Origin of the sequence: Gilliamella sp. B3817, assembly GCF_026536705.1 — a bacterium.
GTDB classification, from domain to species: Bacteria; Pseudomonadota; Gammaproteobacteria; order Enterobacterales; family Orbaceae; genus Gilliamella; species Gilliamella apicola_I.
Window position 1 is genome coordinate 346,029 of the sequence record NZ_JAFNNV010000002.1, and the last position, 57,671, is coordinate 403,699.

At 34.3% G+C, this 57,671-nt stretch carries 60 protein-coding genes, 1 tRNA gene and 1 pseudogene (2 of these 62 cut by a window edge); 37 read left to right on the plus strand and 25 right to left on the minus strand.

Going from position 1 to position 57,671, the window contains the following annotated elements; genetic code table 11:
* Window positions 1-59 carry the beginning of a hypothetical protein gene (locus J3U36_RS04210; RefSeq protein ID WP_267351562.1) on the minus strand. Its footprint begins 133 nt before the window's first position, so only the first 59 of its 192 coding nucleotides appear in the window; it begins with the start codon at window positions 57-59; its stop codon lies beyond the left edge, outside the window.
* Window positions 60-451: 392 nt separating this feature from the next.
* On the opposite strand from J3U36_RS04210, the gene trxB reads away from it, so the two are divergent.
* From trxB to J3U36_RS04270, 12 genes are all read left to right on the plus strand, one after another.
* Window positions 452-1,405, plus strand: coding sequence for a thioredoxin-disulfide reductase (gene trxB, locus J3U36_RS04215; protein ID WP_267378033.1), 954 nt, complete (start codon window positions 452-454; stop codon window positions 1,403-1,405).
* 16 nt (window positions 1,406-1,421) lie between these two features.
* Window positions 1,422-3,137, plus strand: coding sequence for a heme ABC transporter permease/ATP-binding protein CydD (gene cydD, locus J3U36_RS04220; RefSeq protein ID WP_267378032.1), 1,716 nt, complete (start codon window positions 1,422-1,424; stop codon window positions 3,135-3,137).
* Window positions 3,131-4,762: a heme ABC transporter ATP-binding protein/permease CydC gene (gene cydC / locus J3U36_RS04225; RefSeq protein WP_267378030.1), complete on the plus strand. Its 1,632-nt coding sequence runs from the start codon at window positions 3,131-3,133 to the stop codon at window positions 4,760-4,762. Before cydD ends, cydC begins: the two co-directional genes overlap by 7 nt.
* Window positions 4,763-4,987: 225 nt before the next feature.
* The gene (gene rsfS / locus J3U36_RS04230) at window positions 4,988-5,305 is read left to right on the plus strand and encodes a ribosome silencing factor (RefSeq protein ID WP_267378399.1); all 318 of its coding nucleotides are present in this window, start codon (window positions 4,988-4,990) and stop codon (window positions 5,303-5,305) included.
* Between the two features lie 4 nt (window positions 5,306-5,309).
* Window positions 5,310-5,780: a 23S rRNA (pseudouridine(1915)-N(3))-methyltransferase RlmH gene (rlmH, locus tag J3U36_RS04235; RefSeq protein WP_267378028.1), complete on the plus strand. Its 471-nt coding sequence runs from the start codon at window positions 5,310-5,312 to the stop codon at window positions 5,778-5,780.
* A gap of 14 nt (window positions 5,781-5,794) precedes the next feature.
* Complete coding sequence (ybeY, locus tag J3U36_RS04240; protein ID WP_065559482.1) at window positions 5,795-6,259, plus strand: rRNA maturation RNase YbeY; 465 nt, start codon at window positions 5,795-5,797, stop codon at window positions 6,257-6,259.
* A gap of 105 nt (window positions 6,260-6,364) precedes the next feature.
* Entirely contained in the window at window positions 6,365-7,237 is an 873-nt protein-coding gene (gene corC, locus J3U36_RS04245) for a CNNM family magnesium/cobalt transport protein CorC (protein ID WP_267378026.1), read from the plus strand.
* Window positions 7,230-8,771: an apolipoprotein N-acyltransferase gene (lnt, locus tag J3U36_RS04250; protein WP_267378023.1), complete on the plus strand. Its 1,542-nt coding sequence runs from the start codon at window positions 7,230-7,232 to the stop codon at window positions 8,769-8,771. Before corC ends, lnt begins: the two co-directional genes overlap by 8 nt.
* A gap of 225 nt (window positions 8,772-8,996) precedes the next feature.
* Entirely contained in the window at window positions 8,997-9,905 is a 909-nt protein-coding gene (locus J3U36_RS04255; protein ID WP_267351577.1) for a glutamate/aspartate ABC transporter substrate-binding protein, read from the plus strand.
* Between the two features lie 151 nt (window positions 9,906-10,056).
* A complete protein-coding gene (locus J3U36_RS04260) occupies window positions 10,057-10,791 on the plus strand; it encodes an amino acid ABC transporter permease (RefSeq protein WP_065559143.1) in 735 nt (244 codons plus the stop codon).
* A 1-nt stretch (window position 10,792) separates the two neighbouring features.
* Window positions 10,793-11,494: an ABC transporter permease subunit gene (locus tag J3U36_RS04265; protein ID WP_267351580.1), complete on the plus strand. Its 702-nt coding sequence runs from the start codon at window positions 10,793-10,795 to the stop codon at window positions 11,492-11,494.
* Window positions 11,491-12,216 carry an amino acid ABC transporter ATP-binding protein gene (locus tag J3U36_RS04270; RefSeq protein ID WP_065559141.1) on the plus strand — a complete coding sequence of 242 codons (726 nt, stop codon included), beginning with the start codon at window positions 11,491-11,493 and terminating at the stop codon, window positions 12,214-12,216. Before J3U36_RS04265 ends, J3U36_RS04270 begins: the two co-directional genes overlap by 4 nt.
* A gap of 213 nt (window positions 12,217-12,429) precedes the next feature.
* On the opposite strand, the gene recD is transcribed toward J3U36_RS04270, so the two are convergent.
* Both recD and J3U36_RS04280 read right to left on the minus strand, forming a co-directional pair.
* Complete coding sequence (gene recD, locus J3U36_RS04275; RefSeq protein ID WP_267378019.1) at window positions 12,430-14,286, minus strand: exodeoxyribonuclease V subunit alpha; 1,857 nt, start codon at window positions 14,284-14,286, stop codon at window positions 12,430-12,432.
* Between the two features lie 23 nt (window positions 14,287-14,309).
* Window positions 14,310-15,890 carry a DUF4139 domain-containing protein gene (locus J3U36_RS04280; protein ID WP_267378017.1) on the minus strand — a complete coding sequence of 527 codons (1,581 nt, stop codon included), beginning with the start codon at window positions 15,888-15,890 and terminating at the stop codon, window positions 14,310-14,312.
* Window positions 15,891-16,086: 196 nt separating this feature from the next.
* Between J3U36_RS04280 and nadR the strand changes: the two genes are divergently transcribed.
* Together nadR and pnuC are read left to right on the plus strand one after the other, a co-directional pair.
* Window positions 16,087-17,322 carry a multifunctional transcriptional regulator/nicotinamide-nucleotide adenylyltransferase/ribosylnicotinamide kinase NadR gene (gene nadR, locus J3U36_RS04285; RefSeq protein ID WP_267378015.1) on the plus strand — a complete coding sequence of 412 codons (1,236 nt, stop codon included), beginning with the start codon at window positions 16,087-16,089 and terminating at the stop codon, window positions 17,320-17,322.
* A gap of 2 nt (window positions 17,323-17,324) precedes the next feature.
* Complete coding sequence (gene pnuC / locus J3U36_RS04290) at window positions 17,325-18,020, plus strand: nicotinamide riboside transporter PnuC (protein ID WP_267378013.1); 696 nt, start codon at window positions 17,325-17,327, stop codon at window positions 18,018-18,020.
* A gap of 174 nt (window positions 18,021-18,194) precedes the next feature.
* On the opposite strand, the gene J3U36_RS04295 is transcribed toward pnuC, so the two are convergent.
* Genes J3U36_RS04295 through J3U36_RS04320 form a run of 6 tightly spaced genes read right to left on the minus strand, consistent with a single transcriptional unit; the run spans window position 18,195 to window position 21,707 of the window.
* Window positions 18,195-18,821: a protein-L-isoaspartate(D-aspartate) O-methyltransferase gene (locus tag J3U36_RS04295; protein WP_267378011.1), complete on the minus strand. Its 627-nt coding sequence runs from the start codon at window positions 18,819-18,821 to the stop codon at window positions 18,195-18,197.
* A 5-nt stretch (window positions 18,822-18,826) separates the two neighbouring features.
* Window positions 18,827-19,849: a tRNA pseudouridine(13) synthase TruD gene (gene truD / locus J3U36_RS04300; protein ID WP_267378009.1), complete on the minus strand. Its 1,023-nt coding sequence runs from the start codon at window positions 19,847-19,849 to the stop codon at window positions 18,827-18,829.
* A 30-nt stretch (window positions 19,850-19,879) separates the two neighbouring features.
* Window positions 19,880-20,356, minus strand: coding sequence for a 2-C-methyl-D-erythritol 2,4-cyclodiphosphate synthase (gene ispF, locus J3U36_RS04305; protein ID WP_065559134.1), 477 nt, complete (start codon window positions 20,354-20,356; stop codon window positions 19,880-19,882).
* A complete protein-coding gene (gene ispD, locus J3U36_RS04310; RefSeq protein WP_267351590.1) occupies window positions 20,347-21,063 on the minus strand; it encodes a 2-C-methyl-D-erythritol 4-phosphate cytidylyltransferase in 717 nt (238 codons plus the stop codon). Before ispD ends, ispF begins: the two co-directional genes overlap by 10 nt.
* Window positions 21,064-21,074: 11 nt before the next feature.
* Entirely contained in the window at window positions 21,075-21,368 is a 294-nt protein-coding gene (ftsB, locus tag J3U36_RS04315; RefSeq protein ID WP_267351592.1) for a cell division protein FtsB, read from the minus strand.
* Window positions 21,369-21,389: 21 nt separating this feature from the next.
* The gene (locus J3U36_RS04320) at window positions 21,390-21,707 is read right to left on the minus strand and encodes a TusE/DsrC/DsvC family sulfur relay protein (protein ID WP_065559132.1); all 318 of its coding nucleotides are present in this window, start codon (window positions 21,705-21,707) and stop codon (window positions 21,390-21,392) included.
* A gap of 192 nt (window positions 21,708-21,899) precedes the next feature.
* On the opposite strand from J3U36_RS04320, the gene J3U36_RS04325 reads away from it, so the two are divergent.
* Window positions 21,900-21,987: transfer RNA gene (locus J3U36_RS04325), tRNA-Ser, on the plus strand.
* 1,329 nt (window positions 21,988-23,316) lie between these two features.
* On the opposite strand, the gene J3U36_RS04330 is transcribed toward J3U36_RS04325, so the two are convergent.
* The 10 genes and pseudogenes from J3U36_RS04330 to J3U36_RS04375 all read right to left on the minus strand — a co-directional run bounded on the left by J3U36_RS04330 (window position 23,317) and on the right by J3U36_RS04375 (window position 32,853).
* Entirely contained in the window at window positions 23,317-24,501 is a 1,185-nt protein-coding gene (locus J3U36_RS04330; protein ID WP_267378006.1) for an aminotransferase class I/II-fold pyridoxal phosphate-dependent enzyme, read from the minus strand.
* A gap of 29 nt (window positions 24,502-24,530) precedes the next feature.
* The gene (locus J3U36_RS04335; protein WP_267359162.1) at window positions 24,531-26,387 is read right to left on the minus strand and encodes an FAD/NAD(P)-binding protein; all 1,857 of its coding nucleotides are present in this window, start codon (window positions 26,385-26,387) and stop codon (window positions 24,531-24,533) included.
* Window positions 26,384-26,950: a 3-isopropylmalate dehydratase small subunit gene (leuD, locus tag J3U36_RS04340; RefSeq protein WP_267359160.1), complete on the minus strand. Its 567-nt coding sequence runs from the start codon at window positions 26,948-26,950 to the stop codon at window positions 26,384-26,386. Before leuD ends, J3U36_RS04335 begins: the two co-directional genes overlap by 4 nt.
* Window positions 26,943-28,364: pseudogene (locus J3U36_RS04345) on the minus strand (3-isopropylmalate dehydratase large subunit). The gene leuD and the pseudogene J3U36_RS04345 overlap by 8 nt, the downstream one beginning before the upstream one ends.
* A complete protein-coding gene (locus tag J3U36_RS04350) occupies window positions 28,354-29,589 on the minus strand; it encodes an MFS transporter (RefSeq protein WP_267359156.1) in 1,236 nt (411 codons plus the stop codon). Before J3U36_RS04350 ends, J3U36_RS04345 begins: the two are co-directional and overlap by 11 nt.
* 80 nt (window positions 29,590-29,669) lie before the next feature.
* Window positions 29,670-30,071 (minus strand): cupin domain-containing protein, encoded by a 402-nt coding sequence (locus J3U36_RS04355; protein ID WP_267378004.1) that lies wholly within the window; start codon window positions 30,069-30,071, stop codon window positions 29,670-29,672.
* Between the two features lie 14 nt (window positions 30,072-30,085).
* Window positions 30,086-30,898, minus strand: coding sequence for a TauD/TfdA family dioxygenase (locus J3U36_RS04360; protein WP_267378002.1), 813 nt, complete (start codon window positions 30,896-30,898; stop codon window positions 30,086-30,088).
* The gene (locus tag J3U36_RS04365) at window positions 30,879-31,097 is read right to left on the minus strand and encodes a hypothetical protein (RefSeq protein WP_267378000.1); all 219 of its coding nucleotides are present in this window, start codon (window positions 31,095-31,097) and stop codon (window positions 30,879-30,881) included. The genes J3U36_RS04360 and J3U36_RS04365 overlap by 20 nt, the downstream gene beginning before the upstream one ends.
* A gap of 10 nt (window positions 31,098-31,107) precedes the next feature.
* Window positions 31,108-31,692, minus strand: coding sequence for a cysteine hydrolase family protein (locus tag J3U36_RS04370; RefSeq protein ID WP_267385845.1), 585 nt, complete (start codon window positions 31,690-31,692; stop codon window positions 31,108-31,110).
* Entirely contained in the window at window positions 31,693-32,853 is a 1,161-nt protein-coding gene (locus tag J3U36_RS04375) for a LeuA family protein (RefSeq protein ID WP_267359148.1), read from the minus strand.
* Between the two features lie 206 nt (window positions 32,854-33,059).
* On the opposite strand from J3U36_RS04375, the gene gap reads away from it, so the two are divergent.
* Both gap and J3U36_RS04385 read left to right on the plus strand, forming a co-directional pair.
* On the plus strand, window positions 33,060-34,061 hold the full coding sequence (gap, locus tag J3U36_RS04380; RefSeq protein WP_267378396.1) for a type I glyceraldehyde-3-phosphate dehydrogenase: 1,002 nt from the start codon (window positions 33,060-33,062) through the stop codon (window positions 34,059-34,061).
* Window positions 34,062-34,113: 52 nt separating this feature from the next.
* A complete protein-coding gene (locus J3U36_RS04385) occupies window positions 34,114-34,680 on the plus strand; it encodes a TetR/AcrR family transcriptional regulator (protein ID WP_267351595.1) in 567 nt (188 codons plus the stop codon).
* 269 nt (window positions 34,681-34,949) lie between these two features.
* On the opposite strand, the gene J3U36_RS04390 is transcribed toward J3U36_RS04385, so the two are convergent.
* Window positions 34,950-35,858 carry a LysR family transcriptional regulator gene (locus J3U36_RS04390; protein WP_267351597.1) on the minus strand — a complete coding sequence of 303 codons (909 nt, stop codon included), beginning with the start codon at window positions 35,856-35,858 and terminating at the stop codon, window positions 34,950-34,952.
* A gap of 14 nt (window positions 35,859-35,872) precedes the next feature.
* Window positions 35,873-36,763, minus strand: a complete 891-nt coding sequence (locus J3U36_RS04395) for a LysR family transcriptional regulator (RefSeq protein ID WP_267351599.1) — start codon at window positions 36,761-36,763, stop codon at window positions 35,873-35,875.
* Window positions 36,764-36,869: 106 nt separating this feature from the next.
* Between J3U36_RS04395 and J3U36_RS04400 the strand changes: the two genes are divergently transcribed.
* The 12 genes from J3U36_RS04400 to J3U36_RS04455 all read left to right on the plus strand — a co-directional run bounded on the left by J3U36_RS04400 (window position 36,870) and on the right by J3U36_RS04455 (window position 47,225).
* Complete coding sequence (locus J3U36_RS04400) at window positions 36,870-37,565, plus strand: SDR family oxidoreductase (protein WP_267351601.1); 696 nt, start codon at window positions 36,870-36,872, stop codon at window positions 37,563-37,565.
* A gap of 11 nt (window positions 37,566-37,576) precedes the next feature.
* A complete protein-coding gene (locus J3U36_RS04405) occupies window positions 37,577-38,482 on the plus strand; it encodes a DMT family transporter (RefSeq protein WP_267377996.1) in 906 nt (301 codons plus the stop codon).
* Between the two features lie 508 nt (window positions 38,483-38,990).
* Window positions 38,991-39,611, plus strand: a complete 621-nt coding sequence (locus tag J3U36_RS04410) for a hypothetical protein (RefSeq protein ID WP_267377994.1) — start codon at window positions 38,991-38,993, stop codon at window positions 39,609-39,611.
* Between the two features lie 34 nt (window positions 39,612-39,645).
* Window positions 39,646-40,395, plus strand: coding sequence for an AfsA-related hotdog domain-containing protein (locus J3U36_RS04415; protein ID WP_267351607.1), 750 nt, complete (start codon window positions 39,646-39,648; stop codon window positions 40,393-40,395).
* Between the two features lie 14 nt (window positions 40,396-40,409).
* Complete coding sequence (locus J3U36_RS04420) at window positions 40,410-41,240, plus strand: hypothetical protein (protein ID WP_267377992.1); 831 nt, start codon at window positions 40,410-40,412, stop codon at window positions 41,238-41,240.
* A gap of 1 nt (window position 41,241) precedes the next feature.
* Complete coding sequence (locus tag J3U36_RS04425) at window positions 41,242-41,490, plus strand: tautomerase family protein (RefSeq protein ID WP_267351611.1); 249 nt, start codon at window positions 41,242-41,244, stop codon at window positions 41,488-41,490.
* Complete coding sequence (locus J3U36_RS04430) at window positions 41,471-42,148, plus strand: HAD family hydrolase (RefSeq protein WP_267377989.1); 678 nt, start codon at window positions 41,471-41,473, stop codon at window positions 42,146-42,148. Before J3U36_RS04425 ends, J3U36_RS04430 begins: the two co-directional genes overlap by 20 nt.
* A 54-nt stretch (window positions 42,149-42,202) precedes the next feature.
* Window positions 42,203-43,378, plus strand: a complete 1,176-nt coding sequence (locus J3U36_RS04435) for an acetyl-CoA C-acetyltransferase (protein ID WP_267377987.1) — start codon at window positions 42,203-42,205, stop codon at window positions 43,376-43,378.
* Window positions 43,379-43,404: 26 nt separating this feature from the next.
* Window positions 43,405-44,586 (plus strand): MFS transporter, encoded by a 1,182-nt coding sequence (locus J3U36_RS04440; protein ID WP_267377985.1) that lies wholly within the window; start codon window positions 43,405-43,407, stop codon window positions 44,584-44,586.
* Between the two features lie 14 nt (window positions 44,587-44,600).
* Window positions 44,601-45,374, plus strand: coding sequence for an SDR family NAD(P)-dependent oxidoreductase (locus J3U36_RS04445; RefSeq protein ID WP_267377983.1), 774 nt, complete (start codon window positions 44,601-44,603; stop codon window positions 45,372-45,374).
* Window positions 45,375-45,399: 25 nt separating this feature from the next.
* Entirely contained in the window at window positions 45,400-46,191 is a 792-nt protein-coding gene (locus tag J3U36_RS04450) for a hypothetical protein (protein WP_267377981.1), read from the plus strand.
* A gap of 29 nt (window positions 46,192-46,220) precedes the next feature.
* Window positions 46,221-47,225 (plus strand): aldo/keto reductase, encoded by a 1,005-nt coding sequence (locus tag J3U36_RS04455; RefSeq protein WP_267351620.1) that lies wholly within the window; start codon window positions 46,221-46,223, stop codon window positions 47,223-47,225.
* A gap of 282 nt (window positions 47,226-47,507) precedes the next feature.
* Here J3U36_RS04455 and J3U36_RS04460 read toward each other — a convergent pair whose 3' ends face one another.
* The 4 genes from J3U36_RS04460 to J3U36_RS04475 all read right to left on the minus strand — a co-directional run bounded on the left by J3U36_RS04460 (window position 47,508) and on the right by J3U36_RS04475 (window position 52,724).
* Entirely contained in the window at window positions 47,508-49,103 is a 1,596-nt protein-coding gene (locus tag J3U36_RS04460) for a bifunctional aspartate transaminase/aspartate 4-decarboxylase (RefSeq protein ID WP_220216647.1), read from the minus strand.
* Between the two features lie 29 nt (window positions 49,104-49,132).
* The gene (gene aspT / locus J3U36_RS04465) at window positions 49,133-50,833 is read right to left on the minus strand and encodes an aspartate-alanine antiporter (RefSeq protein WP_267351624.1); all 1,701 of its coding nucleotides are present in this window, start codon (window positions 50,831-50,833) and stop codon (window positions 49,133-49,135) included.
* A gap of 387 nt (window positions 50,834-51,220) precedes the next feature.
* Complete coding sequence (locus J3U36_RS04470; RefSeq protein WP_267351626.1) at window positions 51,221-51,619, minus strand: hypothetical protein; 399 nt, start codon at window positions 51,617-51,619, stop codon at window positions 51,221-51,223.
* A gap of 37 nt (window positions 51,620-51,656) precedes the next feature.
* Window positions 51,657-52,724 (minus strand): class I SAM-dependent methyltransferase, encoded by a 1,068-nt coding sequence (locus J3U36_RS04475; protein ID WP_411596971.1) that lies wholly within the window; start codon window positions 52,722-52,724, stop codon window positions 51,657-51,659.
* Window positions 52,725-52,876: 152 nt separating this feature from the next.
* On the opposite strand from J3U36_RS04475, the gene J3U36_RS04480 reads away from it, so the two are divergent.
* The 8 genes from J3U36_RS04480 to J3U36_RS04515 form a co-directional block, all read left to right on the plus strand.
* The gene (locus J3U36_RS04480) at window positions 52,877-53,596 is read left to right on the plus strand and encodes a beta-ketoacyl synthase chain length factor (RefSeq protein ID WP_267377975.1); all 720 of its coding nucleotides are present in this window, start codon (window positions 52,877-52,879) and stop codon (window positions 53,594-53,596) included.
* Window positions 53,578-54,372 carry a lysophospholipid acyltransferase family protein gene (locus tag J3U36_RS04485; protein WP_267377973.1) on the plus strand — a complete coding sequence of 265 codons (795 nt, stop codon included), beginning with the start codon at window positions 53,578-53,580 and terminating at the stop codon, window positions 54,370-54,372. Before J3U36_RS04480 ends, J3U36_RS04485 begins: the two co-directional genes overlap by 19 nt.
* A gap of 26 nt (window positions 54,373-54,398) precedes the next feature.
* Window positions 54,399-54,662: a phosphopantetheine-binding protein gene (locus J3U36_RS04490; RefSeq protein ID WP_065559113.1), complete on the plus strand. Its 264-nt coding sequence runs from the start codon at window positions 54,399-54,401 to the stop codon at window positions 54,660-54,662.
* 4 nt (window positions 54,663-54,666) lie between these two features.
* On the plus strand, window positions 54,667-54,915 hold the full coding sequence (locus J3U36_RS04495) for an acyl carrier protein (RefSeq protein WP_267351635.1): 249 nt from the start codon (window positions 54,667-54,669) through the stop codon (window positions 54,913-54,915).
* A gap of 222 nt (window positions 54,916-55,137) precedes the next feature.
* The gene (locus J3U36_RS04500; RefSeq protein WP_267351637.1) at window positions 55,138-55,491 is read left to right on the plus strand and encodes a hypothetical protein; all 354 of its coding nucleotides are present in this window, start codon (window positions 55,138-55,140) and stop codon (window positions 55,489-55,491) included.
* On the plus strand, window positions 55,461-56,846 hold the full coding sequence (locus J3U36_RS04505; RefSeq protein WP_267377970.1) for an AMP-binding protein: 1,386 nt from the start codon (window positions 55,461-55,463) through the stop codon (window positions 56,844-56,846). The genes J3U36_RS04500 and J3U36_RS04505 overlap by 31 nt, the downstream gene beginning before the upstream one ends.
* Window positions 56,839-57,216 (plus strand): 3-hydroxyacyl-ACP dehydratase FabZ family protein, encoded by a 378-nt coding sequence (locus J3U36_RS04510; RefSeq protein WP_267377968.1) that lies wholly within the window; start codon window positions 56,839-56,841, stop codon window positions 57,214-57,216. The genes J3U36_RS04505 and J3U36_RS04510 overlap by 8 nt, the downstream gene beginning before the upstream one ends.
* Window positions 57,207-57,671 carry the 5' portion of a glycosyltransferase family 2 protein gene (locus J3U36_RS04515; protein WP_267377966.1) on the plus strand. It continues 1,287 nt past the right edge of the window, so the window shows 465 of its 1,752 coding nt (coding positions 1-465); its start codon is at window positions 57,207-57,209; the stop codon falls past the right edge of the window. The genes J3U36_RS04510 and J3U36_RS04515 overlap by 10 nt, the downstream gene beginning before the upstream one ends.

Sequence of the window (57,671 nt, forward strand, 5' to 3'; positions counted from 1 at the left end):
CAATTGATTTTTCGTAGTACGGCTTCTACGTTTTCTTTTGAAGGATTATTCACTTTCATTTCCCTCCATCTTGCTAGGATTTCATCTTTAAAAATAATGAATAATAGTTATCAAAATAAGTAACAGGTTTTGAATAAGAAAAAAACACATTTTAAAGGCAAAAAAGATAAAAATAAAACAAATGTTGTTTTAAAAAACTTAAATTCAATTAAAAAAACCGAAAAGAAAAAGATAATCGCATTTTAACCAATTAAATAAATATATTGTGTCTACCTATCGCTACAATAATCAATTTTTTTGCCAGAATGAGATTGATAATGATAGACTTGTGAGCCAGAAATATCGTTAATATCAATTGGTAGACTGTTTGTTGGCTGTCAGTAATTAAAAAATTTTCTGCACGAAAATTGACAATAAGATGCCAGAACAAAAATGAGTAAGGATTTTAAAGATGAAGACTAAACATGTACGTTTGTTAATACTGGGTTCTGGTCCAGCTGGATATACCGCAGCGGTGTATGCCGCACGTGCTAACCTTTCCCCTACCTTAATTACCGGATTACAGCAAGGCGGACAGCTTACCACTACAACAGAACTCGAAAATTGGCCAGCAGGTGCACCTGATTTAACAGGCCCTGAATTAATGGTCAAAATGCGAGAACATGCCGAACGATTTAATACAGAGATTATTTTCGATCAAATTGATCGTGTCGATTTTAGCAGTAAGCCTTATAAGCTTTATGGCAGTGAAACAGAATATCATTGTGATGCATTGATTATTGCAACGGGTGCGTCTGCCCAATATCTAGGCTTGCCTTCTGAAGAAGCTTTTAAAAGTAAAGGGGTATCAGCTTGTGCGACTTGTGATGGATTTTTCTATCGTAATCAGAAAGTGGCTGTCGTCGGTGGCGGTAATACAGCTGTCGAAGAAGCACTTTACTTAGCTAACATTGCAAGTGAAGTTCACTTAATTCATCGTCGTGATACCTTTAGAGCAGAAAAAATATTAATGAATAGATTGCACGAAAAGGTACAACAGGGAAAAGTGATTTTACATACTCATCGCATTGTTGATGAAATTTTGGGCGACAATATGGGCGTAACGAGTGTAAGACTACTCAGTACACAAGATCCGAATATCAGTGAAGAAGTCGCTGTTATGGGCGTTTTTATCGCCATAGGTCATAAACCAAATACCGAGATTTTCGAAGGACAACTTGAGTTAAAAAATGGTTATATCAAAGTCAAATCCGGTACTGAAGGGCGAGCAACACAAACCAGTGTCGAAGGAATTTTTGCAGCAGGCGATGTGATGGATCACATTTATCGGCAAGCCATTACTTCGGCAGGTACGGGTTGTATGGCGGCATTGGATGCAGAACACTATTTAGACAATTTAAAATAGAAAAATATTGATATTCATGTCATTAGATAAACAACGTCAAACTTATTTATTAAATTGGCTAAAGCAGCATGCAAAAGGATATCAATCTGACTTGCGTGCCTCGACTTTAACCGGCTTTTTGTTAACCATTTTTGTGATCTTTCAAGCGGCTTTGTTAGCGACGATCTTACAAAAGTTAATTATTGAGCAACACAGATTTTTTGACATTTTGCCTTATTTTGGTTGTTTGGTTATTGTGTTTCTTGTCCGCGCTGGTTTACTTTATTTACGAGAGAAAATTAATTTTATTTTAGGCAAAAAAGTTAGAAAACAGATTCGTCATCAATTAATCAATCAGCTTGAAAAATTGGGCCCTGCCTATCTAAATCGAAGCACCACCGGTGCATGGAGTACATTAATTATTGAACAAGTTGATAATCTCCAAGATTTTTTTGCCCGCTATTTACCGCAAATGCGTTTAGTGAGTATGGTACCTATTTTAATTTGTATCGCAATTTTCCCTTTTAATTGGGCAGCAGCACTTATTTTACTCGCTACAGCCCCATTAATTCCGATTTTTATGATTTTAGTGGGTATGGGTGCTGCGGATATTAATCGTCGCCACTTTAAAGCATTGAGTTATCTAAGCGGTCATTTTTTAGATCGATTAAAAGGTCTAAATACCATTCGGCTGTTTAATCAAGGCGAAAAACAAGCTCAAGAGATTAAGCGTGCATCCGAAGATTTTCGCGTTAAAACGATGCAAGTTTTAAAAGTCGCTTTTTTGTCTTCTGCCGTTTTAGAGTTTTTCACCTCGATTTCAATCGCCATTGTGGCGGTATATTTTGGATTTTCTTATTTAGGCGAGTTTGATTTTGGTTCTTATAATGGCACAGTCACGCTTTTCGCTGGTTTTTTTGCGTTAATTTTGGCGCCAGAATTTTTTCAGCCTTTACGTGATTTAGGCACTTACTATCATGCGAAAGCCGAAGCTATTGCTGCCGCTGATAATATTGAATCTTTTTTAAATGATGAAAATTCATCAATAAATGCTGAACATCAAGTAAAATCGATTCCCTTTAATGAACCATTAAAATCTATTGAAGCAGATAACTTAATCGTGTTATCCAATGAGCGACATCCTATTGTTGGCCCTTTATCATTTTCGCTAAAGGCGCCTTTTAAATTAGCATTAATAGGAACCAGTGGCGAGGGGAAAAGTTCGTTAATGCAAGTTTTACTTGGTTTTTTGCCTTATCAAGGTTCATTAAAAATCAATGGGATTGAGTTTAATCAGTTAAATATCACTGATTGGCAAAAACAAGTCAGTTGGATTGGTCAACATCCCTATCTTTTAAATAGTTCTGTACGAGATAATATTTTACTTGGTAATCCGCTTGCCAGTAATGAAGAACTTCAAGCTGTCATTTGTAAAGCACAGCTTATTGACGTTGTAGCTAAACTGCCTGAAGGATTAGATACCCTTATTGGCGAAGATGCTATCCGGTTATCGATTGGACAAGCACAGCGCGTGGCTTTAGCCAGAGCGATGCTAAAGCCTTGCCAATTATTGATTTTAGATGAACCTACAGCAAGCTTAGATCAAGAAACAATTAATCATTTAGAGCGACATAATATTGCCCCTAATACGATTACAATTACCCATCAGTCGGACGATATGCAGTACGCAGATCAAGTTTGGCAACTGGCTCATGGTCAATTAAATTGTAACGTTAAGGAGATCACATGCTAGCAATTTTGCGTCCATACATTGCTCTGTATAAACACTATTTTTGGCAAATCTTAATTGGATTATCTTTATCGATTCTCACCCTGTTTGCAAGTGTGTTTTTGCTCTCTTTATCTGGCTGGTTTTTAGCGTCAACCGCTTTTGTGGGGGTAGCTGGTTTGTATTCTTTCAATTATATGCTTCCTGCTGCTGGGGTTCGGGCAGCAGCGATTACCCGAACGGCAGCACGCTATATGGAGCGTTTAGTTGATCATAATACAACCTTCAAAATTCTTGCTTACTTAAGGACATTAGCTTTTCGCAAACTATTACCATTAAGTGCCAATCAATTAGCACAATATCAAAAAGCGGATCTGCTTAATCGATTTATTGTCGATATTGATGCGCTTGATCACCTTTATTTAAAACTTTTTTCACCCATTGTAACTGCATTGATAATGATCGCAATTTTATTTATCGGATTAAGTTACATTAATCTACCTATTGCGCTCATCATTACCATTATTCTCACGCTGACTTTGCTTACTGTACCTGTAATTTTTTATTATGCCGGTAAACAATTAGGCGAGACATTGGCAAAACAGCAAAGCGATTATCGTTCACAACTGATTAGCTATTTACAAGGACAAGCTGAACTCACTTTATTTAATGCCCAAGCAAAGTATCGTGATAAACTTGATGAACTTGAATCACAGTGGCTTAGTAATCAACAACGTCAATCAACGTTAATGGCGCTATCGAGTGCATTAATTTTATTAATCTCAGGTTTTTTAACACTGCTGGTATTATGGCTGATCACTCAATATACACTTTCGCCATTAGTTGCCTTATTTGTATTTGTTTGTCTTGCCAGTGCAGAAATTTTAATGCCCATTCCTAATGCCTTTATATTTTTAGGGCAAGTCATCGCATCGGCATCCCGTATAACGGCTATTTTTAGTCAAACTCCTGAAATTACCTTTGTGAAAGAAGGTAAAACACTTGATTTGACAATGGCTAAATTACACTTTGATAAAGTTAATTTTAGTTATCCAAATCAACCTTTTATCATATTAAAGGATTTTTCGTTAACGGTTGAATCTGGTGAGCATATTGGGTTGATTGGTAAAACCGGCTCTGGTAAATCAACACTGCTCAATCTGATTAATCGCATTTGGGAACTCAATTCGGGGTCAATCTATTTGAATGATACCCCTATTAACCAGTTGGATGAAAAAACACTTCGCCAAGCTATTGCTGTCGTTCCGCAAGTTATTACCATTTTTAGCGATACGTTACGGCAAAATTTGCTGATTGGTAATGAGCAGGCTACCGATCAGCAATTGATAGATGTTTTACATCAAGTTGAGCTGGATAAATTACTTATCACGGAAAAAGGTCTCGATTTACTTATTGGGCAAGGTGGGCGTGCGTTATCGGGTGGTGAAATTCGCCGTATTGGGATTGCTCGAGCATTACTGCATCATTCACCCTTGATTTTAATGGATGAACCGACCGAAAGCTTGGATCAACAAACGGAACAGCAGATCATTAAACTTATCCAACAATCCTGTAAAGGTAAAACTTTACTTATGGTAACACATCGTTTAATTGATAATCCGTTATTTGATCGAGTAATTTCGCTCTAACTTAGCGTGTAACATAGTGTTATTATTTATATGTTTTTTAGGATAAATTTTTAGAGAACGTACATTTTGTGACTGTTTAACATTTTAAACAGTCAAACTTGAATACATGACAAACCAGTTAAGATGTTTAAATTTTTTGTAAGATAACTTTTGCCTAATGGTTATCTACACTGCAATTTTTAAAATATGTTATACTAGTGCTTTATTTAGATTGATAGAGAGTTTATTTTGCAACAGTCATTACAAGATTTCATTACAGATAAAATTGATGATTTAAAAGGCAAGGATATTGTCATTCTTGATGTGAAAGGTAAATCAAGTATTACTGATTATATGGTCATTTGCACCGGTACATCAAATCGTCACGTGTCTTCAATTGCAGGGCATTTAATTGATGAAGCTAAAAAGCATGGGTTTCTTGTTTTAGGTAGTGAAGGACAAAGTGATGCTGACTGGGTTGTTGTCGATATGGATTCTGTGATTGTGCACATCATGCAAGAAGAAAGTCGTCAACTTTACGAACTTGAAAAACTTTGGGGTTAATTAGGTGAAAATACAGCTCATTGCTGTAGGCACTAAAATGCCTAATTGGGTCACAACTGCTTTTGATGATTATCGCTTTCGTTTTCCGAAAGATATGCCTTTAGAATTAATCGAAATACCGGCAGGAAAACGTACTAAAAATGCCGATATCGTTCGCATTTTAGATAAAGAAGGTGAATCAATGCTTAGTGCTTGTGGTAAAGGTAACCGTATTGTGACACTTGATATTCCAGGTAAACCTTATACCACTCACAATTTAGCTGAACAATTGGAACGTTGGAAGATAGACGGACGTGATGTCAGTTTATTAATTGGTGGGCCTGAAGGACTTTCACCTGCTTGCAAAGCAGCAGCAGAACAAAGCTGGTCATTATCACCCCTTACTTTACCTCATCCTCTCGTTCGGGTAATTGTGGCTGAAAGCCTTTATCGAGCATGGAGTTTAACGACTAATCATCCTTATCATCGAGAATAATGACAGAGTTTATCATGAGTGAAATTATCTTAGATCTGCAAATTGCGACAACGCAGCCTGATCACTTGCCCACTGAACAACAAATCATGCAGTGGTTAAACGTTATTTTGCCTCAATTTATGGATCAAGCAGAAATTACGATTCGTATTGTTGATGAAGCAGAAAGCCAACAATTAAATCATACCTATCGACAAAAAAATAAACCGACCAATGTATTATCTTTTCCTTTTGAGTCACCAATTGATATTGAAGTGCCACTTTTAGGTGATCTCATTATTTGTAAACAAGTCGTCGAAAAAGAAGCACAAGAACAACATAAATTATTAATTTCGCATTGGGCTCACATGATAGTGCACGGCTGTTTGCATTTACTCGGTTATGATCATATTGTTGACGAAGAAGCGGAAGAAATGGAAAGTATCGAAATTGATATTATGAAACAGTTAGGATTTGATGATCCTTATCAACCCATTGACTAATTAAAACAAATCATTACACTATTCTCATTCAATTTATAATTCACATTAACTAAGCTGAGTATAAGAATCATTTACATCATGCAAAATAACTAAGGAATCAAGCAAATGAGTGATGATAATCACCGGAGCCCTAAAAAAGGGTTTACTTTATGGTTAAGTCAGTTATTCAATTCAGAGCCCAAAGATAAAGAAGAACTGATTGAAGTAATTCGTGAAGCCGAAGAAAACGAACTGATTGATCCTGATACTCTCGACATGATCGAAGGAGTAATGGATATTGCAGAACAGCGTGTTCGCGATATTATGATTCCTCGTTCTCAAATTGTAACAATTAAAGATAATTACACGCTTGATGAGTGTTTGAATATTATTTCTGAACATGGACACTCTCGTTATCCTGTCATAAGTGAAGATAGAGATCACATTGAAGGTATTTTGTTAGCTAAAGATCTTCTTATGTTTATTCGTCAAGGTGTGGATAATTTTGATCTGAAAAAAATTTTACGCCCTACTGTTGTTGTGCCAGAAAGCAAACGTGTTGATCATATGTTGAAAGAGTTTCGAATGGAACGCTATCATATGGCTATAGCTATCGATGAATTTGGTGGTGTTTCGGGCTTAGTCACCATTGAAGATATTTTAGAGTTGATTGTTGGTGATATCGAAGATGAATTTGATGAGATTGAAGATCGTGATATTCGTCGCTTATCCCCTCAAGTCTATACTGTTCGAGCACTGACACCTGTTGAAGACTTCAACGATGTTTTTAAAACCGATTTTAGTGATGAAGAAATGGATACCATTGGGGGGTTAGTCATGCAACATTTTGGACGTTTACCCTTACGAGGCGAAAGTATCACTATTGAAGGTTATCAATTTAAAGTGACCATTGCCGATCGTCGACGGATCATTCAGCTTCATGTCACTATTCCTGAAGGGGCAACCGTTCCTAATCTAGAGTTACCTGAAAATGCTTAAACATCTGGCATTAGCTATAATTTTCGGGAGTATCGCTGTTTTCAGCTATGCTCCTTTTCATATTTGGCCTTTAGCATTTATATCCTTTGCAGGACTGTTATGGCTCATAGCTAATAAGTCTAAAAAGCAAGCGATGCTGATAGGGCTTTGCTGGGGAATCGGCTATTTTACAGCCGGTGTGCATTGGATTTATATTAGTATTAAACAGTACGGCGAATTGCCATCATCTGTGGCATTAATCATTTTAGGATTTTTGATCCTTTACCTGTCACTTTATCCAATGCTTTTTGCGCTATTACTTAGCTGCTTAAAACGATTTGCACCGCCGTTTTCATTGAAACAGCTAGTCTTTGCTGCTCCTATTTTTTGGCAATTAACTGAATTTTTACGTGGTTATATTTTAACTGGTTTTTCATGGCTTGAGTTAGGTTACAGTCAACTTGACAGCCCATTACGAGCTTATTTTCCCCTTATTGGTATAAATGGTGTGACACTATTAACCACCATTTTATGTGGTTTAATAACATATTGTTTGTATAGACTTAAACAAAAAGCTTTCACAAAGCACTTTTTTGGTGCATTAATTGCACTTTTTACGATCTCGATTGCACCATTTTTATTCAATCAGATCAATTGGACTAAGGTAGATAATCACCGAGTAGCTAATTTTGCGTTGATACAAGGTAATATAGCACAATCATTACGGTGGTCTCATCAACAACTAAATCAAACTATTGATACCTATACCAAATTGACCAAAGCAAACTTTGGAAAAGATAAAATCATTATCTGGTCAGAAGCCAGTATTACAGATTTTGAAATAAATCAACAGTCATTATTGCAGTATCTTGATAATCAAGCCAGAGCAAATGAGACAGAAATCGCCGTTGGTATCATCGATTATCGTTTCAATGGAGGAAGATATGATGATGACGGTAATGTGTATAATACGCTACTGGTATTAGGTGATAAAACACCTTATGAATATCCAACCAATAATCGGTATCAAAAACACCACTTAGTGCCATTTGGTGAATTCACTCCATTGGAAGCCGTACTTAAACCGATTACGAATCTATTGGGTATTCCCATGTCATCGATGCAATCAGGTGACATAAAGCAAGCACCATTAATAATGAAAGGGTTTAAATTTACTACTGTGATTTGTTATGAAGTGATTTTGTCTGATTTAATGTGGCAAAATTTTTCAGCTAATACTGACTTTTTACTGACCGTTTCTAATGATGCTTGGTTTGGTAACAGTATTGGGCCTAAGCAACATCTTCAAATGGCACAAGCCAGAGCATTAGAGTTTGGTCGTCCTTTGATAAGGAGTACCAATAATGGCATCACAGCCATTATCGATCATCATGGTAAAATCATCCAACAATTACCCCAATTTGAAACATCAGTGTTATCTCAAACCTTATCCCCTACAATCGGTTTAACACCTTATGCAAGATGGGGAAACAGACCTTATTTAATTATCATGCTTCTTATGACACTTCCTTTTTTTATAAAAAAAAGGAAGTGATGTTGAGACTGGCATAATTATTGCTTAAATCTAACTAATTCTGATTAAAATTACTTCGTTCAGTTGTGACAAAATTTTGGTCACAATTGTTCGCATCTAGCTCCAATGATATATAAATAAACAGTAAAAAGTACTTTTATAGTAAAAAATAAGTTATAATATACGCCCTTTGTAAAAATATTAAATATATTTAATATGATACAAATTAAACAGTAGGAGATGAGTATGAACATAAAAACAAAATTAACCAAATTAGTGTTATCATTTGCAATGTTAGGTCTAATAAGTGGTTCAGCAGTTGCTGAAGAACTGACTGGCACATTAGCCAAAATTAAAGATAGTGGTGTGATTGTTGTTGGTCATCGTGAATCTTCTATTCCATTTTCCTACTATGGTAAAAACCAAGAAGTGATTGGCTATTCACAAGATTACTCTAACTTGATTGTTGACGCCGTCAAAAAAGAGTTAAATATGCCTGATCTTAAAGTAAAATATTTACCGGTTACCTCTAAGACACGTATACAATTACTGAATAACTACACATATGATTTTGAATGTGGTTCAACAACCAATAATCTTGAGCGTCAAAAAACGGTTGGTTTTTCAAATAGCATCTTTATTGTTGGTACACGTTTTTTAGTTAAAGCGGATAGCAATATCAATAGTATTGAAGACCTTAAAGGTAAGAACGTTGTAACTACGGCAGGAACAACGTCAGAAATTCGTTTAAATCAAATCAACAATAAGGAAAAATTAAATATTCGTATTATTACACCAAAAGATCATGGTGATGCATTTAATGCGCTTGAAACCGGTCGAGCAGCAGCATTTTTAATGGATGATGCATTATTAGCAGGAGAGCGTTCTCGTGCCATTAATCCAAGTGAATGGAAAATTATTGGCGAACCACTTTCTTATGAATCTTATGGTTGTATGTTAAGAAAAGGTGATGTCCAATTTAAGCAATTAATGGATAAAGCAATTGCTGATGCTCAAACATCCGGAAAAGCATTAGAATCATATAACAAATGGTTCACTCAACCTGTGCCACCAAAAGGGGCCAATATGGAACTTGAAATTTCACCAAAAATGGTTGAGTTATTTGCAAATCCTAATGATAAAGCATTAGATTAACACTTTTCTTCTCTTTCTAATCCCATGTACTAAATGTGAAAACATTTAGTACATAATCTAATTTATGTGAATTAAATATATTATGAGTTTTAATCGAATACTAGCTTTGGAACCTTTTACAGCCTTTTGGAAACATCTTTGTGATTCCATAATGAGCTTTAATTGGATGCTATTTTTTGAACCGACACCTTATGGAGACGGTATTTACTTAAACTGGCTACTCGATGGCGTTTTTGTGACAGTTTCGTTAGCAATCACCGCATGGATCATTGCATTTATACTAGGATCATTGGTTGGTATTTGCCGAACATTAGACAACAAGCTGTTAAACAAGTTTGCTGCTTGCTATGTCCAGCTATTCCGTAATATTCCTTTATTGGTACAAATGTTTTTATGGTATATGTTATTTCCTGAATTATTAAGCGGAAGTTTCAAAACATGGTTTATGTCTGAACTGTCCCCAAATATCAGTGCGTTTATTACCGCTGCAATTGCGTTGGGATTATTTACCTCTGCACGTATCGCTGAGCAGGTAAGAACAGGTATTCAAACATTGCCAAAAGGTCAACGATATGCGGCAATTGCTCTTGGTTTAACAAACAGACAAGCGTATTGTTATATTTTATTACCGAATGCTTATCGGCGCATCATTCCGCCATTAACTTCCGAGATGACCAATATTATTAAAAATTCATCCGTTGCTTCTACAATTGGGTTGATCGACTTAATTGGACAAATCGAACGTATCAATGATGCAACAAACTGTATTATTGAAGTGTTATGTGGCGTAACGCTTGCTTTCGTGTTGATAAACTATGCGGTTCTTTTCATTATGCGAAATGTTGAAAAACACATGCGTTTACCAAATATGAGTCAAGGAGGATAATATGCAGTTAATTAATTGGATTGCCGATATCCCTTCATTGGTCATTGAAAATTATCCATTATTATTAAGTGGATTATGGTTAACAACCAAAATTACTTTTATTGCCGTTGTTTTTGGTATAGTTTGGGGAACGGTACTGGCGTTAATGCGTCTATCAAATATTAAAATATTGAATGTTTTTGCCAAGTGCTATGTCAATTTATTCCGTTCCATTCCACTTTTATTAGTGCTGTTATGGTTCTATTTGGCACTACCACAGGTTATTAAACATTTGTTTAATCTTCCCCCTTATGCAGATGTGCGTATTGCTTCGGCTATGATTGCTTTTGCGCTTTTTGAAGCCGCTTATTATTCTGAAATTATTCGAGCAGGAATTAGCGCTGTTGCTAAAGGTCAATATCATGCTGCTTATGCTTTAGGAATGACAAAAAGCCAATCCATGCGTTTGATTATTTTACCTCAAGCATTCAGATCAATGATTCCATTACTGTTAACTCAAGGAATTATTTTATTCCAGGATACGTCTTTGGTTTATGTAATGAGCTTAATTGACCTGTTTGGTGCAAGTGTCACTCAAATTGGTAGTGTGCAAGGCGGCACAGTCAAATATTCTATGATTATTTTTGCAGCAGCAATTTATTTTATAATTTGTTTTACTGCTTCATGTTTAGTTAATTATTTCAAAAAAGGGATAAGTCGATGATCTCCTTAGAAAATGTATCAAAATGGTATGGACAATTTCAGGTATTAAAAAACTGTACTACACGAGTTGGTAAAGGTGAAGTTGTCGTGGTTTGTGGTCCTTCTGGATCAGGTAAGTCAACGCTGATTAAAACGGTTAATGGTTTAGAGCCCGTACAAAAGGGTAAAATTATTATTGATGGCACTGAAGTGACCAGCAAATCAACTAATCTAGCAAAATTACGCTCTAAAGTCGGGATGGTGTTTCAGCATTTTGAACTGTTCCCACATTTAACGATTTTAAAGAATTTGACGTTAGCTCAAATCAAAGTGTTAAAACGATCTGAAAAAGAAGCGCGTGAAAAAGCATTATCATTGTTAGATCGTGTTGGTTTACTTGCACATGCCAACAAATATCCTGCGCAACTTTCTGGCGGTCAACAACAGCGTGTTGCCATTGCACGTGCACTCTGTATGGATCCAATTGTCATGTTGTTTGACGAACCGACTTCAGCACTTGATCCTGAAATGGTTAATGAAGTGTTAGATGTCATGGTCGAACTAGCTTATGAAGGCATGACCATGATGGTGGTGACCCATGAAATGGGCTTTGCTCGAAAAGTGGCACATCGTGTTATCTTTATGGATGCTGGCGAGATTATTGAAGATACATCTAAAGAGCAATTCTTTAGTAACCCAGAATCAGATCGTGCTAAAGACTTTTTAGCAAAGATTATTCATTAATATTTAAAAACAAAAAAGCACTTGCTATTTCATCAAGTGCTTTTTTAATTTCTCTCTTTTTAAGCTGAGCAATACAGTCTTAAATTTTCAAACAAACAATGACTGATCCTTTTAACGCGTTATGCTATTTATCTTTTTGATTTCCATTAAGAAGATTGTAAATGGCTCAAAGTTATTACATTAGATCATTTCAAACAAATAATATACTTGGTGTTATTTTTTATTACTTCCTTTAATTTGCTGCGCTAAACCACTTTCACGATGTATTTGGTTTTTTACCGATAACGCTAAAATTTTACTTTCAGCATAAATCGCTACCGTTCTTTTCGCTCGAGTAATCGCCGTATAAAGTAAAGAACGATTCAACAATGGTGAATAATCAGTAGGTAAAATAATATTTACATGATCGAACTCCGATCCTTGCGATTTATGAATCGTCATTGCATAGGCGGTTTCGTGTTCTGGCAATCGATAAGGTGAAAAACCTTTAATTGATCCATCCGAAAAAGGAAAATAGACCCGTAATTTTGACTTATCATGTTCAGCGGTGAGCGTAATACCAATATCACCATTATACAATCCCAAAGCGGTACTGTTTCGTAAAATCATAATCGGTCGACCGATGTACCAGCCGTCCTTATGCTTTGGCTGTATTAATTTCTTCTTAATTAATAACGCTTCAATTTGCTTATTTAAACCTTGTACACCAAATAAACCATCCCTGACAGCACACAATAAACGATATTGTGCAAATTTTTCTAGAATTAAAGCTATATCATTATTGCCATGGTGCACTATCGCATCTAAATAATGCTGATAATGTTTTACACTATCGTGTAATAAAGCTTGATAAGATGATTTTGATGACAAAGGATGATAATTAATGTCATCCAATATTTCATCGCCTAATAACTGGCTAACTTTACTGTCATATCCTTCTTTTACTGCATTAGCTAATAGTCCAATCCCAGAAGATTCATTAAATCGGTAACTCTTTTTTAACAGACAAATACTATCGGTAATAGAAGCGACACTGGGTATAGAAGGAACGACATATCCGGTTAATTGGCTCAGTTCTGATGCTCTTGACTCACTATATCCATTCTCAATAAAATGACAAAGATCACCAAATACAGCTCCCGCTTCAACTGATGAGAGCTGATCTTTATCACCTAATAATATTAAACGCGCTGATGGCGATAATGCCTCGATCACTCTCGCCATCATATTTAAATCAACCATAGATGCTTCATCAATGACTAATACATCTAAATTAAGTGGATTTTTTTTATGATAGGTAAATGATCGGTTATCCGCTTTTGCACCTAATAATCGATGTAAGGTTATTGCTTCTGTTTTATTATTTAAAGATTCAAAAGGAAGCTTATTTAAGGCTTGGCTTAGTGATTCAGTCAGTCTTGAGGCCGCTTTACCTGTGGGTGCTGTCGTGACAATTCGAGCGGTAGGTTGTGTTTGTAAAATGGCGGCTAAAATTTTGGCAACTGTTGTGGTTTTCCCTGTCCCAGGCCCCCCTGAAATAATCGCAACTTTACGTGTTAATGCCACCGCAACAGCGACTTTTTGCCAATCTATTTCGGTGTGATGTTCGGTAAACAATTGATCAAGTATGGTGTTGAAATTAACGCTGCTATCTGTTTTTTCATTAAATGTTGTATGATTAAAATAGTATGCAACATTTTTTTCATCTAACCACATTCGTTGAAAATAGAGTTTGTTGTTAATAAAGATTAGTGGCGTTAGCGTAAGACCATCACTCACAACCTGATTATTTTGAGCTTGTTTGAGTGTATGTTTCCAATCAACATCTTGAGGGGATTCTAAATCTAACCATAATTTTGGATCAATGGATGACTGATTTAATAAAGTAAGATCAAGGCAAACATGCCCTAATCTTACCTCTTTACTTAGTGATAGCACTATATAACTAAAGCGTTTAAGTGTGAGATCATCATTTAATTTTGCTTTATGACTTAAAAATGCAGCCAAATGAATGTCAAGTAAACTAATTTGACTGTCTTGTTTAAATTGGTTTAACCACTCGTTTACCATGCGTAGTTTCTGTTTTAACTGATTTATAATCCAATTATATCGTCAACATCATCTTTTGAATAAGATAATTTAAAACTTAAATTAAGATTTTTACTTTCGTTTGGATTTAACTTAAATTTCCACGTAAGCTTACCTGTATCTTTGTCATAGTCCGCATTACCATATTTAACATCATCCAGTGATATGGCTTTATTTAAGATTACTGGTAACTGATCATAAACAATAATATCTATCGGTAATGATTTACTGTTTTTTACATCAATTGTATAAGCATATTTTTGTGAAATATTATTACCAAAGAAAGAAGGTTTAGATGTTTCATTCACATTGCGATTACGATTGATCAAAATATTTTTATCACGTCCTAAAGCGATGTCGAGAGTATCTTTAATATATTTGGTATCGATAAAACTTTCGCCAATATAACTACCATTGAAAAAAACTGTCAATTTTCCTGGTAAAAGATTGAGTCTATCCCAATCTGTTATTTGTGCCTGTAAATAGACATAGTTATTGATTTTTGGTGTTGCAACGTAATGATAATTTGCTACAACCTCTCTGTTTTGTAAGATCAGGATATTATCATTAGTATTTGATTTGATAGTATAGGGTAAGATAACTTCAAAGATAGTACTTATACCTAAAGTGTTAATCGTTGCATTATTTACAGTATTTGTATGACTCAATGACATCATATCATCTCTATCTTCTAACAATGGATAACCAATACCTAGCCTGTAATCACTTATATCGGGATTACTGGTTTTTATATACCAAGGAGATAAATTAGGGGCTGTTATTCCTTCGCTAGGATTCGAGGTGGATAATTTAAAATCAATGTTTTTCCAATCTAAACCGCTGTTTTGATGAATTTCAGCTTTATAAGTTAATTGTACTGGGGAATTAATATCATCAACACGTACGTCATAAGTGGGATTCCAACTTGCTTCATTGGTAACATAAGATAAAGTAATCGGTAACGTGATATCTTGATCTGAGTACACTTTAACATCAATTGCATTCGTTAAGTTTTTTGTTGTTCTTGCTAACTTTTCAAATTCTTCCTGACATTGTTCGATTTGTTGTTCAAGTTGTTGGGCTTCTTTTTCTAATGTGTATTGTTCGCTCAATGCAGACACTAAATTGGCTTTAATAAAATCCAATATATTTTTCATTCCGTTTACATTATCATTAGTCACTTTAGTGAGTTGATCTAAATGGTTTCCTTGTAAAAGGTTGATTTGCTCAGATACAGCTTTTAATTGAATTGCAGTAATATCATATTTTTCCTGCAATTGCTGTAACTTTTCAAGTAATGGCTTGGTATCATTATTTTGTTCATCACTATCAACATAGTTCTTATTTAATGAAGTCGACAATACTTTTACGTTGTTATTATTAAATCCAATACTTATCGAATTTGCTTTTGCCCCATTGGCAATACCTGTTAAAACAATTGCATTTTCACCCTTTTTTAATGAAACTGTCGACTGACCTTGTAATTCAGCACCTTTTAGAAACAACGTTACTTTATTGAGTATCACGTCATTAGCGGCTAATACGTTGCTTGATATTAACGCACTTAATAATAATAATTTTTTCATTGTTTTTCCTTTGTTTATAATAAATTTAGATTTTTTCATTTAATTGAACTATTCCCGAGGACATGACTATTTTGTCTTAATTAATAAAAAAATCTAATATTTTTTGATATTATTTTTTTGTTTAATATATTGAACATTTCATAAAATTAATATAAATTATGTTACAGATATAAAACACAAAAAGAGAGGTGTTGCTATGAGTAATTTTAGCTATCTAAAACAGGCAATTAAGCGAAAAAATTTATCCCTACAAACCGTTGCCGATGCTTGTAAAATGACCAAAGGTTATTTAAGTCAACTTATCAATGATAAGGTTAAAAATCCTAGCGCACAAAAATTACAATCCCTTCATCACTATTTACAAATAGAGGAATCGACGATAAATAAAAAAGTCGGCGTCATATTTGGTAAATTCTACCCTTTACATACTGGTCATATTCATTTAATTCAACGAGCCATTAGTCAAGTCGATGAACTTTATGTTGTGCTCTGTTCAGATACTATCCGTGATATGGCACTGTTTGAACAAAGTGCAATGTCTCGCCAACCAACAATTAATGATCGTATTCGTTGGTTACTGCAAACGTTTAAATATCAAAAAAATATCCATATTGAATTATTAAAAGAAGATGGAATTCCTGCGTATCCAAACGGTTGGCTTGAGTGGAGTGATCGTGTCAAAAAACTATTTAGAGAAAAAGGCATAAAACCCAATTGTGTCTACTCGAGTGAACCTCAAGATGTCGCTATGTATAAAGATTTATTCGATTTAGAAACAGTACTTATCGATCCAGAACGAAAATTTATGCAAGTCAGTGGGACTCAAATCCGTCAAGCTCCGCTGCAAAATTGGCAATATATTCCGACTGAAGTAAGACCATTTTTTGTTAGAACTGTTGCTATTTTAGGCGGAGAATCCAGTGGAAAATCAACACTGGTTAATAAACTCGCCAATGTATTCAATACGACTAGTGCATGGGAATATGGCCGTGATTATGTATTTTCACAGCTTGGGGGGGATGAACGTGCCTTACAATATGCTGATTACGATAAAATCGCATTAGGTCATGCACAATATATTGATTTCGCAATAAAGCATGCCAATAAGGTCTCTTTTATTGACACTGATTTTGTCACCACTCAAGCTTTTTGTAAAAAATATGAAGGTAAAGAACACCCTTTCCTACAGGCGATGATCAACAACTATCGTTTTGATTTAGTGATATTGTTAGGTAATAACACACCATGGGTTGCTGACGGACTACGTTCACTAGGCAGTCCAAAACAACGTAAAGATTTTCAACAATTACTTATCTCAATTCTTGAAAAAAATAATATCAAATATATTCCAATTGATTCGCCTGATTACGAAGAACGCTATTTACGTTGTATTGAATTGGTTAATCAACTTATTAATGATAAAGAGTATTAATTATGAATAAATTAAGTCATCTTGCTATATTTATTGGACGTAATAAATTTTACCCTCTATTTTGTGTACTTTGTGTTACGTTAGCCTTTTTATATACTGATCCTTTTACCCATTTGAATTTACGTTATTTTGTCTCTTATGTTGGTGCTTTTTGTGGGCTACTATGTGTTATTTTATTGGCTAAACGCAAAAATATGGGAAATGTTATCGGTATGCTGGCAGTGGTTGCTGAATGTTATGCCAACTACTTGGGTAACAATATTGGTGCAGGCTTGCCAACTTTCTACTATTTTGGATCGCATATTATTGGGTTAATCACTTGGGAAAAAAATCAAGACTCACATAAAAATGTTAAAGTGCGTTCGTTGAGTGAAAATGCTTTTCTATATACCCTGATTTTTTTAATCGCAGCAGTATTTTTCAACGTCTACTTAACCAACGCAATTGGTGTTGAAAATACCGTTTATCAATTAATTACAAACTGTTTTATCTTCGGATTAGGCGTTGTAGCTCAACTACTATTAATGATGCGTTATTCATTCAATTGGTATTTATGGGTGATATTAAATGTGTTAGTGATTGGGTTAAATATTTATACAAATAATATCGTAATCGCAACGCAATACTTAATCTACCTGTTCAATGCCATTTACGGGATTTGTGAATGGAAACAATCTGAATCAAAACAAACGACCTAACATATTGTTTATCATTAGCAGATTGTTGTTAAATGGATAATTTAATAAGCAAAAAATAGAAAATAATAAACTTATTTTCTATTTTTTGACTAGCAATGAGATAAACCTAAATTGATATTTTAATTTTTGAAGTTACCGTATCAAGATATTGGCATTAACATAAATAAACAGCTATTATTCAATTTCACCTTTCACCAAAGGTACAAATTTTACTTCGCCCATATTTTTCGTTATATAACTATCGCCATTACGCTCAATTAATTGTAAAACCTGATGGTTTACCCCTACGGGTATCACTAATCGACCTTTATCTGCTAATTGTTTAACAAGATTAATTGGTACTTCAGAAGCGGCTGCGGTAACAATAATACCATCAAAGGGACCACGCTCTGGCCACCCTAACCAACCATTACTATGTCGAGTGGCAATATTGTGAATGTCGAGTTGTTTTAAACGACGTTTAGTATTCCATTGTAAACTTTTGATTCTCTCGATCGAACAGACATGATCAACTAATTTTGCCAAAATTGCCGTTTGATAACCTGAACCTGTCCCTATTTCAAGAACTTTTGAATCGGGTTCAAGCTTTAACAATTCAGTCATACGGGCAACGATATAAGGTTGTGATATAGTCTGTCCACTACCAATGGGCAAAGAACGATCATCATAAGCTTGATGAGAAAGGGCTTCATCAATAAAATGTTCTCGTGGTGTTGAGGCTATCGCGGCTAATACACGTTCATCTTTGATTCCTTGCTGACGCAATAATTGAATTAGAGACTGCATTTTTAAACTTTGCATATTAGTTACTCATTTCCTGTAATCAATTCTCGTATTACACTTGTTGCATAACAACCTGATGTTAAATAGAAGGTAATCTCAATACTGTTATCATTTATCCATTGCCAATTAAGTTGCTGAGGACGCAATAATATCGAACGTCTTGCCGTTTCAAGACGCTCTTTTTTAAATAATTCAGTAAATAGTGACCAGTTGGCTAAACATTTTTGCTCAAATTCAAGTGAGCAAGATTGAGTACCAAGTTGAGAATCCCCTATCATTGGCGCAGTAATATTAACTTCCCCGTTTAACAACCGAGATTGTAACAATGAAAGGTCATTTGATTGCGCAACAAACCAACTTCCTCGTTGGGCTAATTGCAAAATATCACCTTCTAAAACGGTTTGATGCAGACCTTGTTCGATACGTTTACTGACAACATCATTAAAAATCGCACTTCGTGCTGCCGAAAGATAAAAACTTCTTTTTTTACGATCTTTAACGGTAATTTCACCATTAGCCCATTTTAATGCTTGAATTATATTATTATCATCTCGACCAAAGCGCTGTTCGCCAAAATAATTGGGTACGCCATGTTGCTTAATGGAAGCTAATTTTGATTCAAGTTCAATAGTATCACTTAAGTTAGTGAGTTTTATATTAAAATAATTACCTTTTAACGCACCTATTTTTAATTTTTTATTATGCCTTGTAACCTTTAGAATTTGACAGCCTGCCAAATCAAAATCAGTAAAATCAGGTGATTCCTTTCCTGGCATATGTAAACTGAACCATTGCCGAGTCACTGCATGTCGATCTTTAAGCCCTGCATAGCTCACCAATTTTGGCGAAATACCGACATATTTAGCTAACTGTTCAGCAACAAAAATAGTATTACAATCTTTTTTTTCAAGATAAACTAAAACATGTTCACCTTCGCCGGTTAATTCAAAACCAAGATCTTCTGTTACCACAAAGTCTTCATATTGTTGCTTGTATTGTCCCGTTGTTTTCGGCTTTCCATATAAAAAATTAAGTTCTGCTAACACGTGTAATGCCTATTAAGTAAATGAATCAATTTAACGTTTTTGAGAGAGTAATACTACCGCTTCACATGCAATACCTTCTTTGCGCCCAGTAAAGCCTAGTTGTTCAGTCGTGGTGGCTTTAACACTGATTTGATCAAAATGAACATTGAGATCTTCGGCTATATTAACTCGCATCTGATCAACATGAGGACGCATTTTCGGTTCTTGTGCAATAATAGTGGTATCTAAATTGACCAACTGGTAACCTTTTGCTTGAACAATGCCATAGACCTCTTTAAGTAATATTCGACTATCAATACCTTTATATTTAGGATCAGTATCTGGAAAAAGTTTTCCAATATCACCTAGTGCTAATGCGCCAATTAGCGCATCAGTAATCGCATGTAACACAACATCACCATCAGAGTGTGCAACCAAACCATATTGATAGGGTATTTTTACACCAGCTAAGGTGATGGGTCCTTCCCCTCCAAATTTATGAACATCAAATCCGTGCCCTATTCGCATAAATCACCTTTTTGCATTTGGTTAGTTAAAAAAAATGAGGCCAGAGCTAAATCTTCTGGATGTGTAATTTTTATATTATCCCGACGGCACTCAACTAATAGAGGATGTCCACCAGCATATTCAATCGCTGAGGCTTCATCAGTAATTGGCACATGATTATTTAAAGCAAGTTGTAAACAAGACTTCAACTCACCAACCTTAAATAGTTGAGGCGTTGCAGCCCCCCACAAATACGTACGATCTTCTGAAGATTCGATAACGTTGTCATTGGTCTGGTAAGCTCGTTTGACAGTATCACTGATACGCGTTGCTAAAATAGCACCTTGTTGTGTTTCAACCACGGTGTTTATCAAACGATTTATATCATTATGATCAACACAAGGTCTGGCTGCATCATGCACTAAAGCCCATTGTTCATCATTTAAAACCTGTAGCCCAGCTAAGACTGAATCAGCACGAGTTGAACCACCTTTGACAACATGAATTCGAGGATGAGTTGCAATAGGTAGAGTTGCAAAAAGATGATCTTTAGCATGGATAGCAACAATAATCTTGCCTATTCGTGGATGAGATAGTAACTTTTGTAATGTATGTTCTAAAATGGTCATTGAACCAATTTTAAGATACTGTTTAGGCGTTTGGCTATTCATTCGGCTACCAATCCCAGCTGCCGGAACGATTGCAATAATATTACTCGTGTTGTTCACATAATGCCTTATTATTGATGAGAATTTGAGTCGATAATGATTCGGTAAAAATATTCATTAGGCTTAACCATGCCTAAATGGCTACGTGCTCGCTCTTCTATCGCTTCTGAACCACGTTGCAAATCATTAATCTCGGCAAACATCTGTTCATTACGGACTTTAAGTTTATTGTTTTGTTCATGCAAGCTTGCAAGCATTTGCACATTTTCTTGATAATCATAGACATTATTTTTTCCAAACCATAAAGAGTATTGCAGATAACCAAGTAACACCAGCAATATTAATACTATTTTCCATTGCCTCATACGTTTAATTTTACCTTTAATCTAGATACATTTTACTGGTTTAGGTAATCCAGCCAATTTCGTTGCTTGTTTTGCTGGTCCTTCTGGGAATAATTTATATAAGTAACGGCTATTGCTTTTTTCTGGTCCAAATTTTTTTTCTAATGCTTTGACTAATGCTCGAATCGCAGGTGACGTTTTATATTCCAAATAGAAATCACGAACAAACAAGATAACATCCCAGTGCGCCTGAGTTAATTCGATCGATTCTTGTAACGCCAGTTCTGGCACAAGTTCAACAGACCAATCCTGCCAATTTTTTAAATAACCGTTATCATCTGTTTTTATCTGTTCTAACATTTTTTTAGTACGCTGTTTTATTTTCTGGATATTATACTCAATTATATGCAATCCAACACTAATTTTGATGTTTAAAGTCACAGTATGGAGCCAATAATGCTTAAAATTGACGAAAATTAAAGCAAACAAGCTTTTTTTCAAAAATAGCTATTTACAAATAAGTCCGACTCCTTTAATATTCACAGCCATTGCGGAAGTGTGGCTGAGCGGTTGAAAGCACCGGTCTTGAAAACCGGCGAGGGGCGACCCTCCCAGAGTTCGAATCTCTGCGCTTCCGCCATTTTTCAATTCAATATATTGAAAAAGGTGAAGTTTTTAGTAACATCGAGTATTTCCCCATTTTTCTATCCCTGCTAAAATCGTTAATAATTATTAAATAGTTATAATAATTTTAGAATCTGTATATAGTAAATTTTTTTAACAACATCGAATTTACCTCAATTCTTTTTAATTGGACGTTAGACCTGTACCATTTCTTTATATAAACTTATAACATCAATGACTTTTAATCCATAAAATTATGTTATATTAATAATAACAAATTCATTCTTACCCAGAATCACCTTAGGATAAAACTCAGGAAAAATTCCCCAATTTAAATGCAATAAACAGTACGCAATTATTGCGTCAAAAATATTAATCTGGCATATAAACTACCTTTGCAAAATTGCACTTAAATTAGTCGAAGTTATATTACTTAAAACGTCCATTAAAATGAGGGCACATAATTGGTAGGTACTATTAATATTTAAGTGATTTTTATTAATCCCATCAAATACTACCAAAATTAATTAAACTATTTATTTTGAGAAAACTATAAGCATATAAAGACCAGTATTTTATTGAATTTTTAATGAGTCTGATCTTGAAAGAAAAAATAGAATAAACAAGATTCATTTATAAAGAAAAAATTGTTGAGCAAGCAAGTAGAACAATAAAATTTAAATTAACATTGCCTGAAAGCCTAAAGGGGGATGAACTAAATAACATCACAGTTGATATTATTTCGATAACAACCTTACTATTTTTCCTGATCTAGTAGCAAATTCTTTACTATATTTTACAGAAAATTGCAGAAAAACAAAAAATGATGATTAATATGTACCATGATAGCCAATCTTCAGGTTGTATTATATTACGGATAACTAAGCCTTATGGCCTTCGCGGTAGCTTTCACATCTTAGCTAATGTAATGCACAATCCCAAGCCCTAAATTTCTTGAACACCTCAGTGATGTGTTAGGGTAAACCCACTGAAACGAATGGGATCAGCTCTCCTACGAAATTCGTTTAAACTTGCATTCTACGACTTAGTCCTATTCCGAGCTCAGCATGGCTACAAAGAAACAAACATTCATTGCATGCCTATGCCTTCGCTATTTTTGTATTCTCCATTTCCGACAAAATCTTTATAAACTTTTAAGTTTTCTTAAGCTTTAATCTAATGCTCAGCAAGTTTAACCGCTTTCATGTCTGATGTTTTACATTTTTTATCTTGTAAAATACCAACGCCAAAATCCATTTTAAACGCTTGTTATTATCTATAAATACCTAATTAAAGGAAAAATGGAAGTCATTTTACAATCAGCAATATTTGAATCCATAAAAAATTATTCTTGGTAATATTTTATCATTTTCAATGCTTCAACAAGCCTTGAGATATCAACCAATTGAAGACAAGCTAAGCTCAACCTTCCATTAGTAAGAATATAAATAGCGTATTTTTTTGCTAATTCAGAAATTTCTAAAGTTGTAAGGTTAAGATTGATAAACATCCCATTACTGTTCTGATTTGTCACTAATTTATCTAATCCCACTTCAAAAAGAGCTTCGAGTAATGCTCTCTTACGTAAATGTAAACTATTAGATAATTGAGTTAATTCTTCATACCATATAGTTGCTAATGCTTTACTTCCAATGACTTTTGCAACTTTCTTAGCGATATTCTGAGGAGGCATTGAGTATGATGAACGCACAATCTGTTTAGCATATATTTCAAAACCCTCTACAATTTTGTTATCCTTAGCAAAACAAGTCAATGTGCCCAGCCTCTCACCATAAAGTCCCAAGCTTTTCGAGAATGAATTAACAACAAAAAAATAATCTAAGTGCTTATACAACGGCAACAGAACATTTTTATCTTGTTCTATACCATTAGCCAATCCCATATAGGCAAAATCCACAACAACCGACACTTTTTTGTCTTTTGCTAAAATTGCTACAATTTCCCATTGTTCTAAGCTTAAATCAACGCCTAAAGGGTTATGACAACAACCTTGAATGAGAAGTATATCCCCACTTTCCATTCGAGAAATAGATTTTAACATTAGCTCGAAATCCAGTTCCCCATTCTCATTCAGAGAATAGTGATAATAGGAAAAATCTAAGTTAGTATTTTTGGCAATTTCAATATGGTTACCCCAAGTAGGACTGCTAAACCATACTCTACGGCACTGCTCAAATCGTTTGAGAATAGAGAAAATTAACCATATTCCTCCTGATGCTCCTATTGTTTGAACAACAGATTGATAATACTGGTTGGATGTTTGAATGCTCAACAAAGAAGCAATTTCTCTACGAAATGTATTTTCGCCAAGTATAGAGAAATCAATGTTTTCTTCATCTATGATTGAAGCATTAGGACTGTTTAAGACGGTAAATCCCGTTGTTTTATTAATTTCACTTTCAAAATACCCAAGACATAAATTCATTATATTCTCTCGATTATCTTTAGCGATTAGGGATGCAATCTCTGCTATGGGATCAAGTGTGATCTTATTTTCAATATAAAACATACTAATTGTTCCTAGATTATTTCAATACGTTATTTATTTTTCACGCAAATTGATAGCACAGCCTTTGCAATCGAGTCAGCATCAATCATAAAATCAATCCAGTGTGATGGACGACTACTTCCTGATTGCATAAACCAACGTACATGCTCTGTGGGAATACCTAATACAAACAGATGGTTATGAATTGTCCCATCTGCACCAATTGGATTAAAAGGGGAGGGAGTTACATTAACGCCACCCGTTTCGAATACATTGCCTTCTTCATCTCTATTTATGAAGGGAGTGTAAATTCCACGTTCATATAATTTAATAGTTAGCGGGTTTTTGTCCTGCTGGAGATTAGCAATAGGAACTCGAGCATCGATTAATGTTGTGACTTTTTGTTCATACTGCTCAAGCATATCTGATAATAGAATATAGCAGTGTTCACCTATTTCAAATCGTGCTTTAGGCGGTGCTATCGAAACTATCCCAACTTTAATCAGTGCCAAAAGTTGTTTTATGCGAAACAAAGGTGGACCAGCTGAAAGCAATGTGATGATAGGAACATAATCATGGAGGAACGATTGATGTGTGTCTGGAGTCAATCCCCCAAAATCAATAGCCTCACGTAGACTATCACGAGAATAACGCAATACATCTAATGCACTTTTTAAAGGTGAATTTACGTTTCCATCGATAGCTTCTGATAAATCAGACAATAATAAATCGATTAAGTTTTTTTCCCATTCCTCAACACTATTGAAAATTTGCTCATCAAAAGGTCTTGCTAGCCGTTTGAGATCAAGCGGTGTAATTTTTTTACTTAATATCTCCGAGGCAATTGATGCTAATAAAACACTATCTTCAACTTGCTGTTCTTGGATCATTGTAATAAATTGATCTGCAGCTATCCGACCGAGTTGATTAAAAATAAGTTGTCGAAAATAAATTAAGTTAACTTCAGCTTCTAATAAAGGCCAAACATCATAATTGAAATCTAAGTTATCTGCCATTTTCTGACGTAAAACCGCAATCTTCTCAATTGTGAAAATGATACCACTGAATTTATAATCAGCTGGTTTCTGATTGCGTCCTCTAGCTAAAATGGGTAAACCACTTCGCGAACCACAATATAAAATCGGTTCTTTTCCTGAAGGAAAATAAATTATTTGATTATTATCAGATTCTATATATTTACCACCACGCCCTTCTGTTAATTCAGCGATAATATCAAAGAATGAAAGACCTATACCAATAACACCCACCTTCTCTTGGGGATATATAGATGTAAAATCCATTTCATTTGCTGAATCGCTGGCATAAAATGTTACTTTATTATCAGTTTTTGCAAAGTCTTCCAGCTTTTTAAAATATCCTTGATATTTGTTAGTAGAGTGACCAGTAGTTATTACTACCGCTCTGTTAATCCAAGAACCATGTTGCTTTGATACAACAAGATAGCTTTCATTCTGCTTTTCAATATCAATAATAGTATCCTTGTATTCAATTAGTTGTACATTTTTAGGAAGGTTAGATAATATTGTTTTATATAAAAAATATAAGTACTCACCATAATACTTTCTTGGGGCAAATCCCTGATAATCATCAAAGTCACTATATTCATTTTTCCACCATTCGGCAAAAGAAGGACCACATCCGGGTGCTGCTCCTTCAATAGGCCCATGGCCAGAAAATGCAGAAATTTCCGTAGATAGTGTGTTCATAATGTAACTTTTACTTTGCGAACTATCCCAAATTCGCCCCTGTCCAATACACCGATCATCGACTACAATGATATTCAATTGTTCTGTTAATTTAATTTTATTAAGACGAGCAACTAGTCTTTCAAGAACAGACATTCCACGCGGACCAAGCCCGATAATAGTAATAGTATTTATTGTCATTTTTTATTCCTATATTCAAATAATTTTATTTTATTTAATGATTTCATGGTTTCTTTTACATCATCAAGATTATCTATATAACGTTTCTTAACGATTGGCTCAATTTTTAATTGAAATATTTCGTTTTTGGTAGAGACCTGTTCTTTGACTAGATCTATTCCGATTTCCATGTAATGATCATTAAGTAATTGTGACCAAAGTCTTTCAATATCATCTTCTTTTAAAATTAAAGGTAATAGATCATTAATCGAAGCATTTTTATAAAATATATCGCCAAAGCTTGGGGCTATAATGATTTTAAATCCCCAATCTTTCAGTCCCCAAACAGCAAACTCACGCGAAGAACCAGTCGCAAACTCACGACCTGCAACTAAAATCGTAGCACGTTGATATTTAGGATTATTCATAATGAAGTTAGGATCTTCTCGCCAATCAGCAAACAACGAATTTTCATGCCCAAATCTAGTAGGTTTGTAGCAAAATCTGGCAGGCATAATTTGGTCTGTATCAATATTGTTTTTAAGCAGTGGCATCCCTCTGCCGCGATAAAATTGTCTATTCATTATTTAGTAACTCTAGATCATCTACTGTTGGAATGTGGCCTTTGATTGCCGAAAGTGTTACGATTCGTGGGGAAGTAATATGTGTCCTAACTCCAATTCCTTGTCTTCCCTCAAAATTTCTATTACTGGTTGAAACAACTCGTTTACCTGATTTTAATTTATCACTATTCAAACCTACACAAAGAGAGCATCCAGAAAGGCGGCGAAAGTCGGCGCCTGCTCTTTCAAAAATTTTATCCAATCCTTCCTTCACTGCTTGTCTATAAACAGCCATTGAACCAGGTACAATCAACATATTTACATTAGAATGAACTTCGTGATATTTAAGAAGAGATGCTACAACTCTAAGATCCTCAATACGTCCATTGGTACAAGACCCAATAAATACATTAGTGATTGGTAACATGGAAACAGTTTCTCCTTCATGTAATCCCATGTATTCAATAGCCTGTCTAGCAGCTAGACACTCGCTTGGATCATCAATTTTTTCAATAAAAGGGATCTTTTCTCCTAGTGATATTACTTGAGAGGGATTTGTCCCCCATGTAATCATAGGTTGAATTTGTTCGGCATCAATTTGGACATATTTATCGAATTTTGCTTCTCGATCAGTGGCATAAGACATCCATTCTTGAATCATTTCTTGAGAAACTTTTATTTGACGCTTTGCTAAAGCTTTTTGAAGATAGCTAATAGTAGTGTCGTCAGGAGAGATAATTCCTGCACTTGCACCAGCCTCAACGGTCATATTACAAAGTGTCATGCGTTGTTCCATCGAAAGTGATGAGATTGTACTACCTGTATATTCAATAATATAACCCTGCCCACCTCCAGTTCCTATTTTTCGAATGATCGAAAGTGCTAAGTCTTTAGCATCAACATTCACTTATAATTTGCCATCAACTTGTATACACATTGTTTTAAAAGGGATTGCTCGTAACGTTTGGGTAGCTAAAACATGTTCTACTTGGCTAGTTCCAATACCATATGCTAAAGCACCAAATGCACCGTGTGTTGTTGTATGAGAATCACAGCAGACTAATGTTATTCCAGGTATCACTCTGCCTTGCTCAGGTGCAATAACATGGGTTATCCCTTGCTCGTATGAACCCAGTTTATTATGCTTGATGCCGTGTAATTCACAATTTCTTCGTAAGAGGTCAATTTGAGTCCATGTTAAAGAATCTTTATTCATATCAATAACAGACGTTGTAGGTGTATTATGATCTTCAGTTGATAATGTTCTATCGGGTCTATGGACCTTTATACCTTTTTCTTTTAATCCCTCAAACGCAGGTGGAGTATTAATTTCATGAAGAAGATGCAAATCTATATAGATAAGAACTTCTCCCGCTCCTAAAGAGTCAACAATATGTGATTGCCAAATTTTCTGAACAATTGTCTTAGGATTCATCGACTTCACCAATAGATGCTAAAGGCTCTTTATTTCTAGGAAATAAAATAAAACATAATAAAGCCGAAAATGTTAAAATAGCTACAGTTGCCCATACAGCTCTCCATCCGTAGACATATGCGACACGGGAAACTAGAATAGGGGTTAGAAACGATGAGATAAATACAGTGGTGCCTACCATACCTAATGCAGTACCTGCACGATTAACGCCTGCTCTAACAGCCGCTTCGGTGTAAGCAATACCATGCCAGGCGTGGCCAAACAAGCCGGTTAACACAAGAAATACAACTCCCATATACGTGTTACTTACCATTAAACAAAGCACCAAAGAAGTAATTCCACCAAGGATAGCGAAATACTTTAACAAAGGAATACGATTCTTTTTTCTGTCCGTGTAGTAACCAGACCAAATCCTAAGTATTCCTCCACCTATCTGAACACCAATGAGAATAATAGAAATCGATGCTAAATCTATATTTAGAACATCTCGCATATAGACTCCCCCGAATGTAAGTACTGCCATTTGAGGTACAGTTAGAAAACCAGCAGACATAACAATTTTCCATACTTCAAAACTTTTTAATGGTGAAGATACTGAGAGAGTTGATTTGTCTGTATATTTTAATTCGGTATGCTTAGAGTTGATAAAGAATACAACAACAAGGCCGACAATAAAACCTATAGTGGCTAATACAATAAAAGTCACTTCAAAACCATATGTATAGGCTAACCAAGGAAACAAACCTGTTCCAATTGCGCCTCCAACAGGGATTGCAGTTTGGCGTATACTCATAGCAAAGCCACGCTCACTATCATCAAACCACGACATTATCGTTCTACCTGATGATGAGTTAATGCTACCACCAAAGATTCCTGCTATTGCTAAAGTTCCTGCCAAGTGTAAATATTTAACACCATCATACGAAGCCTCCGGAGTAAGTGATACAGCTATTACAACAAATACTCCTGCTGATGACCATAAACCTAGAGTTAGAACTGTCTTGTCCCCTAACTTATCTGTGAGGATTCCCCAAATTATCTCTGAAGCCGCAACACCCAGCCCCATAGCACCTAAAACAAAACCAAGTTCATATAATGAAAAATTATAAGCATCTCGCATTAAAATTCCTGTTATAGGAATACCAGCAAATCCCATTGCAAATGTTGCTTGTGCGAGCACACCAACGCCAAGCACAAACCAACGATAATTATCTTTTTTATTCATTTTTTCCTCAATTAAATATAGTCAATTGCAATTAAAAATAGTTGGTTATATTTAGGGCTTATATCCCCTAAATATATAGTTCAATCAATTTTTTTTACGGGTTCTAACCAAATAATCAAGCTGATACATCCAATATCTGATGCCCATGACTCATGCACAGAACCAGGTCTAAGTAATATCAGATCATTTTTTTTCACTGTACCCATTGATGTATGCATTTCACCCTCCAATATATACATTAACTCAAACCCTGTATGTAAATGCAGAGGGCTATATCCACCTTTGTTATAACGAATAATTGCTCCTGAGGCTCCATTAGATTCTTCACCTTTAAACAACCAATGGACTTCTGCATTTGCACGCCCATTAGTAACAATAGGTTCGAACTTAATGTCTTCTTTGCGTAGTCTTTCACGGAGCGTTCCAATTAGGAGCCTTGGTAAAATTTCAGGTAACTGATCAATTTTGAATGGTAAGGTCATAATTTATCCTTACCTCAATTATCGATAAAGCAAGTTGGATCGTTCACTGTTGCCCAGTTTGAATATTCATGAACTTTGGACGTATCAGAAAAACTATAAGTTTTTAGTAACCAACGTTTACGTCCTTGTTCTGGATCGTTGACATCTATCCACTCTCGATTATGGATGCCTGTTTGATTACCAAAAATTAACATTTCTCCTTTTTTAATCATATGACGTAATTTTTCAGATTGACTCATTGCATCTTTTAGTTCCAGCAGAGCTTTAATTGCTCTAATATCATTAGGATCTTGAGGGCGTGTGAATGTGTCTTGATAACGAATTTGATCTTTTTCAAGTAAAATTGCATGTATAGTGGAACTATGCCAATTTTTGTTACTTTCTCGAGAACGGTCATCGACATCCGTTTGAAATATTTTTTGAGATAATATTGAGATGGTTTTTTCGCTCAAATGTTTTTTTAACTCTTTAGCATCGATGTAGTTAGTATAAATAAGCTCAGATTCGTTAACACGTAAACCTAACAAAGATACATAATCAGCTCTTACCATATGATAAGAACGATCGCAGTGATAAATTAAGTCACCATCGGTAAAACCTGTTTTTTTACCTTTGAATTTATTGAAAGTAACTAGATCGGTAAAATAATCACCATTATTACGGCTTTGATATGAAAATAAAGGGGCGCTTAGAAGTTGGGATATGAGTTCCATGAAACCTTCACTAATGAATGTATTTTTGGCTAGATATTTATGTTCTGTTGGATTATCTAAATTAAGCTCAGGTAATTCATGCTCTATTGGGCAATTACCCAAGATATGAAACATGATTACCTTTCTCTGTACGATCAGTTATGATTGCATTGCAGGCATATATCAAGCTTTCTGGCACAACACCTTTAGCAATAATTGTGGAAATATATTTCTTAAATGCAGGATAATCACTATAGGGATTATTTGTATTTAATGTTAAAAGTTGATCAAGCTGTTCTTTTTCACTCTGTGCAAATGTAAAATTTAATTTCATGCATATTTCCCTATTTAAAAGTTAATTCATTAATGGTAACAATATTTGCAATTTTGCTAATAATGTGGACGGCACATTCATGGCTATGTTTATCCGATGAAGCAATACAATCTTCAAGGACTTGCACATTATAATTTCTGTCATGCGCAGAAAGCGCTGTTGAAAGGACTACAAACTCTGATGAAACACCTGTTAAAATAACTTCCTCAATATTATTCAGGCGAAGCAACATATCTAAATTGGTATTTAAAAATGGATCAATTTGATGCTTGGTAATAACTGACTCTCCTTCTTTTGGCAAAAGTTCATCACAAATTTGTGTTGCCCAACTGCCTAAGATTGCTTGTTCTTGCCCTTTAACATGTTTAAATAGTTTAGAGTTAGATAACCACTCAGCATAATTTTTACTAAAACCAAAAACTACGTAAATGATCATCATGTTATATTTTCTTGCTAAATCTAATACTCTTGTAATATTTTTAATGATATTGCGTTCTTTTGATTGCTCATAAAACCCATCATGTCCAACACTACCTTCTGGATGAACAAGTTCATTAATAACATCCAGAACCAATACAGCTTTTTTAGTCATCATTTAGTCCCTGCTGTATTGAGAAACAAAGCTCTCAACTTTTATTTCTAATTCAGAAAGCGTTAAACAAGTATTTTCGAATCGATTATTAATACAGTTCTCATAAAGATCATCAAGTAACTTAGGCTTAGCTGCAATACCCTTTTTATCGAGTAAATGTTTTATTATCGACTTACCTGAATGGCGTGAAACAAATAATTCACGTTGGCGATTAAAAATATTTGGTTTAACAAACTCATAGGTGTTTGGATCAGCGAGAATACCATGTTGGTGTATTCCCGCAGCAGTACCAAATACATAAGGTCCAAAAATGGGTTGATTTCGAGCTGTATCCATAAAAATAGTGCTACAAAGCAATTGGTATACATTATATAGTTTACTTAATATGATATCGGTATAAACATGATAAATATCGCGTTTAAAAAATAACGTTGAGGCAACGGTTTCTAAAGATGCGTTTCCAGCTCGTTCTCCGATACCGCCTAGCGTTACCTGCACTTCATCAGCACCAGCTTCAATACCAGCAAGAGTATTCGCTAATGCAAGACCCAAGTCATTATGACAATGAGTTGAAACACTGATATTTTCCCCCACTTCTGATTTAATAAACCGGATAAGATTTCCAAATTCGAAGGGGGAAGAGAATCCAGTGGTATCAGCTAAAATAATCTGATTAGCACCAGCATCTACTGCGGCATGAGCCATTTCTTTCATAAAATCATAATTAGCACGACTAGCATCTTCAATACCAACAGAAATACGACAATCACTATTTTGATAAACAAAACGAACGGTATTCATCATTTCATCAATAGATTGTGCGCGAGTAATATTACGTTTATTCCTTAAGTGAATATCACTACCTGTAGCCACGATCTGAATAGTATGGTTTTTACTTCTACCAGCTGCATCAAACGCAAGTTGTACATCTTTTTCCAACGTTCGAGAAAATGTTGCAATCCCTGATAAAGTTAATTCCTGACTAATCAACTTTGTAGCTTCAAAATCAAATTTAGATGAAGCAGGAAACCCCGTTTCAATATGATTAACTCCCAAGGCCTCTAACTCTAAAGCTAAATTAAGTTTTTGTTTTGGATTCATCGCATTTTGTGGCGCTTGTTCCCCATCTCTTAACGTTGTATCCAGTATAGATATTTTTCTCATTTTACCCTCTTTTTTAAAATAACATACATACTGGTATGTATTAAATCACACAAACAATAACTTGTACACAAATAAAACAAAATAATATATTTTAATATTTACAATAATTTAACTAATTGTTGCTTTTAAAATGTCGTGGTGTATTATTACATAACATACATACTAATATGTATTTATTAAAAGTAATATAAACATAAACGGAGATAATTATGATAAATGTAGCTATTAATGGTTTTGGTCGTATTGGGCGTAGTTTTATGCGTGCGTTGTATGAGAGTTCGCATAATATCAAAATTGTTGCGATCAATGATTTAGGTTCGATTGAACAACTAGCACATCTTTTAAAATATGATACGGCTTTTGGACGTTTTGCTAAAAGTGTCGAAGTAAAAAAAGGTTGCTTGGTGATTGATGGTCATGAGATTGTGGTATATCAAGAGCGTAATCCTGAAAATCTCCCATGGGCGGAACACAAGATCGATATAGTACTAGAATCAACAGGTGTCTTTAACGATGGAAAAAAAGCTCAAGCCCATATCAAAGCCGGGGCTAAAAAAGTTCTCATCTCTGCGCCTGCATCAAATGTTGATTTGACTATTGTTCAAGGTGTTAACAACCACATGTATAATAAAGATGAACATCACATTATTTCAAATGCCTCATGTACTACAAACTGTTTAGCTCCGTTAGTTAAAGTATTACATGAGCATTTTGGTATTAAATCGGGATTTATGACAACTATTCATGCTTATACACAAGATCAAAATCTACAGGATGCTCCACACCGTGATATGAGGCGAGCGCGTAGTGCTGCTCAAAATATTGTTCCTACATCAACAGGTGCTGCGCAATCAATTGGCATTGTCATCCCTGAGTTGAATGGAAAATTAGATGGTAGTTCTGTACGGGTTCCGGTAATTACAGGATCAATGATAGATCTAACTCTAAATCTAGAGAAAGAAGTGACAGAACAACTAGTAAATGATACCATTAAACAAGCAACCAGCTCTAAAAAAATAGATGGTATTCTCGTTTATACAGAAGATGAAATTGTATCATCAGATGTTATTAAAAATTCAGCTTCATCTATTTTTGACTCTAAACTCACTAAGGTTATTGATGGAAAACTACTCAAAGTTGTTAGTTGGTATGACAATGAATGGGGGTTTTCAAACCGTTTAGTGGATACTATTTTACAGATTAAATAAATAATTAATTAAAATCATACTATCGACTGATGGTATGATTTTTATGGTGAAAATGAATAATAAACAAAATTCCAAAGATAAACTAATTAAAGCTATGGCTGATCTTCTATTAGAAAAAGGTCTAGCTGCTACTAGCCCAAGAGATATTTTAACTCGTGCTGAAGTCGGTCAAGGTAGCCTTTACCATTATTTTAATGGTAAAGAGGATCTGTCCCTATATGCAATAAAATATAATGTAGATCAACTAATAAGTTTTAATGCTTCAGTGCTAAATACAGATAAAAATGCATATAATAAACTTTCAGATCTGCTATTAAGAGCTCGTAACATAGATAGAGGATGTGTAGTTGGTCAAATGGCTCGAGATAGAGCTATTATGGAAAACAAAAAGTTAGCGTCAGAGGTTAATCGTGGATTTGAGTCTATGAAAAAAACGCTAGAAAGTCTTATAAAAATTGGGATTGCTGAGGGTAGCATTTCTAATATTCTTGCACCATTAGAAGCAGCAACGCTCTTAATGTCTGCTTTGCAAGGTGCGTATATTTCTGCAAAAGGATTGCAAGATGATTCCTATTTCCATCTAACTATTAATACATTATTGAAGATATTTACGCCATAACATAAGTTTTACAATCCTGTTTTTTTTACTTGTTTTTATCAACTCCATTTATTACTAGTCGTGGACAATATGATTGTTTCCACTAAAAAATTGAACTGATGTCGTCTCTGGGGTTTAGATAAAAATCGCAGGAGAAAATTTAATGCTAAAAATTCAGATAAAAATTTAATGAAATAAATATAAAGATATAAAGTTAGCACTTTTATTTAATCCAGCACTTACATCATTTTTTCAATTAAAATCAGATCTTTTTATTTTTTTATGTACTTTTATTCTGATTTTTTAAAATAATTAATTATTGCGTCAGTGGTGGAATTTTTTCTTAAGTTTTTTCGCCAAATTAGAAAAATATCGATTTTTAATTTTAAATCTTGACTCCTAATTAATTTTTTATATGCAACTCCCTCAACTTTTGCTTGTGTCATTGACTGAGGCAATAGCATCATTCCTTTACCTAACGATACTTCAAGTAACATAGATAAATTATCTTGTAGTTCTGCACGCCGTACAATTGGAAGTTTGAGCGTTTTAAATACTCGTTCACACTGTTCATAAAAAACAGGATTTAAGTATTGTTTAAACCAAAAGAGTGGTAAATCGGTCACATCATCAAGATCTACTCTTTCTTGCTTACTACAGGGGTGACTAGTAGGTAAAACTAAAATCATCGGTTCTTTATAGACTAATAGCGAATTTTCGTTGATATCTCTCATTTGATAATCAGAAACAAAAGCAAAATCAATATTTTCTTTTTGTAGCTCTAACAACAGCTCTTTGGATGTGTAGTTGTGTTTATAAATTTCGGTTTCTTCGCTAAAATCCGACAAAAATAATCTAAAGTAAGGAATAAAGTCAAAACAGAGTGTTTTAGTTGTCCCTAGCACTACTTTTTTCACTTCTCTCGATTTGATCGATTTGGTTATGGAACAAAGATCATTTAATAATCGTGTTGCTTTTGATTTAAGATCTTCTCCTTCTTTAGTTAAAACCACATTATGGGAATTTCTCAAAAAAAGGGTGACCTTTAACTTTTCTTCTAAATCCCTGATTTGAATTGAAAGCGGTGGTTGGCTTACGCCTAACTTTTCAGCCGCTCCTCTAAAACTACGTTCTTCACAAACTGCTACGAAATACTGCAACTGCTTTATAGTAGGTAATCTTTTACTATAAATATCCACTATGCCTTAAACCTCTATACATTTAAATCCACATAATTTTCAATATGTTCTTTGAAAATTCTTACTCTATTAGGCATGTAATTTCTATCCTTAAATATTAAATAAATAGGTCTAGTGCTGCCAATCCAATCTGGTAATATTTGTATCAACTCCCCCTTTAATATACTATTTTTGACAAATTGAGATGGGACAAAGCAAATTCCCATTCCTTCTTTTGCAGCCTCAATGATCAGTTCCGTATCATCCATGACTAAACATGGGATTGACCTCACTTCATAATACTCATTTTGGGTTTTATTGGTCAGTGACCAAGTTAAATTATGATTAATATTGATTAAATTTTTATCCAATAAATCAATTGGATGAGCACAACCACCAATTCGTTCTAAATATTCTTTAGAGGTACACAATATATTTTTGGATAATAAGATTCTTTTAGCTACCCAACTGCTATCGGTTAGATCTCCTACTCGGATAGCAATATCAATATTCAAATCAGCCAAATCGACAACTTTATTAGTTGCCATCAAATCTATTTTTATATCCGGGTATTTTTTCATAAAAGAAAAAATACACTTACCAAACCATTGATGTGTCAGGCTTATTGGTGCTGTTATTTTAATTGTGCCCGATAATTTTTTATAATAATCATTTAAATTTTCAGCTGTTTCGACAAACTCCTCTACTAAATTGGTAAATTTAGCAATATACATTTGTCCCAATGTCGTCAGCGTTATTTTTCTACTGCTTCTGAACATCAAAAGACCACCAATAGCTTCTTCTAACTGAGTTAAGCGCCTACTGATTGTCGGAGATGGTATTGAAAGCTTAGTTGACGCTTTAACGATACTACCTTCTTTAATTACATTAACAAATATGAGTAAGTCATCGATTGATAATTTCATTTTTGGAATTTAATGTTGTTATTTTGATCATAGTACTATAAATGAATTCTAAATAGAATGAAAAATAGTTTATTTATAATTTTTTATTTTAAGAGGAAAAATATTCATGAATATATTTGTTACTGGTACAGAAAGTGGAATTGGTCATCAAGTGGTAAGCATTGCTTTATCACAAGGGCACAAAGTTTTTGCTACTTATCTGTCAGAGAAAAAAATAAACGAGCTTAATTCAGATAGTTTATTTACTTACAAACTTGATTTGACAGATCCACTACTAATTAAGAATGCAATTTTAGAAGCTGGAATACATTTGGGAACCATAGATGTTTTAATAAATGTCGCTGGAGTATCATATTTTAACGATCCTTTTACAACAACAGATACAGAGTGGGTAAATACACTTAACGTCAATGTAAGTGGATATTTTTTCTTAACCCGTGGAATACTTCCTTTTTTGAAAAAAAGTCAAAATCCTCACATAATTAATATTTCATCAATATGGGGATTAAAAGGAAGTAAAGATATGTATTCTTATTCAGTGTCTAAACATGCAGTACAAGGTCTTAGTGAAGGATTAAAAGAATATTGCAAGCCTATAGGTATTAAAGTTTCCAATCTTGTTTTGGATAAAGTTGACACTGATTTTAGAGAACATATGGAAAAATATATAAGTTTTAACGATGAACAAAAATCTCGCATGCTTAAACCAAGTAATGTTGCTGAAATAATCATGTTTTTAATTAATACGCCGAAAGAGTTATTAGTGTCATCAATAACGTTAGATGCTTTTTTATGGAAATGAGGAAGATTAAAATGAAAAACAATAAATTAGCTTTTTTACTTGTCACTTTATCTGCCTTTTTTTGGGGTTCTAATTTTAATGCGGGCTCGATTGTTGTGGCATCTGTCACCCCTCTTACAGCTGCATCTGAACGTTTTATTATCGCCGCTATTGCCATTTTTATTTTTATGCTTATTAAAGATAAAAATAATATCATTGCATTTAAATCAAATTGGAAACCGTATACTCTTCTTGGTTTATGTGGTATCACCGGATTCAATTTGGCTTTCTTTATAGGATTACAAACAACATCTCCGATTAATGGTGCACTTATCATGGCAACGTCACCTATCACAACAACGTTAATTGCGTCAATTGTTGATAAATATCGAGTGTTATGGTCACAAGTAATTGGCATGTTAATAAGTTTGGTTGGTGTGATTTTTGTTATCAGTAATGGCGATATTAATAATATTATCAAGTTGCATTTTAACCGTGGTGATTTAATCATTTTATTGGGTAATTTAGCCTGGGCAATCTATACTGTCGGATGTCGTAAATTTATCAGCAACTCAACACCACTACAAACCACAAGTTTTACCATGTTAATAGGTACAGTAGGCATTGTTCTATTTACAATATTTCAGGGTAATTTAGTGAATGCAATCATTAATATTTCATTGTGTCATCACTTAATACTTATTTACATGGGAATAATTGGTTCAGTACTGGCTTATTTATTTTGGAACGTCGGTATAAAAAATCTTGGTGCGGCAAAAACGTCTGTATTTTTCAATTTAGTCCCCGTTTTTACTCTATTATTGGCTTTTATAAATGGCTTGATACCAACTGCTTTACAGTTAATCGGTGCTTTCATGGTGATTGGTGGCGTTATAGGTGCAACAGGTGCGTATAAAACTGTTATGAAAAAGGATTAATCAAAACGATGTAATAAATATATTCACAAACTGATTTAATAGTGTGGCAACTGACCACATTATTGAACAAATATCTTTATTAGCGAGTTTTGTCATGGCAATTCAGAGTATCACAATACAATAATATGGCGATAACAGATTAATCATAATAAAACTCAATACCCATCTTTTTAGATCAGACAAATGGAATTTAGTTATTCAAATCCTTGCGTCAATATCAAAACACACTCTCTTGAATGATTTGTGTATAGCACTCTGCCTTTCATTCTAAATTTCTAACCATCATCACGAAATCATATTAAGAAAAACATTTAATTGTCAATTAAATCATCAAGTTAAAGTTTAATAATTCCAATCAAATTCAATCGACTTAACACAGAAAATATTCTCTTTGATATCAATTTCATATCACAAAATAAGTATTTTTGTATTTTGTTATTTCCGTTTAGTCTTTCAACAGTTGTACAACTAATGATCACTTTTGTATATCAGAAAGAGGAAATAAAAAATGCCATCACAATATTTATTAATAAACCGATATCCTGTAAAAAAAGAAAAAGGACAGGAAATTGAAACATTCGCTTTAACCAAATCTAAAGATCTTATCAACAAACATAGTTTTTATATTTCGGATGATAAAGAAGAATTGATTGAATTTATCGCGTTAGGCTCGTTAAATGAATTAGCAGATTACGAAAAAAGTTTTGCACAGGGTTTTACCGAATATGCTAACTATCTGTGCGGCGATATTAAGCGTGAATTACTTTTTTATGTTGAAAGTCCTATCCGTTCCGTTACTGTCATTCCTCAAACAAATTTTGTTCAACTTCGTCATGTCGAAGTATTACCTACAGCCTATAACGCTTATTTAAAATGGCGCAACGAAACTATTTTCAATGTTGTTAAAAGTAACGCTGACAAAATCACTTCTTTTGATGCTTATCATTCACTCATTAGCCAAATTCCTGGCGTAATGTTTATCTCATGCTTTAACGGAGCTATTGAAGATTACATAAAACCATTTACAGATGAGCATTACAAAACGATTGTTGCACAAGCAGGAGACAGCTACATCACCGGTGGTAAAGAAGGACTTTATACAAAAATCTATAGAAAATTAGGTGGTTAATAGATTTCCACTATTAATTATAAGGAGAATCATTTTGAATAAATTAGTTGTTGTTGGCGATAAATTCAATGAATTTGCAAAACTTGATGGAACGATTACGTTAAGCCAACTTGCCATAATGGCACAAATGCCTGCAAAAGTTTTTAACATTAAAAATCATTTATTTCCTGGATTGGGGTGTAAAAATGATGAAATAAGTAAATTTAACATTAGCAACAATAGCCCTGAACATTTGGATTTGAGTTCATTATTTTCATTTTATGGTAATAATTTTGCACCGAATATTTATACTCATCAACACAACACTTATAACGTGCTAATCGGTCAAGCAAAAAAATTGGATCAATCTAATTTTGAATTACCTTTTATTCTTGATGAAAGAAATATGCTTATGGGTGATCATCAAACTGGTAGTCATGTACAGGGAATGATTATTACTGAAGCTTTCAGACAAACTTTTATTGCAATAACAGAAGAATTTTTTCTCGCAAAAGAAAATAAAAAAGACACCTATTTTGTCATCAATGAAATGAATGTCAATTTTGAAAACTTTTTATTTCCTTTACCAGCCATCATTCATTTTGAACTTCTCGACATAGACCAAAATAATTATCGGTCAAAGTTGAAAGCCAAAATAACAATCAAACAGGCAAATAAAATTTGTGCCACGATGTTGACCAGTTACGTGGTATATCCGGCGAAAGAACTTTTAGAAAAAGAATCAAAGTTAGCTAAAGATGCAGTGGCTTTATATTTGACTGAATATAAAAGTTTTATGGCATAAAAAAGGAAAGCGTTATGTCAAAATTCCAATTAATTCCAACAACACAAGGCCCTTTATATCCACCTTCTGAAGTGGTTGATAAGCACGGTAACTTTGTCGTTGTAGGAAATTTAATCAAGGAGAATAATGCCATCTCGTGGGGGATGGCGTTAGTTTCCCCAAAAAGCCAATTACCCAAATTTGGTGAAACATGTGCTTATACAATTACTGAAGAATTAGATATAAAAAATGAAAAAAGACTCGCAGAAATAGAGCTTTTTACATTACCGCTTCCGCTACCTTTAAATAATTATCCAATGGTCTTTGCACCGGAACAATGCCCTAATGCTTCACAAATCCAACGCCCTAGTCTTCCATTAAGTAATGGTTATATCTATGACTATCGGGAAAATGACGGACTTCGAAAACTCAATAAAATTGTACTGAGTGATTGGTTAAAAGCGCAAGGAACACTTGATGTAACCATTGATGGTTCCGTTGCTCGATTTGATTTTTGTTTTAAAAACTTAATACCAAATAGCCTTTACACCGTAATGAGCTTAAGAGAAAAAGATCTTAATCCGCAAGAATTAACCCGCCCTGGGCCTTTAGGAATTCCTAATGTTTTTGTGACTGATAATAACGGTTTTGCTAACTATTATGCCATTTTGAACAATCCTTTTCCAAAACATGAAAAAGACAGTAATCGAATTATCAACGTCATTGTGCTGTTCATGAGTTCACAACAGTCTTATGGCGGTGCAATTGGATATTTTGGACTAGGAGGCGATGTCCATGCCCAACTCAAATTGAGTCAAATAGATTTATTTGACCATTTAATTACAACCCCAATTAAGGAGAAATAACATGCCACATATCAATATTATCAGCTGGCCGATATCTGATGATGAAAAAGCTAAAAAATTACTCGAAGAAATAACAGTTGCGACGCATAAAATTTTAGGTTGCCCTATCGATAAAATCTCGATTAGCCTTCAAGAAGTTTCCCCTTCAAGGTGGTCAGATGCAGGCGTGATAGGAACTGATCCTAACTTTCTAACCAAAAGCAGGGCTTATATAAGTAAGGACGCTGAGCATGATGCAAACAAAAAGTAATACAAATCAAGCTATAGCTGCATTTTTTGATGTGGATGAAACACTTATAACGATCAAAAGTATGTTTAATTTTTTTGAATATCTGTCTGAAGTAAAAAAACTTCATGATCTCAAAGTTCAATTTGATGACGCATTCAAACAAGCAAGAGCTAACAATCGACCAAGAGAAGAACTCAATTCCATGTACTACCAATTACTTTCGGGTATGAGCATGGATGAACTATTTTCAATCGGTAAGATTTGGTTTGAGCAAAATGTTGTCAACAAGAATGCCTTTATTCAAAAAACAGTTGATCGCTTACATCAACATCAAACTAGAGGCGAACGAACAGTATTTGTTTCTGGGTCAATGCTACCGCTTTTAAAACCGATTGCTGAATATTTAAAAGTAGATGACATTTTGTGTGTTAATCCGGTTGTTGACCAACAGCGAATTTTGACAGGTGAAATTACAGGGATACAAACTATTGGAGCGGGTAAAGCCACCGCAATCGAAAAATTTGCCTTAGAACAAGGAATCGATTTAAGCAGTAGCTACGGGTATGGAGATGATATTTCTGATTTAAATATGTTGTCTTGTGTCGGTCATTCTGTTTACGTCGGCGATCATCCTACGATGTTACAACTTGCCAAACAAAATAACTGGCAAGTTTTATGATTTAAAAAAAGCAATGTTAAAGATAATTAACATTTAGATTGGAGAAATTTTAATATGGAAGAAATTGTAATTGTAGCGGCCAAAAGAACCGCTATTGGAGCATTTCTTGGTAGTTTTGCTGACATACCAGCAACAGAATTAGGCGCAATGCTCATTAAAAATATGCTAAAAGAATCGAATATTCCTGCTAACGAAATCGATCAAGTCATTATGGGACAAGTTTTAACCGCTGGTTGTGGACAAAATCCAGCAAGACAAACAGCGATCAAAGCAGGTTTACCCGAAAAAGTAACGGGATTAACGGTGAATAAAGTCTGTGGTTCGGGTTTGGTGGCTATCAATTTAGCTGTTCAAGCAATTAGAAATGGCGATGCGCAAATGATCATCGCAGGAGGACAAGAAAGCATGTCAACCGCAGCGCATGCTGTTAAAGGAATTCGTAAAGGTAACCGTTTAGGGAATTCGGCATTAATTGACACACTCGTTAATGACGGATTAACCGATGCCTTTCATCAGTATCACATGGGGGTAACAGCTGAAAATGTTGCCGAAAGTCATCATATTACTCGTGAAGAACAAGATATTTTTGCACTGTCCTCGCATCAGAAAGCCTTAAATGCAATACAGAATAATTGTTTTGCCAATGAAATCATTCCAATAACTTTAGCCACCAAAAAAGGTGAAGTCGTGATTGATAAAGATGAAGGACCGAGAGAAACAACACTGGAAAAATTATCAACATTAAAACCTGTCTTCAAAAAGGAGGGAGTTGTCACTGCCGGTAATGCATCATCCCTTAATGATGGTGCAGCAGCGGTAATAGTATGCAGTAAACAAAAAGCAATATCTTTAGGATTAACACCTATGGTCACGATATCTGCTTTTGCCAATACTGGTATCAATCCTTCTGTTATGGGGCTGGGTCCGATTAGTGCCATCGAAGCTTGTTTGAAGAAAACAGGTATGTCTATTGATGATGTCGATCTGTTTGAGTGTAATGAAGCATTTGCTTCACAATCTTTAGCTGTCCAAAAAGTATTAGCGTTAACTAACGATAAACTTAATGTTAACGGTGGTGCAATTGCATTAGGACATCCGATTGGTGCATCAGGTTGTCGTGTCTTGGTTACACTTATACATCAACTAATATCACAGAATCTCAATGTCGGTATTGCTGCATTATGTGTCGGTGGAGGTGAAGGGGTGGCAATGAGTATTCATCGAAATTAAAGAGGAATTAGATTATGGAATCAGGCATGAAATCAATACAGAAACAAGAACAATCAACTACAAGTATTCTTGTTTCTGCCGTACTTATTGTGCTTTTGGTCGGTTCAGTTTATATCAGCCAACTCATTTTTCAGGAAATTTCAAAAAGTTTTAACATTGATATTTTAGATGCAAGAAGTATATTTAGCTTATCTTGTTTTTTCTACGCTATTTCCTTTTTTATTTATGGTCCATTATCAGATAAAGTATCAACAAGATTTTTAGTGGTATTTGGGAGTATTGGAACCATTATTTGTCTTGGTTTATCTGGTATAGTCGAATCATTCAGTCTCTATTTAATCATTATGTCATTAATCGGTTTTTTCGCAGCATCAGTTCCGGCTGCTTTATTTGCCTATACGGCTAAGAATACACCTAATGAAAAATTGCCTCAAGCAATGGGAGTGATGATTTCCGCCTCTATTGTCGGTATTATTTTTAGCCGTAGTGTAGTAGCCATGATGACTGATTATTGGTCTTGGCAAATTGCCTTCTTTATTTATGCATTGTTAATTGTTTTTGCTTGTCTTTTTATTCCAATGGGTATAAAAAACACGAACAACAATACTTCCAACATGAGTATCGCAAGTACTTATCTCACCGCGGCTAAGTTACTGCTAAATAAAACGGTACTTATTTTTCTGTTTGTTGGTTTTCTTCTGTTTTTTGTTTACCTTGGATTATCATCATTATTAACCTTCTATTTAAAAGGCTCGCCTTTTTATCTTTCATCAACGGTATTAGGATGGTTAAACTTTGCAGGAATCAGCGCCGTCATTGGTACTATCATCACAGGCAAATTATCTCAATTTATGACTAAAGGTAGATTATTAATTATTTGCCTTGTATTTGTCAGCATATCAGTTATCACTATCGGATTTAGTACCAATTTATTTTTTATCGCCTTAGGTATTTTTTGTTTATTTCTTTTTGTGTTTGGACTGCAACCTATAGTCATTTCAATACTTAATCAAATTGTACCGATTAATTCAAGAGGCGCTATTTCTTCTTTATATCTTTTATCTTGTTTGGCTGGAGGAAGTATTGGTACTTACGTATTAGGTATTTTCTATGAGAACTTTAATTGGAATGGGGTAATGATTACCAGTATTAGTCTGACGATCATCAATATAGTGATAGCGCTATTCGGTCTCAAATTAACAAAATAATAGGAAAAAATAAAATGGAAACTATCATGGTAACGGGTGGAACTGGGTCAATTGGCAAAGGGATTGCAAAAGTTCTTCTAGAAAATCATTATAAGGTTATCCTTGTCGGAAGAAATTCAGATAAATTATCCGCTACGCATCAAGAATTAGAGTTGTTAACAAACAATAAGCATATTCTTACTCAGATCATCGATATTACTCAAGAAGATCAAGTTGCCGAAAAATTATCGTCTATTTGGGCAAACACGCCAATTGACGGATTAGTCAATGCTGCAGGTCTAGGGGAACCGATTGATTATTTTTTATCCGCCAAAAATGATTGGGACGAATCTCTTCAAAGTAAACTTTGGGGCTCAATCAATATGACCAAACAGGTCACAAAATTAATGGCAACCAATAAGCGTGAAGGAAAAGTTGTCATTATTAATGGAACATTTTGTTACGATCCAAACCCCGATTTCATTATAAATAGTACCGTCAATGCAGCCCTAGCAGGCTTTACTAAAGCTGCTTCAAAGTATTTAGGAAAGCATGGAATTCGCATCAACGTCATTAATCCTTGGATTACCGAATCTGAATCTTGGTACAAAACCTCAACCAGACTCGCACAATCTTTCTCAACAACTGCGGAATCATTAAATGATAATTTCAGAAAAATGAATCCATTAAACAAATTTACTGATGTCAATGATATAGGCAATGCCATTGTATTTTTATTCAGTAAAAAAGCTGGTTATATCAACGGTGCTTCAATCAATCTTGATGGTGGGGCATCAATCGGTTATTAAAACAATTTTAAGGAGAATACCTATTATGAAAAAATTTTTACTATCTACCCTCATTTTTATCTTTTCCACTTTTTATGGAGCGATGAGTATGGCCGAATTAAAAACTGTTTCTAAGTCATTTAATGCTCCAACTGGGATTGCCTTTGACAGTTCTGGGGCGATGTATGTGACCAATTGGTCTGGTAATTCAGTGGTTAAAATAGATACTAAAGGCAACAAACAAACCGTATATTCGAATATTTCCTCACCCGCTGGAATTGTCATAGATAAACAAGATAATATCTATGTATCTTCTTATAGTGGTGATTATATTTTAAAAATTACCGCAAATGGAGAAGCTCAAAAAATTTCTGACGGTTATCATACTCCGACAGGCATTGCATTTTCAAATTCTGGAAATTTGCTTATTACCAATCGTTCGACGGGTGAAATCGTATCACTCAATTTGAACAGTGGTCAGAAAGAAATTATCGTACGAGGATTATCTACTCCAGTCGGCGTCACACAACTTCCAGATAATAGTTTAGTGGTTTCTCAATATAGCGGTCGTTTAACAATGATTGACCCGAATGGCAATAAAACTGAGTTAGGTAGTGGATTTACTCGACCAGGTGTTGGTATTGTCACTGTTTCGCCTAGTGTGGTTGCGGTAATTGATAATGGAGCCAATATGGTACGTCAGATTGATGTAAAAACTAAAAAATTAGATACATTAGTTTCATCGTTATCAGGTGCTGTAGCATTAGCTTTATACAATAATCATTATTATATAGGAACATGGGGAGATGGAGCGGTATATAGGTTTAATAATGATTAATTATGACGGACAAATTGGAGAACTTTTAAATGCATAAATTACCACAAAGAACGTTAGGCTCAGATATTAGTGTCAGTGCAATAGGTTATGGAGCTATGGGACTGAGTGAGTTCTATGGCCCTACTGATGATCAGCACTCAATTAGGTTGCTACATTCCGTTGTGGATAGTGGCATAACCTTGATTGATACAGCTGATATGTATGGTCGTGGGCAAAACGAATTACTCATTGGAACATTGCTAAAAGAATTAACTTCATCACAACGAGAACAATTATGTATTGCAACTAAATGTGGAATAGATAGAAACAATACTATTGGCTATGAAAGAAAAATAAATAATGCTCCTCAATACATAAAATCATGCTGTGAAGCATCTTTAAAACGATTAGGTATTGAACAAATCGACCTCTTTTATATTCATCGAATCAATCCCGAAAACCCCATTGAGGAAACAATGGAGACGATGGCAACATTAGTAAAAGAGGGAAAAATTAAGCATGTTGGTCTTTGTGAAGTACCTAAAGATTTATTAATCCGCGCACATTCAGTCTTTCCAGTCGATGTTGTTCAAACTGAATATTCACTTTGGACTCGGGATATTGAAGATAATCTATTACCGCTATTAAAAGAGTTAAATATTGGACTGGTTCCCTATTCTCCGCTTGGGCGTGGTTTTTTGACAGGAAAATATCAGTCAGGAAAAGATTTTGCAGACGGTGATTTTCGTAAAACTAACCCAAGATTTTTAGATGCGAACATAGAGCACAACAAACTACTATTAAATGCACTAAAACCGATGACAATTAAATATGATTGTACAAGTGGTCAAATTGCTTTAGCGTGGTTGCTTGCGCAATGGGAAGGTGTTGTTCCTATTCCTGGTACAAAACAAGAAAAATATTTGTTCGAAAATGTTAATGCCTGTTTTGTTACGCTTGAAAAAGAAGATCTTACCATTCTCAATGATTTAAAAAATCGTATTGATATTAAAGGAGACCGCTATACACCAGAAGGTATGAAAGGTATCTTTTAAAAATACTCTGACTGAGCATTGAACAATGAGAGCCTAATGTTGCTTTATTGAAACAATCAATCAGCAATATAAGTAACAGGTGATACACAATTATTGCTTAAATATTATTTTTATACCGCATAGAGATAATAAAAATCATTAAAAAATAATCAGTTTGGAATATCCATAAACGCTATTTTATTTTGTTCATTATTAAAATTTTGATATTAGATATTAAATAAAAAAAAAGCCCGAATAATTAGGGCTTTTTATGTGATTTATTATAACGATTAAGTTCGTTTTCTATTTTTTCTTGCCTTTGTATTCATCATAATACTCTTGAGCCAGTTTACGCATCGATAAGCCAATTGCCGCATATTGATACTCATTTAAGTTAGCTAATGAGGCACGAGCTGAAGGATGTTGTACAGCAAACCCTTTACCCGGTAATAGCACCACACCCGCTTCATCAGCAATTCTAAATAGCAATTCAGAAGGATTTTTATTTTTAAGAATCCATTTGGCAAACTTATCATCATAAAGTTCACGACAAATGTGTTCAAGGTCGATTAGCGTATAATAATCAACACTGTTTCCATCTGTTTTATGTTTCAGACCCACATGCTGATATAGCGAAGCCGCACGACGACGTATTAATGTTTTCAACGTTGTTTTATAGCTCTCATCCGTGTCCATCATTTCACAAAGTGCAAATAATACCATTTGCACTTGTTGAGGTGTTGAAAGTCCTGCTGTATGGTTTAATGCAACTGCACGACTGTCAGCAACTAAACGATCAATAAATTTAAGATTTTCAGGATCGGTAACAATTGAGCTATAACGTTTATTTAAAACTTGTTTTGCTTTACTTGGCAATGATCGAATTGTTTTATCAATGACATTATCTTGTGCTGTTGCAATTACCCCTAAACGCCAACCGGTTGCCCCAAAATATTTAGAGAATGAGTAAACTAAAATGGTATTTTTAGGGCAAATAGCAAACAAAGATTGGAAATCATCGGCAAATGTACCGTACACATCATCCGTTAAAATAATGAGATCAGGACGTTTTTTAACAATATCAGCTATAATTTTTAAGCTTTTATCATCAATTTTTACGGATGGTGGATTGGAAGGGTTAACAAGGAAGAAAGCTTTAATAGCAGGATCTTCTAATTTGCGTAATTCAGATTCAGGATACTGCCAATTTAAATTAGGATCCGAATTAATTAATACTTCAACTAATTGATAATCATTTAAGGCTGGAATTTCAAGATAAGGGGTAAAAATTGGTGCACCAATTGCAATTTTATCGCCATTATGAATCAAACCATTTTCTTTCATCGAATTGAAAACATAAGCCATGGCGGCTGTACCACCTTCGGTTGCAAAAAGGTCGATATCATCGATATTTAGATAGCTTGCCCCCATTTGTCTTAACACATAGGATTTGACGACTTTTTCGCTGAACCGTAGCATTCGATCAGGAACAGGATAGTTACAACCTAAAATTCCTTCTACCATTTCTTGTAAAAATGCATTTTCATCAAGACCAAGTTGATCACGAATATACGAAAATGCTTTACCTAAGAATGGAACACCAGGAGTATTGTAATTTTGACGAATAAAATGCTCAAAGCGCCCTGTTAATCCATCTTTAATTGGAAAACCACCTACCCCTTCATTGAGATAAGAATAAGACATTTCGGATTCTTGAATCGCAAAAACACCAAGCTGGAAAAAAGCTTGACGCGGCCAAGTTGCTAAAAAATTAGGATTACCACGTCCTGCATTTAACATAGCATGATCAGGATGGCTTTGGGCAAGTTTAATTAAGTTATCTTTTAATTCAAAAGGACTTAAATTAGCATATTTTGCATAATCTGATTTGTTCTTCATAATCTTTTACCTTTAATTTGAGTTTTTGCTTAAACAAAAGCCACAACCAATGGACCTAATAAAGTTAGGAATACATTCGCCAGTGCGTAGGTAATAGCAAAAGAATTAGTCGGTGTTGAATTGCCTGCTTTATTTAGCACTTCACCAAAGGCTGGATTAGCACTTCGTGAACCCGCTAAAGCACCGGCAAATACGGCAGAGTTTTTATAACCAAGTACATATTTACCAAAATAAATCGCCAGTAACATCGGTAACAGAGTGACCACAACTCCGATTAAAAACAGTGATAAACCTTGTTCTTTAATGGTATCGATTGCTTGAAGACCAGAACTTAAACCCACGACAGCGACAAAGCCTGCTAAACCAAAATCTTTTAAAAGTTGCAAAGCGCCAGTTGGAATATTGCCTACGGTTTGATGGAAAGATCGATACCAACCAAATAAGAGACCAGAAAGTAATGCACCGCCACCTGCGCCTAGGGTAATTGGAATATCGCTAACCCGAATCACAATTAATCCAATAATCAGCCCAACGACAAGACCTAAACCATGAAATATCCAATCTGTTTTTTCGCTTTTGGTAATCGGTGCACCAATTCGATCTATAACACGTCGAAGATCACTATCCGCCCCATAAATGGTTATCACATCACCTAGTTTTAAAACAATATCATTGTTTAATGGAAGGCTTTGACCATCGCGATGAATCGCAACTAAATAGATACCATGTTTTAAACTGATTACTTCGTCAGATGAAAGTACTTGTGTTAAATTCTCTCCAACATAACGAGAATTACGCATTTCAACATCTTGAGTATTCATCACCACATCCATTCCTGATGCAGAATTAATTTCTGTACCCAAAAGATCATTCGCTTGGATCATAGCATCACGGTGACCAACAACTAAAATAATATCTTTAGCTTTAATCACTGTTTCAGGTGTCGCCTCAAGAATTTTATTGCCTCGTTTTATTCGTTCAATGCTAATGCCATTTACCGTTTTTTCTATATCTGAAACACTTTGATTAATCTTATTTGTCACCCGATACAAACGACCACTAATATCAGATAAGGCAAAATTTTGATTAGCACCTAATAACATCGAGCCATGAAGTTGTTCAGCTTGCGCCTTAATTGCATCATCGCTGATATCTCTACCCATGATTTTAGGTAAAATATTAACACAAACAATAATGGCACCAAGGGAACCAAAGATATAAGTTACAGCATAGCCAATCGTAACATTACCTTGTAAACGACTTAGCTCTTCTGCGCTTAAACCAAGCTGAGTTAACGCATCAGAAGCAGTACCCATAATAGCAGATTGTGTCAATCCCCCTGCGGCAAGACCGGCTGCCAACCCTTTATCTAAATGGAATATTTTTGCTAAAACAACGACAGTCACAAAACCTGCAACCGCAATGAAAAGTGCTAAAAAGATTTCTCGTAATGTTTTAATACCTAAAGATCGGAAAAACTGGGGGCCACTTTCAAACCCAACAGCATAAATAAATAGTGCGAAAAGTACCGCTTTAACGCCAGCATCAACAGTTACACCAAATACACTCAGTGCTACAGCGACAAGCAATGAACCGGCTACGCCACCCAGCTGAAATTTACCGATACGAATCCCACCAATTAAATAACCTAAACTCAATGAGAGAAATAATAATATTTCTGGTGAGTGTTTGAGTCCATCTAAAATCCAATTTGAAAGCCATTGAAACATAATCATTGTCCTCAAGTGCTAAAATGATGAATTAAGAATATATGAAAAGATATAAAAAGGAATTTGAAGAATATTCACTAATTTTTATGAATACATTAATATATTAAACTGCTATTTAAAGAATAGAAAGTTAATTTTAACAATTGATATCATCGTTAGAAAAATGGTAAAAATTTTTTTTTGTTCCTTTTTGAAAATAAGGAATTTTTACTGTAATAACTTATTTAAACTAATTAGAGAATACTTTAGAAGATTAGTGCGTTATCATTAAAAAATGATAACGCACTAAAATAGGTAATTATTAAGTACACAATAAAGTGAGCTTAATTTTTATCAATTTTGGACAAATTTATGTAGAGATTAAATTCCATTCCAAATTGATTTTATTTACTGGACTTTGAAAATATTTTGGCGAATTCTATAATCTAGATCATTGACCCAACGATTATAGTTACGATGAACTTCACCCTTCTTATTAATTAAATTTGGGCTGACTGATTTATATTGAATTTTATAGCCTTCTGAAGAGAAATTGATATTCATGGTAGCTTCATATTTTAGATTTAATAACGATGCACGAATATTGTTGTTATCAATTAAATCTAGTTTCCAAATACCATATCGAGTATCACGTTTTTTATTCACCGCTAAAATAGCATTTTTAACCTGCTCTTTACTCAAACCTTGCGATGATGACTCAACTGTTCTTGGTGCCTCATATTTATTGGCACAACCAAATAATAGACAGATAAAAAAAGTGGCTATTATCAACTTAAAAAACTTCATTTGTTTACTCCTTGAATAAAAGTGATTAATTTTTGATTTAACGTTTTTTACAAATTAACAACGTATGTCCATAACCTAAGCCATCAATATCTTTTTCAACATGAAACCCTGCTTCATTTAAACATTGATAAAATATTTTAGAATGGTAAAAACGACTATTGCCATTTGCTAAACAGGTGAAATATAAAGACGAGGCATTCAGACTTAATGCACCGGCCTCAAATGTCTGCCTATCCCAAAACAAATCCATAATGCAAACCGTTGCATCATCTTTCATACTGCGATGAATTAGTGTTAAAATGCGAGTAATTTGTTCACGACTAAAACAGTCAAGAAACTGACTCATCCACCAAACATCAGCTTGATTGGGTAAAATCTCATCTTTCAATAAATCAACTTCAAAGCCCTCAATCCGATCAGATAAACCAGCTTGTTGAATATTTTGCTTGGCAACATGAATTTGCTGCGGTAAATCCAAAAGCGTTATTCTAATATTCGGATTTTGTTTAGCACAAAAAAGTGCCCATTTACCTGTATTGCCTCCCACATCATAAATATGCTTTGGATTTAATTGTTCAATATGTGAAAAAGCGGCAGGAAAGGAATGATCAGAATAGAAATGGTCAAATTCAAACCAGCTTTTTTTGGCTTTTTCAGGTAACACTTGTAAGGCAGGATATATGGTTGACCAATCACCAAAAACTTTTAAACCTTCTGGTTTTCCCGATTCAAGAGCAGATTGAAGATAGCGCATGCTTTCATAACAAATATCTTGAGTAAAATTAAGATTAACTTTCGTCATTTTGTCATGCAATAAATAATGACCAATTTTTGCCAAAAAATAACGGGAATGCTGTTGATAAATGACATGCATACTTAAACCAATATCGAGTAATAATTGAATTGCATATTCAGATAAATCAATCTCTTTAATGATTTCATCAACCGTTATTCCGTCAGTACTTGCTCGGTCTATACTTGCTAATATTCCTTTATCTCTCATACAAAGGACAGCTTGAAATAAAATAGGCGAAAATGCGATTTTTTGTGCTTCCGTTATCGCCTCTAACGCAGAGTATTTATCTTCGTTATATCCATATCTAATGTTTTCTTGTCCAGTCAATCTATTGCCTTTTTGTTGATTTAATGTATTGTATTAGTAAATTATCCGTTAAAGGATATTTTTTTGTAATAATATTACAAAATAGTGTTAAGTAAAGAATTAAATAATTAAAATGCTAAAAAATTGAAATAAAAATGAATTTTTCTTTTACCATTGAAAATTGGTTTGCTTTATCTTCTGGTCTCTCAACAAAATCTGACTGGGAATTATGGTCAACATCTTTTAATCATAATTGGGATATGCCCTTACCAAAAACGAAAAAAATACCGATGATGCAAGCCCGTAGAATGAGTATGGGCTCTCGATTAGCTGTGGATGTTGGACTTGAACTGATTGACAATCATCATTTGGATTTAGCGATTTTCACCAGCCAACATGGTGAATTGGAAAGAACCCATAAAATCCTAACTTCGATGAATCAAAATCATGATATTTCACCGACCGATTTCGCACTTTCTGTGCATAATACGGCATCGGGATTAGTCACTATCATCAGTAATAGAAGTATACCTATTAGCTCAATTTCTGCACACAATGACAGCTTTCAACAGGGGTTAATTGAAGCATTTTCAATCTTACATCATGGTAACAAAAAGGTCTTGCTTGTCGATTTTGATGGTTTTGTTCCAGAAACCTATCAAAAACAGATTAATTATCATGTTCCTGCTTATGCCGTTGGCTATATATTAACAAGCGGTGATCAATTAAGTTGTCAAAGCATCGATAAATCATCACAGGTCTACCAACCTATTTATCCTCAATCAATCGCTTTTTTACACGCTTATTTGTGTAAACAAAAACATTTTATTATTCAAGGACATTCTCAAGATTGGCAATGGACATTAAATCAGTAACCTCAAAAAAAATCTATACTTTAAATCAATGTTGGCGATTATTCGCAATAGCATTTGGTTTCCTATTGTTTGGCGTTTTTGGTTTTGTTGTCTTATCAATTTTTTGGTTTAGTTTATTAAGACTAGCCATTTGGAATAAAAACGACCGAATAACAGTTGCTCAGTATAGTATAAGTATTTGCTTTAAAATTTTTATCGGCATTATAAAATCATTAGGGATTATTCAATATCAATTTGATGGACTTGAAAAACTGAAACAAGATAAAAATTGTCTGATTGTGGCTAACCACCCTTCTTTGCTTGATGTGGTACTGTTAGTTTCTGTTATGCCACGTTGCGATTGTTTAGTCAAAGGCGCATTATTAAATAACGTTTTTATTAGTCGTATTATCAAAACAGCCGGATATATATTAAATGCGGAATCGGAAAAGATATTACCACAATGCCAACAAATATTATCCAATAATGGGCGAATACTCATATTCCCAGAAGGAACTCGAACCGTTCCAGATCAACCGATGAAATTACAACGAGGTGCAGCAAATATTGCATTACGTTGCCATGCCGATATTCGGCTTATTCATATTCAATGCGATCCTCCTTTTTTGATAAAACAACAAAAATGGTATGACATCCCTATCAAAAAAACATCATTCAACGTTACGATTGGTGAAAAAATTTCGATTGATGATTTTGTCGAGCCAAATACAACTGTCGCAGCAAGAAAATTAACACGATATTTAACCTCTGTCCTGATTAAGGCTGAGAATATTTAAGTTATAGCAAAGATAAAGGTACTTTAATGGAACAACTACACAATGAAATTAAAACGTTAATAATTAATGTATTAAATTTAGAAGACATCACTCCTGAGGATATAGATACTGAAGCCCCCCTATTTGGTGAAGGCTTAGGCTTAGACTCTATTGATGCGTTAGAACTGGGTTTAGCAATCAAAAACCAATTTGGTATTGTATTATCCGCTGAAAGTGATGATACCAAAAAAATGTTTTATTCTGTTAAAACATTAGCTGATTTTATCGTGTCTCAACAACAAGGAGCCTAAATATATGGACAAGCAACAAATTTTTGAACAAGTTCAATCTGCACTTGTACAACTTTTCGAATTATCGCCAGACGATATTAAACCCGAATCAAAACTTTTTGAAGAGTTAGATCTTGATAGTATTGATGCTGTTGATTTAGTCGTTCATCTACAAAAAAAGATTGGTAAAAAAGTTGATCCTGAGACATTCAAATCGGTAAGAACAGTCCAAGATGTTGTTGAAGCAGTAAACAAACTAGTTAATAATCAATAATAAAATAATAATATGAACAAAGTTAAGTCAATAATAAACAAGATAACCAATATTTTATTTGTCTTTTATCCATTTATTATTTACTTATCACTACACTACCAACATGTTGAATTAGCTATTTTTTATTTGATATTTTTATTTGTTTTTAGGTTAATCACATTACCAAAACTATTTTCAAATATTAAATGGCTAAGCATAGTTGTAACATGTTTTGGGTTATTGTTGACCGTAATTAGCTGGCTATTTTCAAAATATCAACTCCTACTGTTTTATCCGGTAGCCGTTAATTTGATATTTTTTATTGTATTTAGTTACTCATTAACTCAACCACAAACAATAATTGAAAAATTTGCCAGAATGAACAATCCACAATTACCCGATCAGGCTATACGTTATAAACGTAATGTGACTATTTTTTGGAGTCTATTTTTTATTTTTAATGGCTCTGTCGCCTTAATAACATGCTTACTTGAAAACATGTATTGGTGGACAATTTATAATGGCTTAATTAGCTACCTTTTAATCGGAATTTGTATGGGAATGGAATGGCTAATCCGTCAAAAATTTCAACGTTAAATCTATTATCACAGCAGTTACTGCGATCAGAACAAGAAGTTATCGCATTTAGACACAAACAACCTTTAACCGTTGCGGATCTTAAAACCAAAGTATTCGAAATTTGCCATGCATTAAAACACGATAATAACCAATTATGGGCATTATCAATGCATGATAGTTTTAATTTCGTAGCGGGATTATTGGCATTATTTTATTCAGGAAAACAGCCTCTACTCCTTAATCCATCTCATCAAGAGATGCGCCAATACTACACCGCTCTTTTAACCGATAACGAGCTAAATAGCAGTCAATTTATCGATAAGAAGATCATCAATATTAATCAATTACCATTAGCAAATTTTTGCAATGAAAAAAAACAATTAACTTATGATTTTAAACAACAGACATTAACGCTCTTTACCTCTGGCTCAACGGGTCTGCCAAAACCAATTGAAAAATCGGTTTATCAGTTACAACATGAAATTGAAATACTTAATAAGGATTGGGGAAAAACAACTTATGATCTTGTCATTGCATCTGTGTCACATGAACACATGTACGGATTAACGTTTAAAATCATGTTATCACTGTGCTGTAAAATACCTTTTGTTTGTGAACCCGTGCTTTATCAAGAACATTTGGCAACATTCAAGAATAAACGTATTATTTACATCACAACCCCATCGATTATTAAAACGTTAGATAATCATTTACCCGTAATAAATTGTGATAAAGTGATTTCATCAGCAGGTAAATTAAGTTATCAAGAATCACAATTTTGTTTCGAAAATTTAGGCGTTTTACCAAATGAAATCTATGGTTCAAGTGAAACCGGTATTATCGCTACTCGACAACAAACCCAGCCGAATACGCCATGGACGCTTTTTTCTTCTATGCGAATTGAGTATGATCAACGTTGGCAACAAGCCATTTTATACACGCCATTATTAGATCAACCTGAAGTTCTGAATGATAAAATGAAAATAGTCAGTAATAAGTACTTTCATCTATCGGGACGGAAAGACAAAATAATTAAGATCTCTGAAAATCGAGTTTCACTTACCCATATAGAAAATAAAATTAATCAACTTAACGAAGTTGAACAGGTAATAATTATTCCATTAGAACAAAATAATCGAACAATACTTGGTGCCGTTATTCAATTAACGCCAAGACATAAAAAACTTTTGCAAACCTACAATCATTTAAAATTAACACAATATTTTCGACTTTTATTGAAAGATACATTATCATTAATTGAAATGCCCAAAAGATGGCGATTTGTTGAGTTTCTTCCTAAGAATTCTCAAGGAAAATCCAGTTACATTGAATTAAAAGCATTGTTTAATGCGTTAAAGAAGAATAATGAATAAAAAATATGTAAATGAAATAATAACCAATGTTAGCGAAATAGATCATTTGACTAAAACTGAAGCAAGCATTGAATTTACTGTTCCAGATGATCTTTTCTGGTTTAAAGGACACTTTCCGTCTCAACCATTATTACCGGGCGTTGTTCAACTAAACTGGGCGATTTATTATGCTAATCAAATCTTTGGCAGAAAATTTAATCTAATATCAATCGATCTTGTCAAATTTCAATGCCCTGTTTTGCCTAATGATCCTATTATTTTAAATTTAGTTTGGCATAAACAATCCAATAAACTTGAATTTAAATATACTATTACCAACAATGATAGTCATAAAGTTGCTAGTTCAGGAAAGCTAACCTTATGTCAGTAGCGTCATTACATTCAGCAACAGATTATTGCTTTGTTATTCCTTGTTATAATCATAGCCAAACGCTATCAGACGTACTTAAACGCATTGAATCTTATCAATTAACTTGTATTTTAGTCGATGATGGTAGCGACCCCGATGCAGCGCAGCAACTTAAACAAATCACGAGCCAATTTACGTGGGTAACCTTAATTCATTTACCGATTAATCAAGGTAAAGGAGCGGCGGTGATGGCGGGGCTCAATTATGCTTTAAATCAAGGCTATACCTATGCGATACAAATCGATGCAGACGGACAACATGATACCGACATTATTGCCGAATTGATTCTTCAGTCACAATCAAATCCGTATGCACTTATCTCGGGTTGCCCTGTTTATGATAGCTCTGTTCCTAAACATCGGCTCATTGCCCGATATATTACTCATTTTTGGGTCTGGGTTGAAACCTTATCATTT

What these genes read in the sequence shown, in the direction of transcription:
- trxB (WP_267378033.1), top strand. Translation starts at nt 452, where the DNA reads ATGAAGACTAAACATGTACGTTTGTTAATACTGGGTTCTGGTCCAGCT.
- cydD (WP_267378032.1), top strand. Translation starts at nt 1,422, where the DNA reads ATGTCATTAGATAAACAACGTCAAACTTATTTATTAAATTGGCTAAAG.
- cydC (WP_267378030.1), top strand. Translation starts at nt 3,131, where the DNA reads ATGCTAGCAATTTTGCGTCCATACATTGCTCTGTATAAACACTATTTT.
- ybeY (WP_065559482.1), top strand. Translation starts at nt 5,795, where the DNA reads ATGAGTGAAATTATCTTAGATCTGCAAATTGCGACAACGCAGCCTGAT.
- corC (WP_267378026.1), top strand. Translation starts at nt 6,365, where the DNA reads ATGAGTGATGATAATCACCGGAGCCCTAAAAAAGGGTTTACTTTATGG.
- lnt (WP_267378023.1), top strand. Translation starts at nt 7,230, where the DNA reads ATGCTTAAACATCTGGCATTAGCTATAATTTTCGGGAGTATCGCTGTT.
- J3U36_RS04255 (WP_267351577.1), top strand. Translation starts at nt 8,997, where the DNA reads ATGAACATAAAAACAAAATTAACCAAATTAGTGTTATCATTTGCAATG.
- J3U36_RS04260 (WP_065559143.1), top strand. Translation starts at nt 10,057, where the DNA reads ATGAGCTTTAATTGGATGCTATTTTTTGAACCGACACCTTATGGAGAC.
- J3U36_RS04265 (WP_267351580.1), top strand. Translation starts at nt 10,793, where the DNA reads ATGCAGTTAATTAATTGGATTGCCGATATCCCTTCATTGGTCATTGAA.
- J3U36_RS04270 (WP_065559141.1), top strand. Translation starts at nt 11,491, where the DNA reads ATGATCTCCTTAGAAAATGTATCAAAATGGTATGGACAATTTCAGGTA.
- recD (WP_267378019.1), bottom strand. Translation starts at nt 14,286, where the DNA reads ATGGTAAACGAGTGGTTAAACCAATTTAAACAAGACAGTCAAATTAGT.
- J3U36_RS04280 (WP_267378017.1), bottom strand. Translation starts at nt 15,890, where the DNA reads ATGAAAAAATTATTATTATTAAGTGCGTTAATATCAAGCAACGTATTA.
- nadR (WP_267378015.1), top strand. Translation starts at nt 16,087, where the DNA reads ATGAGTAATTTTAGCTATCTAAAACAGGCAATTAAGCGAAAAAATTTA.
- pnuC (WP_267378013.1), top strand. Translation starts at nt 17,325, where the DNA reads ATGAATAAATTAAGTCATCTTGCTATATTTATTGGACGTAATAAATTT.
- J3U36_RS04295 (WP_267378011.1), bottom strand. Translation starts at nt 18,821, where the DNA reads ATGCAAAGTTTAAAAATGCAGTCTCTAATTCAATTATTGCGTCAGCAA.
- ispF (WP_065559134.1), bottom strand. Translation starts at nt 20,356, where the DNA reads ATGCGAATAGGGCACGGATTTGATGTTCATAAATTTGGAGGGGAAGGA.
- ftsB (WP_267351592.1), bottom strand. Translation starts at nt 21,368, where the DNA reads ATGAGGCAATGGAAAATAGTATTAATATTGCTGGTGTTACTTGGTTAT.
- J3U36_RS04320 (WP_065559132.1), bottom strand. Translation starts at nt 21,707, where the DNA reads ATGTTAGAACAGATAAAAACAGATGATAACGGTTATTTAAAAAATTGG.
- J3U36_RS04330 (WP_267378006.1), bottom strand. Translation starts at nt 24,501, where the DNA reads ATGTTTTATATTGAAAATAAGATCACACTTGATCCCATAGCAGAGATT.
- J3U36_RS04335 (WP_267359162.1), bottom strand. Translation starts at nt 26,387, where the DNA reads ATGACAATAAATACTATTACTATTATCGGGCTTGGTCCGCGTGGAATG.
- leuD (WP_267359160.1), bottom strand. Translation starts at nt 26,950, where the DNA reads ATGAATAGACAATTTTATCGCGGCAGAGGGATGCCACTGCTTAAAAAC.
- J3U36_RS04350 (WP_267359156.1), bottom strand. Translation starts at nt 29,589, where the DNA reads ATGAATAAAAAAGATAATTATCGTTGGTTTGTGCTTGGCGTTGGTGTG.
- J3U36_RS04355 (WP_267378004.1), bottom strand. Translation starts at nt 30,071, where the DNA reads ATGACCTTACCATTCAAAATTGATCAGTTACCTGAAATTTTACCAAGG.
- J3U36_RS04360 (WP_267378002.1), bottom strand. Translation starts at nt 30,898, where the DNA reads ATGTTTCATATCTTGGGTAATTGCCCAATAGAGCATGAATTACCTGAG.
- J3U36_RS04365 (WP_267378000.1), bottom strand. Translation starts at nt 31,097, where the DNA reads ATGAAATTAAATTTTACATTTGCACAGAGTGAAAAAGAACAGCTTGAT.
- J3U36_RS04370 (WP_267385845.1), bottom strand. Translation starts at nt 31,692, where the DNA reads ATGATGACTAAAAAAGCTGTATTGGTTCTGGATGTTATTAATGAACTT.
- J3U36_RS04375 (WP_267359148.1), bottom strand. Translation starts at nt 32,853, where the DNA reads ATGAGAAAAATATCTATACTGGATACAACGTTAAGAGATGGGGAACAA.
- J3U36_RS04385 (WP_267351595.1), top strand. Translation starts at nt 34,114, where the DNA reads ATGAATAATAAACAAAATTCCAAAGATAAACTAATTAAAGCTATGGCT.
- J3U36_RS04395 (WP_267351599.1), bottom strand. Translation starts at nt 36,763, where the DNA reads ATGAAATTATCAATCGATGACTTACTCATATTTGTTAATGTAATTAAA.
- J3U36_RS04400 (WP_267351601.1), top strand. Translation starts at nt 36,870, where the DNA reads ATGAATATATTTGTTACTGGTACAGAAAGTGGAATTGGTCATCAAGTG.
- J3U36_RS04405 (WP_267377996.1), top strand. Translation starts at nt 37,577, where the DNA reads ATGAAAAACAATAAATTAGCTTTTTTACTTGTCACTTTATCTGCCTTT.
- J3U36_RS04410 (WP_267377994.1), top strand. Translation starts at nt 38,991, where the DNA reads ATGCCATCACAATATTTATTAATAAACCGATATCCTGTAAAAAAAGAA.
- J3U36_RS04420 (WP_267377992.1), top strand. Translation starts at nt 40,410, where the DNA reads ATGTCAAAATTCCAATTAATTCCAACAACACAAGGCCCTTTATATCCA.
- J3U36_RS04425 (WP_267351611.1), top strand. Translation starts at nt 41,242, where the DNA reads ATGCCACATATCAATATTATCAGCTGGCCGATATCTGATGATGAAAAA.
- J3U36_RS04430 (WP_267377989.1), top strand. Translation starts at nt 41,471, where the DNA reads ATGATGCAAACAAAAAGTAATACAAATCAAGCTATAGCTGCATTTTTT.
- J3U36_RS04435 (WP_267377987.1), top strand. Translation starts at nt 42,203, where the DNA reads ATGGAAGAAATTGTAATTGTAGCGGCCAAAAGAACCGCTATTGGAGCA.
- J3U36_RS04440 (WP_267377985.1), top strand. Translation starts at nt 43,405, where the DNA reads ATGAAATCAATACAGAAACAAGAACAATCAACTACAAGTATTCTTGTT.
- J3U36_RS04445 (WP_267377983.1), top strand. Translation starts at nt 44,601, where the DNA reads ATGGAAACTATCATGGTAACGGGTGGAACTGGGTCAATTGGCAAAGGG.
- J3U36_RS04450 (WP_267377981.1), top strand. Translation starts at nt 45,400, where the DNA reads ATGAAAAAATTTTTACTATCTACCCTCATTTTTATCTTTTCCACTTTT.
- J3U36_RS04455 (WP_267351620.1), top strand. Translation starts at nt 46,221, where the DNA reads ATGCATAAATTACCACAAAGAACGTTAGGCTCAGATATTAGTGTCAGT.
- J3U36_RS04460 (WP_220216647.1), bottom strand. Translation starts at nt 49,103, where the DNA reads ATGAAGAACAAATCAGATTATGCAAAATATGCTAATTTAAGTCCTTTT.
- aspT (WP_267351624.1), bottom strand. Translation starts at nt 50,833, where the DNA reads ATGTTTCAATGGCTTTCAAATTGGATTTTAGATGGACTCAAACACTCA.
- J3U36_RS04470 (WP_267351626.1), bottom strand. Translation starts at nt 51,619, where the DNA reads ATGAAGTTTTTTAAGTTGATAATAGCCACTTTTTTTATCTGTCTATTA.
- J3U36_RS04480 (WP_267377975.1), top strand. Translation starts at nt 52,877, where the DNA reads ATGAATTTTTCTTTTACCATTGAAAATTGGTTTGCTTTATCTTCTGGT.
- J3U36_RS04485 (WP_267377973.1), top strand. Translation starts at nt 53,578, where the DNA reads ATGGACATTAAATCAGTAACCTCAAAAAAAATCTATACTTTAAATCAA.
- J3U36_RS04490 (WP_065559113.1), top strand. Translation starts at nt 54,399, where the DNA reads ATGGAACAACTACACAATGAAATTAAAACGTTAATAATTAATGTATTA.
- J3U36_RS04495 (WP_267351635.1), top strand. Translation starts at nt 54,667, where the DNA reads ATGGACAAGCAACAAATTTTTGAACAAGTTCAATCTGCACTTGTACAA.
- J3U36_RS04505 (WP_267377970.1), top strand. Translation starts at nt 55,461, where the DNA reads ATGGCTAATCCGTCAAAAATTTCAACGTTAAATCTATTATCACAGCAG.
- J3U36_RS04510 (WP_267377968.1), top strand. Translation starts at nt 56,839, where the DNA reads ATGAATAAAAAATATGTAAATGAAATAATAACCAATGTTAGCGAAATA.